We start from the raw sequence: 54856 nt of genomic DNA on the forward strand, positions 1-54856 counted from the left end.
CTTCAATTGACGGACTCTACTCAAATCTGGAGGAAGTTCAGGGGCTCACGTCAGTCTTAGGAAAGTCAGACGCTAGCTTGGAGATCAGTGGAAGATTCGGCTCCAACGGTACAGGAAGTTTTACCGCAACGTCTCCTCAGGCTCCCGGCATGAAGCTGCAGGCGAAGCTGAGTCTTCTGCCGGAATAGTGCGAAGGATTCTTTCCGAGGATAGTTTTTCGAGTTCGTAAGAAAGCCGATTGATCGACTGAATAAGTTGATCAACCTTGGTCTTCGCGGTGTCTTTCAGTGCGCACACGACTGCCTCCGTTGTCAGATGATTAATCTCTCTAAGTACTGAGGACACCCCTCACAACCCCCTCACCTTCGGCTCGCCCGCCTCGCCGGAGAGCATCAATTCCGTCAGTGCCCAGACGAGCGCGTCGAGCCGGTCCGGGCTTTTGCCGCCCGGCACCCAGTCGCACATCTGGTCTTCCAGCTTCGCGAGGCTGCCGACATGATGCACCAGCCCGCGCTCATAGAGAGCCGCCACGGGTTCGGCGCGCACGCGCTTTCCCCGCGTCGCCCGAACGAGGCGGATCGGCGCGTCCGGCATTTCCTGCCGCATCACCGTGCCCACCATGTCGCCGCCCATATTCGCTTCGGCGACGATCCTGTCCGCCTCATGCGCGCGGTAGCAGCCCGCGACGCGCTTTGCCCAGGCGAGCGGCGACAGGCGCCCCATCGAGCGGTCGTCGAGCACATAGGCGTGGCCGTCCTCGCCGATCCCGGCGCAGACGATGCCGCATTCGTCCGATTTCGTGCCGCCGGTCGCCGGCGGATCGACGCCCACCACCACGCGGACAAGACCGGCGGGCGCCTTCACGATCCGCCCGCGATCGATCGTCTCGCGGCTCCACAGCGCGTCCGGATTGTCCTCGATCAGTTCGGCGTCGAGTTCCTGCCGCCCGAGCCGCGTGCCTTCGTAGCGCGCGATCACGGTGCGGAAAAATCCGTCGGCCAGGTTCGCCCGGTTCGCCTCAGTCGAGGCGCGCGTCACCGCCGTCGTCTCATCCGCGATCAGCCGCTTCAGCACCGGCACGGGGCGCGGCGTCGTCGTCATCACCTGGCGCGGGCTCTCGCCGAGACGGAGCCCGAATTGCAGCATGTCCCAGGCCGCTTCCGCGTAGCGCCATTTCGCCAGTTCATCGCCCCAGGCCGCATCGAATTGCGGTCCGCGAAGGCTTTCCGGCTCGCCCGCCGAAAACACATGACCCACCGCGCCGTTCGGCCAGAGAAGGCGTTTGCGCGTCACCTCGTAGCGCGGCCGCTCGTCGTCGCGCGCGATGCTCCGCAGTCCGGAGGGGCCGTCGATCATCACCTCGCGCACATCGCCCAGCGTCTCGCCGATCAGCGCGATGCGGCCCGCGCGCCCGGCGTCGACTTCACCTTGCACCCATTCGGCGCCCGCGCGCGTCTTGCCCGCGCCGCGCCCGCCCAGCACCAGCCATGTCGTCCATCTGCCTGCCGGGGCGAGCTGGTCGTCGCGCGCCCAGAAGCGCCAGTCATTGGCGAGCAGCCGCAGCTCGCGCGGCGTCAGCGCCTTCACGAAGCCGGCCCTTTCCTCCGCCGTCAAGCAGGCGAGCGAGGCGGCTCTCAAGCTCGGCGCGGATGAGCTCGTCCTCGGCGCGCCGCTTCGCCTTGTCCGCTTCGGGGTCGTTTCGTTTGGCAAGCCGCGCCGCCTTTTCGATTTCGTGGAGCTTGTCGATGGAGCGCACCAGCGTGGCGAGCCGCCGCGCCTGCCGCTCGCCTTCCGCCTCGTCGCGTTCCGTTTTCCGCTGCCGCTCGATATCGGCGATCTCGCGGGCGATGAGCTTCGTCAGCCGCGCGGCCAGCGCCTCGGCATCCTGCGGCAGTTCCGTTTCGAGCCGCTTGTCCTCAACCACCTCGCCGCGCTTCGGCCAGTTTTCTTTTTTCGCGCGGGCGATGATCCTGTTGTAGTGAATCCCGTGCTCGAACCCGATCTCGGAGAGCCGTCTCTTGCCGATCTCGTAATCCGCGCGGATCGTTTCCCAGTCGATGTCCTCGTCCGAGAGCGGTTTCGGCGTCACGGAGACGCGCGCCTTCTTCGGTTCTGGCGGCGCGCTTGCGCTCGCCTTCGCCGGTTTCTTCACCGCCGCCTTCGCCATGGTCACCCGCACAATTCTGGAGATGGACGTAAGGTAGGGAGCGAGCGTCACGCTGACAATTGGGGATATCTTCTCTCCCCCCATATTCGTCATGCCCGGGCTTGACCCGGGCATCCAGGGGCCGCTTGCTCCCGCGCCTGCCGCTCTGGATTGCCGGGTCAAGCCCGGCAATGACAAGGTTTTTGAGCAACCGGATGACATCGGCATTTTCAGTTTTCCCATCACTTCAACCCTCGCCTTCCGACTCCCCTTTCCCCCCGAGTCACGGCAAACTCCAGCCAGCCGCTGGAGGGATCACATGCTGCAACGACTCGCGACCTCGCTTCGCTTCCGCTTCGTCGCGCGCCAGTCGGCGATTGAGCGGCAGGCGGGCGCGATCCCCTATGCGATCGTCGACGGGCAGCTCGCCGTCCTGCTCGTCACATCGCGGCGCACGGGCCGCTGGGTCTTTCCGAAGGGCGGGCTGATGGAAGGCCTCGACCCGCACGAGGCCGCCGCGCAGGAGGCGCTCGAGGAAGCGGGCGTCGAGGGCATCGTCGCCGGCCAGCCGCTCGGCGTCTGGCGCACGATCAAGCGCCGCGGTGTCACCGTGAAGCCCATCGAAGTCGACATGTATCCGCTGCGCGTCACGCAGCAGCACGAAACCTGGGAAGAACAGCATGAGCGCCGCCGCCACTGGGCGGGGCTGCGCGAGGCGCGCCAGCTGCTCTACGATCCCTACCTCGCCGATCTCGCGGCGATGCTGAAGAACGTGAAATAGCGCGCTCTCAGAAATCGACCGCCATCTTCATCAGCGTATAGAGGAGCGCTGCGAGACCGCCTGCCGCCGGCACGGTGATGACCCAGGCAGCCGCAATGGTCAGCACATGACGGCGGCGCACGAGGCGGCGCTTTTCGCGCTTCAACTGTTTCCTGATCGCGTCTTCCGGCGTCGGCGAGAGCGACGAGGGTTCGTTTGCGTTCGGCTTCGGCGGTTTCGGCCCGTCCGCTTTCAGGCCGAGATTGGCGAGCTGCTCGCGCAGGAAACCGACGCCGAAGACGCCGCCGATGGCGATATGCGTCGACGACACGGGCAGGCCCATGGCCGAGGCGATGAGCACCGTGATCGCCGCCGCAAGTGCCACGCAATAGGCGCGTGGCGCATCCATCTTCGTGATCTTGGTGCCGACCGTGCGGATGAGGCGCGGGCCGAACAGGGCGAGGCCGATCGCGATGCCGATGGCGCCGATCGTCAGTACCCAGAGCGGCAGCGCGACGTTGCCCGCGACCGCTGTTCCCGTCTCCGCCGCATTGACGATGGCCGCAAGCGGGCCCACCGCGTTCGCAACGTCGTTGGCGCCATGCGCGAACGAAAGAAGCGCGGCCGCGAAGACGAGCGGCAGCGTGAAGAGCCCGGCGACATGCTTGCGCCGGTTTTCAAGCGTTGCCGCGCGGCGCGCCACCCATGGCCGTGTCGCCACCGTGCCGATGACGAAAGCCGCGAGGCCGAGCAGCCAGACGGTGCTCGTGCTCGGGTGATAGATTTTCTTCAATCCCTTCAGCGACAGGTACATGGCGAAGACGCCCGCCATCAGGCCGATCATCACCGGCACCCAGCGCCGCGCCGCCGCCACGCGGTCCGGCTTGAAGAGGACCTGCCACTTGATGAAGCCGAGCAGGCCCGCCGCGATGACGCCGCCCATCACCGGCGAGATCACCCAGCTTGCCGCGATGGCGCCCATGGTCGGCCAGGCGACGATGCCGAAGCCCGCTGCCGCGATACCGGCGCCCAGCACGCCGCCCACGATCGAATGCGTGGTCGAAACGGGGGCGTTGAGGAAGGTCGCGAGATGGAGCCACATGCCGGCCGCGAGGAAGGACGCCATCATCAGCATCACGAAGTCGCGCACCTCGAAGCCCGCGTCCGGCACCACGATGTTCTTCGAGATCGTGTTCACCACATCGCCACCCGCGAGGATCGCGCCCGCCGCTTCGCAGATCGCGGCGATCAGCAGCGCGGCGCCGAGCGGCAGGGCACGGCTTCCGACGGCCGGGCCCATATTGTTGGCGACGTCGTTGGCGCCAATGTTCAGCGCCATGTAGCCGGCGATCACGCCGCCCGCGATGACGAAGAAACTCAAGGGCCCCGACGGCGCGAGGCCGCTCATGAAAAGGAAGATCGCGACGAGGAAGAGGATCGCCAGTCCGGGGGCGGCAATCGAGCGCGACAGGGCATATGTCGCGTGTTCGAGCTTCTCGACCTTTTTCAGGTCCTTGTCGAGCGCACTCTTCGGCACAGCTTCCCCCGAATCGGGCCACAGAGGGGCCCCTCACGTTCGGGTTGTGCGTTTAGCATTTCGCCGGGGACAAGCCCATCCCTGTGTGACGTTTTTTTGACATTTCGATGACAGTCAGGCCGCCCGGGCGGCCAGATATCCCCCGGCCGCCGCGAGGCCCGTGAGCGCCATCCCCCACACCATGTCGACCGCCGCCATCCGCCAGGGCCAGCCCTTCAGCGTCGCAAGGTTCGTCATGTCATAGGTCCCATAGGCGAGGAGACCCAGCGCCGCGCCGCGCAAAAGCGCGCCCCTCCAGCTCTCGGCGGGCATCGCCGCGAAGAAGACGATGCCGCCTATGTAGAAAAGATAGAAGATGCCTGCCGCCAGGAAATCGGGTGTCTCGCGCATCAGGCTTCCGAGCGATCCCGCATAGAAATCGCGTGCCACGCGGCTCAGCCAGAGGTAGTCCAGTCCGAGGAAGACAATCGCGCTTCCGGCATAGGCGAAGATATAGCTCATGGGGCGCCTCTCCCGTTCCCGTGTGGCTTGCTACGCCGCGAAAGTCAGGCTGGATCACATGTTTTTCATTCGGGCGGCATGAGCGGCCAGTCGACGATCCGGTCCTCGAGGTCTTCCATGTCCGCCTCGTCCTCATAGAGGAACCGTCCGTGGACGGACATACCGGCGAGGCGCACCGCCTCGTATTCGCCGGATACGAGCGGGTGCCACCAGGGCAGGTCCTTGCCGTCCTTGATGAGCTTGTAGGCGCAGGAAGTCGGCATCCAGTCGATGTCTTCGAGGTTCGCGGGCGTCAGCGTCACGCAGTCGGGCACGCGTGTCGATCGGTTCGGATAATCCGAGCAGCGGCAGGTTTCCGCATCGAGGAGGCGGCAGGCGATGTCGGTGTATTCGATCTCGCCCGTGTCCTCGTCCTCGAGCTTCACGAGGCAGCACTTGGCGCAGCCGTCGCAAAGGCTTTCCCACTCGTCGCGGGTCATTTCGTCGAGGCGCTTCACGCGCCAGAAGGATTCGGGGCTGCCGGTCATTCCGGGACAAAACTCTGCTGCGCGGCTTTTGTCAAAGGGGACTTCAAGTCCGGCCCTGCCCCGCCATCGCCCCGATCCCGCCCTAATCCATGCACAAAGTTCGGCCAGTCTCATTCTGGATCAACGGGGGCTGGCACGGCGCTCGCATGAAACAGCTACCCGGCACACGCCCGGATTGGGTCCAGCGAGGCGGTTAACCTTGACCGACGACAAAGACGATATCGATCCGCATTACCCGATGCGCGCGCAATTGCGCCGCGCCGGAATGCTGCGCGACCTGCCGCTGCCGTGCGAGAATGACGGCGGCAACGAGCCGAAGCGGTCAATGCGCAAGCGGGCCAGCAGGCGCTCGCGCGTGCTCACTATTGCGTCGTTCGCTTTCACCGCCTTCATCGCTGGCTTCGTCGCCCTCGTTTTCTTCACCCTGCCCGATCTCCAGCGCACCCTCGATACGGCGCAGACGGGCGCGCTTTCGATCACAGTCCTCAATGCAAACGGCGACGAACTCGGCATCCGCGGGCAGCGCACTGCACCCACAGTCCCGCTCGGCGAGATGCCGCCCTACCTCGTGAAGGCCGTCCTCGCAACGGAAGACCGGCGCTTCTACGAACATAACGGCTTCGATCCGCGCGGCATCGCACGCGCGATGTGGACGAACCTGATTTCCTTCGATCTGGTGGAAGGTGGATCGACGATCACGCAGCAGGTTGCGAAGAATCTCTATCTCGACAACAGCCGCACCATCTGGCGCAAGGCGCAGGAAGCGCTCATCACGATGTGGCTCGAGAACAACCTCACCAAGGACGAAATTCTTACGCTCTACCTGAACCGTATCTATATGGGTGCCGGCAATTACGGTATGGACGCGGCGGCGCGCTACTATTTCGGCAAGTCGGTGCGCGATGTTTCTCTCCCGGAGGCGGCGATCCTCGCCGGGCTCCCGAAAGCGCCGAGCCGCTTCTCGCCTGCAAACGATCTTGAGCGCGCGAGGGCGCGCGCAAACCAGGTGCTCGATCGCCTCGTGGACGCAGGCAGCCTCAGCGAAAAAGAGGTGGCGGGCGCGCGCGCAAATCCGGCCAAGGTTCTCGCACGGTCGGCGGAAGCGGGACGCGAATATTTCGTCGACTGGGTCGCAGAGGAGGTCCGGACGTTGTTGCCGGACGCCACGGGCCACGTCACCGTTCGCACGACTCTCGATCCACGCCGGCAGACCGCCGCCGAAAAGGCGGTCGGGAGGGCGCTTGACGGGAACGGTGCCGAGCGCCACGTCACGCAAGGAGCGCTCATCGCCCTCGGACCGGACGGATCGGTGCGCGCCATGGTTGGCGGAAAGTCGTATATCGAGAGCCAGTTCAATCGCGCGACCCAGGCCAGGCGGCAGCCCGGCTCCGCCTTCAAGCCCATCGTCTATCTCGCGGCACTCAAGGCCGGCTACACGCCGGACAGTCCGGTGACGGACGAGCCCGTGTCGATGGATGGATGGACGCCGCGCAATGCCTTCACGCGCGACTGGGGTACGGTGAGCCTTGCCACGGCTCTTGCCAATTCGATCAACACGATCACGGTTCAGGTCGGCGACCGCGTGGGCATGGACCGTATCATTGGCACAGCAAGGGAACTCGGCATAGACGGTCCGATGCCCCGCAATCTTTCAATTGTGCTCGGGAGCGCGGAGGTCACGTTGCTCCAGCTCACCTCCTCCTACTCCGCCTTCGCGAACGCAGGCATGCGCGCGGCACCTTACGGCATCGTTTCGGTGGAAGCCGAGAACGGCGAGACACTCTACAAGCACGAAACGGCTCCGACACAGGTGATGACGCGTACTCAGGCGCAGGACATGACCTACATGCTTCATCAGGTCATCATGGAAGGCACGGGCCGGTCCGCCGCGCTGTCGGACCGCCTCGCCGCCGGCAAGACCGGCACCAGCCAGGACAATCGCGACGCCTGGTTCGTCGGCTATACGGGCAACGAAGTCGCGGGTGTCTGGTTCGGCAATGACGACAACACGCCGACGGACGGCGCGGCCGGCGGCAACTTCGCGGCCATCGTCTGGCACAATTACATGACGGCTGCTGAAACCGGCATGCCGCCGGCGCCCCTTCCCGGCGCGGTGCGCTACCGCGATGCGCCGTTCGTCTCCGCCACGTCACCGCGCAGCGGTTTCTTCGCCGAGCTCGCCGACCTCTTCAATGCTGCACCGAAGCTCGAGAAACGTCCCTCCGGGGGGCCCGCGCCGGACTTCCGGACGGGCGGCCGCCGCTGAAGAACATCCGAACAAAGCACCTTGCCTGAACAAACAGCTCCGGTGCTCGTCCCGGGAATTGCGCGGCTGCGCGCGATGCGTCATACAGGCGTCCAGTTCAACGGGATTTAATCGAATTGGCCGCACCTGTCCTTGCCCTGCGCGACATTCGCGTCGTCTTCGCCGATCAGGTTCTGATCGCCGCGGCGAGTTTCGCGCTCGCGCCCGGTGACCGGCTCTGCCTCGTCGGACGAAACGGCAGTGGCAAGTCCACCTTGCTGCGTATTGCGGCGGGTCTCACCGATCCCGATGGCGGCGAAATTTTCCGGCAACCGGGCACGCGCATTGCCTATCTCGAGCAGGTGCCGAACTTCGGCGGCGCGAAACGCGTGATCGACTACGCGATGGCGGGCGGCGCGGAAGAACACAAGGCCGCAGCCGCACTCGACGAACTTGGCCTTTCGCCCCTTGCCGATCCGGCAACCCTGTCCGGCGGCGAAGGGCGTAAGGCGGCGCTCGCGCGCGTGCTTGCCGAGGAACCCGACGTTCTCCTTCTCGACGAGCCGACCAATCATCTCGATCTCCCGTCCATCGAATGGCTGGAAGAGCGGCTGTCGCAGTTCCGCGGCGCCTTCGTGCTCATCAGCCATGACCGCGCCTTCCTGCGGCGTCTGGCGGCGGGCTGCCTCTGGCTCGACCGCGGCGCCATCCGACGCCTCGACAAAGGCTTCAGCGCCTTCGAAGAGTGGTCGGAGAAGATTCTCGCCGAGGAGGAAGTCACGCAGCGCAAGCTCGACAAGCTGATCGAGCAGGAAACGCAATGGTCGCGCGAGGGTATCTCCGCACGGCGAACGCGCAATCAGGGACGGCTCCGCCGTCTCCATTCGATGCGCGCCGAACGCGCCTCGCTCGTGCAGCAGACGGGCCGTGCCGACCTCGCCGTCGAGACCGGACAGGCCTCGGGCTCGCTTGTCGTGGAAGCAAAACACGTGACCAAGGTCTGGCCGCAGCCGGACGGATCGGAGCGTGTCGCCATCCGCGATTTTTCGACGCGGATCATGCGCGGCGACAAGGTCGGCGTGATCGGTCCCAATGGCGCCGGCAAGACGACGCTCCTCCGAATCCTGACCGGCGCGCTCGCACCCGATAGCGGCAGCGTCCGCCTCGGCACCAATCTCACGCCCGTCTATGTCGACCAGTCGCGCAGCTCGCTCGATCCGGAGACGACGCTGTGGGACACGCTCTGCGAAGGCGGCGGCGACCAGGTGATCGTGCGCGGACGCCCGCGGCATGTCGTCTCCTATCTTCGCGATTTCCTTTTCCGCGAGTCACAGGCACGCCAGCCCGTGAAGGCGCTTTCGGGCGGCGAGCAGTGCCGCCTTCTGCTTGCGCGAGCGCTCGCGAAGCCGTCCAACCTGCTCATCCTCGACGAACCGACGAACGATCTCGACATGGATACGCTCGATCTCCTCCAGGAAGTCGTGTCGGACTATGACGGCACCGTCCTTCTCGTCAGCCATGACCGCGACTTCCTCGACCGCATCGTCACCTCCGTCATCGCCCTCGAAGGCGACGGGAGAGCCCAGGAATATCCTGGCGGCTATTCGGACTATCTGCGTCAGAAGAAGGCGACGTCCGGAAGCCCGGCCTCGGCGAAGCCCTCCGCCCCGGCGCCGAAACTCGAGCGCGCAAAGGCACCGACGAAGCTCGGCTACAAGGACCAGCGCGCGCTGGAGGAGCTGCAGTCGCGCATGCCCGAGCTTGAAAAGGAGATCGCCGCGCTTGAAGCGGCGCTTGCCGATCCGGATCTCTATGCCCGCGATCCCGACGGGTTCCACAAGACGAGTGAGCGCCACGACGCGCTCAAGGCGGAACTCGAAAAATCGGAAGAGCGCTGGCTGGAACTAGAGATGAAACGCGAGGAACTCGCGGGAAATTGACGGCGCGGCCCGTCTTTCCGGCGACACATTAACCAGATGCCTATAATCCCTTTGACTGTTCCAATTTCAGACGATTGGATGGTGCAGGTACTGATTCGCACAGGGGTGGGCGGGCCGGTACGTCACAGTAAACCCGGAGCCCGGGCGGGGCTCCAACGGGGGGAAATCGTTGAAGCTGGCCCTGAAGCTGGTAGCGGTTGTCGTTGTCGCGCTCATTGCCGGCGCGGGCTCCGCGCTGCTTTTCGTTCGCGGGATGGATCTCGGTGGCACCATCTCCGTCGGCCCGTGGCAGACGAGCCTCGTCATCGGCAGCGCGGAAGCCGACCCTTACACAAGGGCGCGCGTCGCCGTTGCCGGCCTCCTCGCCCTCAATCGCAGCGAGACGATCTACTTCACCGCCGCGCATGACGATGCGGGCGACGCATTGCGTTCCGGCTGCATCTACAAAGTGGCGGGATCAGATCCGCCCGCACGCTGGTGGAGCGTGACGCTTTACGGCGCGGACCACTACCTCGTTGCCAACAGCGAAAACCGCTACTCCTATGGCGGCGCCACCGTCGTGCGGGAAGCGGATGAAAGCTTCATCATCACCGTCGGCCCACAGGAAACGGAAGGGAACTGGATTCCGACCGGCGGCCAAACGGATGACACATTTTCTCTTACTCTCCGGCTCTACAATCCGGAACCGGCAGCCGTGAGCAATCCTTCGGGGATCGCGCTCCCACACATCGTCAAGGAGGCATGCCCATCATGAAAACCTGGCCAATGTGGGTCGCGGGCACGATAGCTCTCGCGGCCGCGTTTCACATCCTCACCGTGTTCGGTCTGCCTTACGGCATCATGGACCGGGCCATGGCAGGCATCGTTGCGGAAGCGGGCGGCGTCAACAAGCCCGTCTATCCGGAAAGCGCCACGGCCGCTTCGCGCGGCATCGTGCGCCCGAGCCCCGATCTCCTCTACACGGCCTGCGCCTACGACGTCAGCGAGCGGCCGGTGAAGCTCACCTCGCCCGTGCCCGACACCTACTGGTCGCTTTCGACCTTCGCCTCCAACACCGACAACTTCTTCGTGGTGAACGACCGCCAGGTAAAGACCGGCCGGATCGAGATCATCCTCGCGTCCAGCGAAGGCGCCGCCACGGAAGAGGGTATTCCGGTCATCGTCACGCCGAGCAGCAAGGGCATCGTCCTCTTTCGTTCGCTCGTGCCGTCCGAGGACCTCCGTGCCGAGATCGAAGCCAAGCGCCGCCAGTCGAATTGCAAGCCGCTCTGAGGCGCCCGCGCGTGCAGTAGCCCGAGGGCCTGCGCGCTGATACCATCGCCCCCGATTTCGCGTGGACCGCGCCATCCGGGGGACACTTCCATGAACCGCAATTTCATTCTTGGCCTGATCGGCGCGGCCGTCGCCGTTGCCATCGCCATCGTGCTCGTCGTCCAGCCGGGCCGCGATGCGCAAAGCGATCTCGTCCGTGTCACCTTCGCCACCGACTGGAAGGCGCAGGCCGAGCATGGCGGCTTCTACCAGGCGCTCGCCAAGGGCTACTACGAAGAGGCAGGGCTCGACGTCGAAATCCTGCAGGGCGGGCCCGGCGTCAACGTAGCGCAGCTTCTTGCCGCGCATTCCGTCGATTTCGGCCTCGGCTCCAACAGTTTCGTGCCGCTCAACATGGCAGCGGCGGATGCGGGCGCGAAGGCCGTCATGGCCTCCTTCCAGAAGGACCCGCAGGTTTTCATCACGCATCCGCGCGAGGACATAAAATCCATTGCCGACATGAAGGGCAAGCCCATCATGGTGTCGGATGCGACGGTGAGCGCCTTCTGGCAGTGGCTGAAATCGAAATACGGTTTCGACGACACGCAGATCCGCAAATACACCTTCAACCTTGCGCCCTTCCTCACCGACGAGAAAGCGATCCAGCAGGGTTATCTCTCTTCCGAACCCTACATGATCCGCCAGCAAGGCGTGGAACCGCAGGTGTTCCTGCTCTCGGATTACGGCTATCCGGGCTATGCCGCCTTCATCCTCGCGAGCGACCGGATGATCGCGGAGCGGCCGGAGGTCGTGCAGGCTTTCGTCGATGCGAGCATCAAGGGCTGGGTTTCCTATATCTATGGCGATCCCTCGGCGGCGAACGAACTCATCAAGCGCGACAATCCGGAAATGACGGACGACGTCATCGCGAATGCGATCCGGCTGATGAGGGAAAACGGCATCGTCGATTCCGGCGAGACACTCGAACTCGGCGTCGGCGCGATGACGAACGAGCGCTGGCAGACGTTCTACGACGAAATGGTGCTCGCCGGCGTCTATGACGGCAGCGTGAACGTCCACAGCGCCTATACGCTCGAATTCGTGAACCAGGGCGTCGGCCTCGACCTCAAGAAAGAACTTACGGGCGAATGAGCGAGCCCGCGCCCCTCATCGAACTTGCCGGCATCGGCAAGACCTATGGGAGCGGTACGGTCGCGCTTGGCGGTGTCGATGCGGCGATCCGCGAGGGCGGTTTCGTTTCGCTGGTGGGACCGTCCGGCTGCGGCAAGAGCACGCTGCTGCGCATCGTTGCCGGGCTCGTCGCGCCGGATAAAGGCGCGCTTTCCTGGCCTGCCTCGGGCACGCGCCCTTCCGATATCGGCTTCGTCTTTCAGGACGCAACCCTTATGCCCTGGGCGCGCGTGACGGAGAACGTCTATCTGCCGCTGAAACTCAAAGGCATCGCGAAGGACAAGGCGATGCCCCGCGTCCGTGAGGCGCTGGCGCGTGTCGGCCTTTCCGATTTCGCCGACGCCTTCCCGCGCGAGCTTTCGGGCGGCATGAAGATGCGCGTTTCGATCGCGCGCGCGCTCGTCACCGAGCCGCCGCTCCTCCTGATGGACGAACCCTTCGCGGCGCTGGACGAGTTCACGCGCGAGAAGCTCGACGACGACCTGATCGGCCTCTGGCTCGGTCACCGCTTCACCACGGTCTTCGTCACGCACAGCATCTACGAATCCGTCTATCTGTCGGAGCGCGTGCTCGTGATGGGCGCGCGGCCGGGGCGCATCCTTGCCGATATCGCCATCGACGCACCGTTCCCGCGTGGCCGCGCTTTCCGCGAATCTCAGGCCTATGTCGAAACCTGCGCGAAGGTAAGCGCGGCGCTGCGCGAGGGAGCGGCCATATGAATTCGCGCTTCGCCCGCATCCTCGTGCCGCTTCTCGTCGGGCTTGTTTTCCTGGCGCTCTGGGAAGGGCTGGTGCGCGCGAGTGGCGTCAAACCCTTCGTGCTCCCCGCCCCCACCGTCATCGCCGACAGCCTCGTCCAGAATTTCGCTTCGCTGATGGCCTCGCTCTGGGTGACGTTTCGCGTGACGCTCGCGGCCTTCCTGCTCGCCGTCGTCGGCGGTGTCGGCCTCGCCATCGTTTTCTCCCAGAACCGCCTCATCGAAACGGCGCTCTTTCCCTATGCTGTCGCCCTGCAGGTGACGCCCGTCGTTTCCATCGCGCCGCTCATCATCATCTGGGTCGGCTACGACCGGGTCGAGATCGCAGTGCTGATCCTCGCCTGGATCGTCGCCTTCTTTCCGATCCTCTCGAACACGACGCTGGGCTTGCGCTCCGCCGACCACAATCTCCGCGACCTCTTCCGCCTCTACGGGGCGAGCCGCCGGCAGGTGCTGACCGAGCTCCAGCTTCCCTCGGCGCTCCCCTACATACTCGCCGGCATGAAGATTTCGGGCGGTCTCGCGCTTATCGGCGCGGTGGTCGCCGAATTCGTGGCCGGCTCCGGCGCTGCGACGGGGCTCGCCTGGCGGATCGTCGAAGCAGGCAACCGGCTCGACATTCCGCGCATGTTCGCCGCCCTCTTTCTACTATCCACACTCGGGATCTGCATTTTCTTTGCGCTGACCCTGCTGGAACGGCGGCTTCTCCGGCACTGGCACGAGAGCGCGGTGCGGCGCGAGACCTGACGTGACCGGCAGAAATCCGCGCATTTTTCCAATTAAACAATTTTATAACGTTGATTATATTGTTTTACACAACTATTGACGATCTTTCTGAAAGAACCCATCTTAGCTGGCAAATAGCCCGGCTGACATTCGGCGGGCAGCCCGCTCGCATTGCCCGCAAAAGGGCTGTATGACCGGGCTTATCACGCAACTCGAGGACAGTCCGCATGGCGCAGCACACCCGCAAGGGCGCCCAGTTTCAGGCTCTCACGGCAAACCGGCTGAGCGACGGCATCGTCGTCTATCTGACGGCAGATGACCGCTGGTCGGAATCGCTGCAGGACGCGGACGTTGCGGAGGGCAAGGAGGCGGCGGACGCCCTGCTCGCCCGTGCAACGCCTTCGGTCGACCGGAACGAGGTCGTGGAGCCCTATCTGTTCGAGGTATCGCGCGAAGATGGCGGCATCCGCGCCGTCAGCGTGCGCGAGACCATCCGGCAGGCCGGGCCCACTGTGCGGCGCGACCTCGGCAAGCAGGCGGAACTGGCCGGCGTTCACGACTGAGGTCAGCGGACGCCGAAACAGGTAAAGGCAAGAGTCATGTATCGCTACGATGAATTCGACCAGCAGCTCGTCAACGAGCGTGTCGCGCAATTCCGCGGACAGGTCGGCCGCCGGCTTTCCGGCGAACTCACCGAAGACGAGTTCAAGCCGCTCCGGCTGATGAACGGCGTCTATCTGCAGCTTCACGCCTACATGCTCCGCATCGCCGTTCCCTACGGCACGCTTTCCTCAAAGCAGCTTCGCATGCTCGCCCATATCGGCCGCAAGTACGACCGTGGCTATGGTCACTTCACCACGCGCCAGAACCTGCAGTTCAACTGGCCCGCGCTGAAGGACGTTCCCTCCATTCTGGACGACCTCGCTTCGGTCGAGATGCACTGCATCCAGACCTCCGGCAATTGCATTCGCAATGTGACGTCCGATCAATATGCGGGGGCGGCGAAGAACGAAATCGAAGACCCGCGCATCGTGTCGGAAATCATCCGGCAGTGGTCCACTTTCCACCCGGAATTCTCGTTCCTGCCCCGCAAGTTCAAGATTGCCGTCTCGGGCACGCCGGACGATCGTGCCGCAATCCGCGTGCACGATATCGGCATCCAGATCGTGCAGAACGGCAAGGGCGAAATCGGCTACGAAATCTATGTCGGTGGCGGGCTTGGCCGCACGCCGATGATCGGCAAGAAAATTGCCGATTTCGTGCCGAAGGAAGACCTGCTCGCCTATCTCGAGGCGGTCATGCGCGTCTACAACATGTATGGACGCCGCGACAATATCTACAAGGCGCGCATCAAGATCCTCGTGCACGAGATCGGTGTCGAGGAGATGACGCGCCAGGTCGAGGCGGAGTTTGCGGAACTCAGGAAGGCGGGTGCTCTGCATCTGCCGCAAGAGGAAGTCGCGCGTATCGAAGCCTATTTCAGGCCGCCTTCTCACGAAAACCTCCCGGACGACAGCGCCGAACTCAACAAGGCCGTGCTCGCCGACCGCGGCTTCGCCAACTGGGTGAAGTCGAATGTCGCGCAGCACAAGGTGCCGGGCTACGCGATCGTCAACATTTCTCTCAAGCCGATCGGCGGCGTTCCGGGCGACTGCACCTCCGACCAGATGGACGCCGTCGCGGACATTGCCGAGAAGTACAGCTTCGATGAATTGCGCGTCACGCATGAGCAGAACCTGACGCTCGCGCATGTCCGCAAGAAGGATCTGTATGCGGTTTACGAAATTCTGAAGGCACACGATCTTGCGACGCCGAATATCGGCCTCATCACCGATCAGATCGCCTGCCCCGGTCTCGACTATTGCGCGCTTGCGAACGCGCGTTCGATCCCGCTCGCGCAGCAGATTTCGGAGCGCTTTGCCGACATTGAGCGTCAGCACGAGATCGGCGAGTTGAAGATCAACACGTCGGGCTGCATCAATGCCTGCGGCCACCACCATGTCGGCCATATCGGCATTCTGGGCGTCGACAAGAAGGGCGTCGAATATTACCAGGTGACGCTCGGCGGCGCGGCGGACGAGAAAACGGCCATCGGCGATATCGTGGGACGCGCCTTCACCGAAGACGAAGTGGTGGACGCTATCGAGACCATCGTCACCACCTATATCGGTGTCCGCCAGAATGGCGAGCGGTTTATCGACACCTATCGCCGTGTCGGCATCGATCCGTTCAAGGAGAGCCTCTATGAAACTCATTAGGAACGGTGCGTTCGTCGAGGACGACTTCATCACCGTTGGCGACGGGGACCAGCTTCCCGATGGCGCGGCCATCGTGAGCCTGGAACGCTGGCAGGCGGAGCGCGAGACCCTGCGGGCGCGCAATGCATCCATCGGCGTGCGCCTCCAGAGCGGCCAGGAGCCGGGCGCCATCGCGGACGATCTCGACCGGATCGATCTCGTCGCGCTCGAATTCCCCGTCTATCGCAATGGCCGGGCCTATTCCTATGCGCGGCTTCTTCGCGAGCGCTATGGCTTCAAGGGCGAAGTGCGCGCAGTCGGTAACGTGCTGCGCGACCAGTTTCAGTTCATGATCCGCTGCGGCTTCGACGCGCTTGAGGTGACGGACAATATCACCCCGGAAATCTGGGCAGAGAATGCCGGCTCCTTCAGCCTCTTCTACCAGCCGTCGGCCGACGGCAAGGAAACCGTTCTCTCGCTTCGTCAGCGCCTTGCTGCGCGGGCACGGGAGAATGCGACCGCCTGATGTTTGCCCGCTCGCGGCTCCGTCAAAAAAAGCCCGGCCTCGAAAGAGGACCGGGCTTTTCAATACGCGAGGCAACGGACTCAACAAACAACCGCAGTGTGCGAGCGGCAGATCGCGCTATTACGCAGCGCGGAGCTTTTCGAAGGCTTCCGTGAACTTCGTGGCATAGGGGCTCACAGCCTCGCGCACGGTCGAAACGGTGAGCTCGTTCAGCTCGCGGGCCGCATCGATATTGCGCTTGAGGGTCGAACGGACATATTCGTTCTGGAGTTCAACCGCCGACTTGATGCTGCCGGACTTGATCACGGCACGGGCGGTTTCGACGCCTTCCTCGAAATTGGTACGGGCGAGCGTCACGATGATGCCCGAGGCAGCTTCGAACGTGCTCTTCGGATCGATCTTCGGGGCGGCTTTCGCAGCGGTCGTCTTCGCCGTCGCCTTGGCCGTGGTGGCCTTCTTCGCGCGCGGCTTCGCTTTGGTCGTCTTGGCCTTGGGGGTCGCTTCGGTCATTTTTTCCATCTCCTGTATCGCGTGGTCGCTCACCTGGATGCGAGCGTTTCCCCGCACATACCGGCGCGCCGGATTTGTGCGCTGCACAATGAAATAATTTGCCCCTGTCCCAACGTCAAGTAATTTTTGTGCATTGCACAAAAATGTCAATTTTTGAGAATGGTCACTATCAAAATCTGTTTATGGAGAAAGGACTTAGGTCTAGTTGCGGCGCACCGCCGCAGACCATGTCCGCGATCGCGGCGCCGCTCCCTGCCCCCAGTGTCCAGCCGAGCGTGCCATGGCCGCTATTCACAAAGAGGTTGGAGAATCGCGGCACCGCACCAAGCACCGGGCTGCCGTCGGGCGTCATCGGCCGCAGGCCGCACCAGTATTCGGCCCCTGCCCTTGCGGGCCCTGTCTGGGGAAAGAGGCTCTCAAGCGCGTCCATCACCGAGCGCGCCCGCCCCTCCTCGAGCGTGAGGTCGTAACCGCCGACCTCCGCCTGCCCCGCCGCACGCAGCCGGTCGCCGAGCCTGCTGATGACGATCTTGCGCGCCTCGTCGGTGATGCTCACCTCCGGCGCGTTGCCTTCCGGCGCCGGCAGCGTCACCGAGTAGCCCTTCACCGGATAGATGTAGCTCCTGTGTCCGAGCGGACGCAGAAGCGCCTGCGTGCCCGTTCCCGCCGCAAGCACCACCGCGTCGCCTTCCACCAATCCCGACGACGTTTCGACGCCCTTCACGCGGCCCCCTTCGATCACAAGGCGGCGCACATCGGCATCCGTCAGGAAGCACACGCCGAGCCGCTTCGCGCCGTCCGCGAGCGCAACCGAATAGAGATGCGCGTCGCCGCTTCCGTCCGACGCCGCATAGAGCCCGCCGGCGATGTCGCCGCGTTGCATCGCCGAACCGAGCGCCGGTTCAAGCTCGATGCATTGCGACGGCGTGAGTTTCGTCTGGCCGACGCCCATCTTCGCGATGGGTTCCGCCTCCCGCGCCGCCTCGTCGAGTTCATGAGCATCGCGGAAGATGCGCAGGATGCCCCTGTCCTTGCGCCCATAGTCGAGGGTCACGCCCGCCTTCGCGAACTCCTCCTCGTAAGCCGCGAGCCGCGCGCGCGTCAGCAGCGCAAGTTCGAGGTTCGGCGCAATCCGCTCGCGCCGCGCTGAGGCGCGGCAGCGCATCAGGAAACGCATCAGCCAGAGCCATTGCTCCGGGTCCATCTTCGGCCGCAGGCGGAAAGGCGCGTCGTCCCGGCCCAGCCATTTGAGCACCAGACCGGGAATCTCGGGGCCCGCCCAGGGCGCAACCTCGCAGGCCGAAAGCTGCCCGCCATTCGCATAGCTCGTGCCGAGCCCCGCGCCTTCGCGCTGGTCGATCAGCGTCACCTCGGCGCCTCTCAGCGCGAGTTCATAAGCGGTGGAGACACCGGCAATACCGGCGCCGACGACGATCGTATGCACGTGACCGGGACCCTGAATGAACGCGGCGGATGCCGCATCCCCAAGCCCTATCAAAGCGCCGCCTGTTTGGCGACGGTAAAGACGCCGCACGCCGCACCGCTCGCTTCCGGCGGGCCGCTCGCATAGTCTTGCGCCAAAGATCGGAAAACGGAGAAGCCGGCCATGAAAATGCAACCCGCCGCGGCAAGCGCCCCCTGGCCCTTCGTGCCCGCACCGCGCGTCATCGACATCACCCATGCCAAGGGCTGCACGCTCTACACGCGCGACGGCGGCGAGATCCTTGATGCGGCGGGCGGCGCCATCGTCTCCAACATCGGCCAGGGCCGCCCGGAAGTCGGCGAGGCGATGGCCGCCGCCATGACTTCGCTCTCCTATGCCGTGCCGCCCTTCGTGACGCCCGAACGCACCCGCGTGATGGAGCGCCTGCACCGCGCCTGGCTGCCCGCAAATCTCACGCGCGGCTATTTCGCCAGCGGCGGCTCGGAAGCGGTCGATGCGGCCTGCCGTCTCGCGGTTCAGCATTTCCGCGCCAAGGGCGACACGAAGCGCTGGAAGATCGTGAGCCGCGACATTTCCTATCACGGCACGACCCTGTTCACGCTCGGCGTCGCGGGCCATGTCGCCCGCAAAAAGGGCTTCGAGGAACTGATCCCGCATATGCCGCAAGTGCCGACGCCCTATTCGCTGCGCGCGCCGGGCGGCCGCCACGATCCGGACTATGACCTCAAGGCGGCGCAGGCGCTCGAAGACACGATCCTTCGCGAGGGGCCGGAGACGGTCGCCGCCTTTCTCGCCGAACCGATCACCGGCTCCTCCGGCGGCGCGCTCATGCCGGGCGCACGCTACTGGCCGAAGGTGCGCGAGATCTGCGACCGCCATGGCGTCATTCTCATTTCCGACGAAGTGATGGTCGGCTTCGGCCGCACCGGCAAGCGCTTCGCCTGCGAACATTTCGGCTTCACGCCCGACATCATGATCGCGGGCAAGGGATTCGCGGGCGGCTATGCGCCCATCGTCGGCGTGTTCGCGAGCGATGCCGTCGTGGCTCCCTTGGCCGATGCGGGCCAAGGCCTCATGTTCTACACCTATGGCGGACATCCGGGCGCCTGCGCCGCCGCCGACAAGGTGCTGCAGATCATGGAAGACGAAGACCTGGTCGCCCGCGCCGCGAAGCAGGGCCGCGGCCTCGCGGAACGGCTCGAGGCCCAGCTCGGCCAGCATCCGAACGTCGCCGAGATCAGGGGCGAGGGACTCTTCCGCGGCCTCGAAATCGTCAAGGACCGCGACACGCTCGAACCCTTCCCTGAAAGTGCGGCGCTCGCGCAGCGCATCGTCGGCGCGGGGCTCAAGCGCGGCGTCTTCTTCTATGGCGGCGGCACCGGCGCCGTGCGCGACATCGTCTGTCTCGGCCCCGCCTTCATCGTCTCCGACGGCGAACTCGACCGCATGGCCGAAACGCTGAAACTCGCCATCGACGACGCGGTCGCCTCAGCTTCCTGAATTTTCCGGCACTCTTGACGGGACTGTCGTCACGCCCTATATGTCACCGAATGGTGACAAAAAGGAAAGAGACGCAGGCGAGCCGCCCCCGCGACCGGGAGAAGACCGGCAAGGCCATTCTCGATGCGGTTGGCCACCTCATCCTGCGTGACGGGCTCTCCGGTGTCGGCATCAACGCCGTCGCGCGCGAGGCCGGTGCCGACAAGGTTCTCATCTATCGCTATTTCGGCGATCTCGACGGGCTTTACCGCGCTTATGCCGAGACGGGCGACTTCTGGTGGACGGTCGAGGACATGCTGGCAAGCGTGGAAGGCGCGGCAACGCTCGCCGAAGCGCTCAAGGCGGGGTTGCGTTTCCACGCCGCCGAAATGCGCAAACGTCCGGTGACGCTCGCCGTCATCGCGGCGGAGCCGGAGAACCGCACGCCGCTTGTCGTCGCGCTTGAAGAAGTGCGCGAGCGCCGTTCGCTCGACCTCATGAAGAGGATCGCCGCGCGCTACGACGTGCCGGGCGGCGCGGACATTCCCGCACTCACCGCGCTGCTCGCCGCCGCCATCGACTATCTCCTCGCCCGCGCGCGGAGCATCCGCGTCTATGGCGGCGTTGAAATCAAGACGCCCAGGGACTGGGAACGGATATTCACAACCATCGACGCAATGATCGACGGCGCGCTCGCACCCGCGCATCCCAAAGGGAGGAAGATTTCATGACGACGTTCCTGACGCGCCGCCGCCTGCTCCAGGCCGCCGGCGGAATTACGCTTGTCGCCGCGGGCGGTGCCGTCTGGCGCGCCCATGACCGCGGCGTTTTCGTGAAACCTTCCGGCGCGCCTTACGATCCGTGGACGCTCTGGAACGCGCCGGAATATGAGGGCACACCCATTGCGCTCGTAGCCGCCGGCATTCTCGCCTCCAATCCGCACAACACGCAGCCATGGGTGTTCCGCATCGGCGCGGACCGTATCGACCTCCTCGCCGATACGTCGCGCGATCTTGGCAGCTTCGATCCCTGTTTGCGCGAAATGCATATCGGTCTTGGCTGCGCCATCGAGAACATGGCGCTCGCCGCACCGGCAAACGGTTATGCCGTTGCCATCGAACCGGCGGAGGGCTCGCTCCTCGATATCGAGCGCGGCGGCATGGTCCGTGCGGCAACGCTTCGTCTCTCGAAGGCAAACGCAACCACCGATCCGCTCTACGACGCCATCCCGCATCGCCACACCAATCGCTATCCCTATGAGCGCGAGCGCGGCTTTCCGGAAGACCTGTTGCGCAGTTTCGTCGCCATGCCGGCGGACGGCAATGTGGCGCTCTCCCTCTTCACCGAAGGCAAGGAGTATGAAGCGCTCGGCGCCGCCATCGTCCAGGCGACGAAGGAGATCGTCGCCGACCACGAGATGATCGAAGACAGCCACGCCTGGTTCCGCGATGGCCCGCGAGACATGGCGCGCGAACGAAGCGGCCTCGAACTCGACACGGCCGGGCTTTCGCCCGCTCTCCTCACAGCAGCAAAGTTCCTGCCCGCGCTTCCCGCCGAGCAGAGCCACGGTACCTGGCTCGGCCAGACACGCGACACCCATGTGCCGACCGCCGCCCTTCTTGGCATGATCTCGGTGCGCGACCGCTACGACCGTCCGCAGGCGCTAGCGGCAGGGCGGCTCTGGCAGCGCCTTCATCTTGAAGCGAGTGCGGCCGGCGTTGCGATGCACCCGCTCAACCAGCCAGTGGAAACCATCGACCGGGAGCGCCAGACGGACAGGGAAGCGGCTTCGGAAGCACGCCTCGCAAACATCGTGAAGAATCCGGGATGGCAGCCGACCTTCTGCTTCCGCGGCGGATATCCCACGCGCGAAGCGATCGCCAGCGCCCGGCGAAGCGTGGAAGAGGTCATTCAGAAGACTTAGTGTCCCACCCGCCCTTGGGGGCGGGTTGAAAAATTCGAGCTTGCGAAGAATTTTTCGGGGCGGGGGAAATCTTGGCGCCGCACCCCCGCCCCGGAATTTGTTTCGCCAAGGCGACTCAAATTCCGACCCTCCCCGAGGGGAGGGTGGAACTCTATTCTTTCCGTGCCGTGACGACTTCATCCACCGATGGCGGCATCGTCTCGACATAGATGGAGCGGCTCGGGAAGGCGAAGCCCGTTCCCGCGCCTTCGACGATCTGCTTGATGCGATAGGCAAGGGCTTCCTTCACCTCCAGCCACTCGCCCCAGACGGTCGTCCGGGTGAAGCAATAGACCATGATGTCGATGGAGGAAGCGCCGAAACTGTCGACGCGCACGAAGAGTGGCGCAAGCGGCGGCTGCACGAAATCGTCGACCGAAGCGAGATAAGCGCGGATGTCGTCGCAGATACGCTGAAGCTGCTCGTGCGTCGTCCGGTATTCGACGCCGATCAGCCAGGATATCCGTCGATAAGTCATTGCGCTGTAATTGATGACCGCGTTGTCGGAGAGGTGCTGGTTCGGCACATAGACCGGCGCCTTGTCGAACTGGCGCACCCGCGTGGAGCGGAAGCCGATCTTCTCGACTGTCCCTTCGACGACGCCATCCACCTTGATCCAGTCTCCGAAGCCGAAGCGGCGCTCGATCAGGATCGACATGCCGCCGATCAGGTTCTTGAAGAGGTCCTGCGCGCCGAGCGCCACCGCCACGCCGAAAAGCCCGAGCCCCGCGATGATCGGCGCAACCTGAATGCCCCAGGTCTGCAGGATCGTCGCCGCCGCGACGAGCACGATCGCGGTCTTCGCGCCGGCGATCAGCCAGTCGAGAATCTCCGGCGTCAGCACGCGCTCCAACTTCTTGATGCCCTGGCTCACCGGCCCGACGCAGTTGTAGAGCGCCCAGAAGATCGCAACGATGATGAGCGAGCGGTTCAGATTTTCGGTGAAGGTCCGCGCCACATCCTCGAAGGCCAGATATTCCGTCGCGAAGAAAAAACCGAGGGCAAAGAAAAGGAAGCGCAAGGGGTTGCGGATCGCATCGCGAATATAGTCGTCGATCTTCGTCTCGGTGCGCTCCACCCAGCGGTCGGCAATCGCCAGCACGAAGCGGGTGAAGAGCCCACGGAGCACATAGAAGATGCCGAAAATACCGATGGCGACCAGTATGTCGCCAATACTGTGGCCGAGGACTCCCGTCTGCCAGACGTCCTTGACGAGTTCCCAGTAGTCCGAGAAGTTTCCGGCGATACCCTGCATCCCCCCGAGAACCCCTTCGATCAAGCCGCCACAGGCGCGCGCTCGCGCGTCGCGGAGAAGCGTATCTTCGGCCACTTCTCGAGCGTATAGCCGAGTTCCCAGGCGCTCTTGCCCATGAAGACCGGCGCGCCGTCGCGGTCGGTCGCCATGTTGCCGCGATGCGCCTCCATGAAGCGTTTGAGCTCGGCGGGGTCTTCCGCGCTTACCCAACGCGCCGTTTCATAGGGGGCGGGCTCGAAATGCACCTTGATGTCGTATTCCGAGGCAATGCGCGAGGCGAGCACTTCGAGCTGAAGCTGGCCGACGACGCCCACGATCCAGTTCGCGCCGATCTCCGGTTTGAAGACCTGCGTCACGCCCTCTTCCGCCAGGCTTTCGAGCGCGCGGCGCATGTGTTTCGCCTTCATCGGGTCGTCGAGGCGTACACGGCGCAGGATTTCCGGCGCGAAGTTCGGAATGCCCGTGAAGGTCAGGTCTTCCGTTTCGCTCAGCGTGTCGCCGACGCGGATCGTACCGTGGTTCGGGATTCCGATGATGTCGCCCGCATAGGCCTCGTCCAGCAGTTCGCGGTCCTGCGCGAAGAAGAGGATCGGATTGTGAACGCCGATCGTCTTGCCGCTGCCGGAAAGCTTGAGCCGCATGCCGCGCTTGAACTTGCCGGAGCATATGCGCATGAAAGCCACACGGTCGCGGTGGTTCGCGTCCATGTTCGCCTGCACCTTGAAGACGAAGCCGGAGACCTTCGATTCCGTCGGCTCGACAATGCGGCTTGCGGCGGGCTGCGCGCGCGGCGGCGGGGCGAATTGCACCACGGCGTCGAGCAATTCGCGCACGCCGAGTTTCCTCAGCGCGCTGCCGAAATAGATCGGTGTCATATGGCCCGCCAGATAGGCATCGATGTCGAAGGCAGGGCTGCCTTCGCGTGCGAGTTCCATCTCTTCGCGGAACTTCGCGAGTTCGTCCGCACCCGCATATTCGGCGATCTTGTCGCCATCGAGGCTTGGGGGTTCTTCGTCGCTGTGTTCCGTTCCGGGCTTCGCATAGGGAACAAAGCGGTTGTTCACGGGATCGAAAATGCCGCGCAGCAGACCGCCCATACCCGCCGGCCAGATCATCGGCACGGTGTCGAGCGCGAGTTTCGAGGCGATCTCGTCCATCAGGTCGAACGGGTCCTGGCCTTCGCGGTCGATCTTGTTGATGAAGGTGATGATCGGCACGTCGCGCAGCCGGCAGACCTCGAAGAGCTTCAGCGTCTGTGCCTCGATGCCCTTCGCCGCGTCGATCACCATGATGGCGCTGTCGGCGGCGGTGAGCGTCCGGTAGGTGTCCTCGCTGAAATCCTCGTGGCCCGGTGTGTCGAGCAGGTTGCAGGTGATGCCCTTGTATTCGAAGGTCATCACGGCCGACGTCACCGAGATGCCGCGGTCCTGCTCGATCTTCATCCAGTCCGAACGCGCACGCCGGTTGTCGCCGCGCGCCTTCACCTGCCCGGCAAGGCGGATCGCCCCGCCTTTCAGCAGCAGGTTTTCGGTCAGCGTCGTTTTACCGGCGTCGGGGTGGGAGATGATCGCGAAAGTCCGGCGGTTCCGGACCTCCGCCCCCACCTCGCCCGGCCGGGCGGCGGTTTCGGTCGTACTCACGTTGAGCTCCTCAGGATTTGCGGCGGACACTAGCCGAAAGCGCCCGAAATCGCCACCCGGGACAAAAAGGCACGTCTTCGACAAAAATGGCCGCGACAAACTGGCCAATCCTTGACGGCGGCGTCCCGTGCGAGCATGGCGCCATTCGACATTCAATAAAGAGAGAGACCCGATGACCACCGCACGCGACATCATAGAGCCGCATATCGAGGCGGCGCTGGCCGAGGCGGCCGAGAAACAGATCTCGACCGACGCCATGGCCCGCATCATGTTCGAGAAGGTGCTGCATATCTGGCGCGACGTCCGCGCCCCGGAAGACATCAAGGCGGAACTCATGGAAGCCGCCGATCATCTCGACCCGGACGAAGACTTTATGTTCATGCGGCCGTAAACGGCCTCGGGATGTTCATGCGGCCGTAAACGGCCTCGGGATGTTCATGCGCCCTTGAACGGCGCGGGATATCCCTGCGACCGGAAGCATCTAGCGCGCGGAGATTGCCTCGATGATCCGGCAGTCTCCGATGCGGCCGCCCCGGCAGCACTCGCTGAGATGCCGCAACTCCTTCTCCAGCCTTTTCAGGTCGGCAATCTTGCGCTCGATTTCCACGAGGTGATCGAGCGCAAGCCTGTCCACTGCCGCGCAGTCCCGGTCCGTCCGCTTGGAGAGGTCGAGGAGCTCACGCACCTGTTCCAGCGTGAAGCCGAGATCGCGGCATCGGCGGATGAAGTGCAGCCGCTCGCGGTGCTTAGTATCATAGGCGCGGTAGTTGCCACTCGTCCGGGGTGGCTCCGGCAGCAGGCCTATCTTCTCGTAATAACGGATAGTCACGACCTTGGTGCCGGTCGCCTTCGCCAGATCGCCGATACCAGTTCCGTCGCTCATGGCCTTGACCCTATAGTTACTATAGACTCTACCTTAACAGCGTTGAGCAAACAATGCGAGGCAAGCCATGAGCGGACAATGCTGCGACCATGAAGCGAGCGAGGCGCAATTGCGCGATACCGCCTACCGGCGCGTGCTCTGGGCCGCTCTCGCGATCAACTTCATTATGTTCGCCATCGAGATCGGTGCCGGCCTCGCCGCCGGATCGGTCGCGCTTCAGGCGGATGCACTCGATTTTCTCGGCGACACGGCGACCTACGCGATCAGCCTTTTCGTCATCGGCATGTCGCTCCGCGCGCGCGCCCTGGCGGCGCTCGCGAAAGGCGGCGCAATGGCGCTGCTCGGGTTCTGGGTGGCAGGCGCTACCGTCTGGCACGTCGCGTATGGCGGCGCGCCCGAAGCCTTCATGATGGGCGCCGTCGGTTTGGCCGCCCTCACCGCCAACGCCGCCGTCTTCGTCCTTCTCTGGCGCTATCGCTCGGGCGACAGCAACATGCGCTCCGTCTGGCTCTGTTCGCGCAACGACGTGATCGGCAATTGCGCCGTCCTTCTTGCGGCGCTCGGCGTCTTCGGCACCGGCACCGCCTGGCCCGATATCGCGGTCGCAGCGGTCATGTCCACCCTCGCGCTTCAGGGCGCATGGGCCGTCTTCCGGCAGGCGCTCGGCGAACTACGTGAAAGCCGTCTGTCCGGTTCCGCACAGGAGAGGACGGCCTAGCCCACTTTCTCCTGCAGGAAGTGGCGGCCTTCCCGGTCCTCGATCTCGATCACCCAGATATCCGGATCGAAGCGCCTCTGCTTTTCTATATAGGCGTCGGCGTCGGCTTCCGGCTGCCGGCCCTTCGACAACCAGACGAGAGAGCCGTCGCCCTCCCGCGCCGGGCTGAAAACCTCGGCTTCACCGTTCAGCGGGTTCACCTTCACGAGCACGGTGCCCGAGGTGTCGTCGCCCCGGCGCACGACCATCGCCATCGCGCCCGCCGCCTGCGCGCGGCGGATCAGCGCTTTCACCCAGATGTCGGCTTTCAGCCTCGGCGCGATATCCATTGTCGTTTCCGTTGGCCCCTGTGACCGTTTGTTGCCGTAACCCGCGCGCCCCAGCGTCTTTCGGGCCGCTCCCGTTCATGCTTAACGCGTTTCCCGTTTGCGGAGGGGGCCACGCGGCATTAGACTCGGTCACACTTCATTAAGACAAGTCGCCAGTCGCGAGAACCCGGTCAAGCGGGAAGCGCGGCATTCACGGGGCAGCGGGGTTGCCATGAGGGACAAGAACTTGGCCTTGAATTTCCGGGAAAGTGTCCGCCTTGCCGGCCTTTCCGTTTCCACCGCCTTGCTGATCGCCGGCTGCACCGTCGTCCAGGGCGGCAACGCCTCCTCCAGCGAACCCGAAAAGAACAAGGCCGAGCTTGCCGCGAACGAGGCGGCACTCATGGCGAACGACGCCATGACCACGGCCGGCACCGCCACGTCGGTTGCTTCCGCCAATATTCCGATCCCGCTCCCCGCGCCGCGCCGGGCCAATCCGGTTCAGGTCGCCTCGATCGATCCCTCTGCCGGTGTGTCCGCGCTTGCCGCGCGGCCGGGCATGGCCGATCTCGCGGGTGTCTATGTCGATTACGGTTCGGCCCTTGCCGCCGTCGACGCCAACAAACTCAACACGCCGAGCGATGTGCGCCGGGCGCTGGCCGCGCTTCGCTTCCAGGAGCCGGATGCGCTCGCCGAGGGCTGGTATACCACGAGGGCAACGATCGCCGCCGAAGACCCGGTCTTCGCTCAGGGCGTGCGTGCCGAAGTCCGCGCGCGCGGCAAGGCGGCCGTTCTCGAAGCGCTCGCGGCGGATGAGAACTACATCATGCAGCTTCCCGGCGTTAGTTCCGCTTCAGCCGCCGTCGCCGTCTCCATCCGCAACGAGCATCAGCGCATGACCGGGCTCGCCGCCCGCTTGATGGACACGGCCTACAAGTTCCAGAAGCAGAAGTGGGGCATGAGCACGCCGCTGCCGGGCGCCGCCGAAACGAAGTCAGCCGCCCTTGAGGATGAAAGCCTCGCCGGCAAGGCCCGCGCCGTTCTCGCCGCGCTGTCGCCGGTGTCGCGCGCGGAAGCCTATTCGCCGAACGTCATGACCCGCATCCTCACCCTCGGCGCCTATCAGGTAATCGAAGGCTCGATGGAGAAGGGCCTCGCGGAAGGCCGCACTCCCACGGGGCGTTGCCTCAACTGGGCGCGGCTCAATCTCAACCAGTGCATCGCCGCCGCGCGCTTCCCCTCCGAGGAAGCCTATTGCACCTCCAAGCACGCGATCACCGAAGTCAGCAGTTGCTGGGCGGAAGCCGTGCCGCCCTCCACGCTCGCGAACTGAGCGCGGAGATACCGGGCGCCCGCCGGGCGCCGCGCAACGGCGAAAATTTGAATCGAATGCCTCCGGTATTTGAGCAAAATGCGCATCAAATTTGATGCGCATTTTTCTTTGTTTTTATTACACTTATAATATAATTACTTTGGTTTTATAGTATTCAAATCAACCAACGCAAGAATCCTATAGCATAAAACCCGCTTGTACTTGCATTTTATCTATCAAATTAACTGCGCGGCAGCACGCGGCGCCTAATGTCCTCCCTGTAACGCGAACATCTGCCGGGAAAGGACTGTCGCATGTCGTTCATATTGAGAGCCGCGTTCTGGCTGACCGTGCTGGCCTTCCTGCTGCCGGCCGCCGGATACGAAATGGATCCGCAACCCGCGGGCATGGAGGGATATTCCTCCGCTGCCCTCGTCACCGGCGCCGCCCCGCCCACGGAAGATATCGGCGCGGGCGAGGCGCTCACCCTCGCCGCCCGCTCGGCGCAGGACGTCATGGGCTTTTGCGACCGCAATCCGGACATCTGCGCAAAGAGCCACGCCATCGTCGGCCATGTCGTCCGCCAGACGGCCCACTACGGCGGCATGGCGCTCACCTGGCTCACCGAAAAGGCCAGAGAACACGAACAAGGGGCTGCGGCCGGGTCGCAGCCCGCCGCCATCCGTCCCGCCCCATCGAACGGCTACACGACAGGCGCCTGACCTCACCCATCGAGCCCCTGTCGGCTTTCCGGCGTATTCCTAGGTACGCGCCGGCAGCCAAAGCGCCCCGCAAGCAGCCTCCCGGCTTGCGGGGCGCTTGTCCTTTCAGGTCCCGTTCGCTATGTCCTGAGCAGGCAATCCCCGCCCCGAAAGGACGGCGCGAAAGGACGGTATGAGCATTCAGGATCTCGTGGACGATTTCGAATTCCTCGACGAATGGGAGGATCGCTATCGCTATGTGATCGAGCTCGGCAAGGAGCTCGAACCGCTCACGGATGCCGAACACTCGCGCGAAAACAAGGTCGAAGGCTGCGTCAGCCAAGTCTGGCTGGTGAGCGAATTGCGCCGGAAGGCCGACGGCGCGCCGCTTCTCCATTTTCGCGGCGACAGCGATGCCCATATCGTGCGCGGCCTCATCGCCATCCTGATGCGCCTCTATTCGGACAAGACGCCGGAGGAGATCCTGGGCATCGACGCGCGCGCCGTCTTCGCCGCGCTCGGCCTCAACGAACACCTTACGCCGCAGCGCTCGAACGGCCTCTATTCCATGGTGGCGCGCGTCCAGTCGGATGCGAAGGCCGCCGCAGCAGCCGTCTGACCTCACTCCTTGATGCCGTAATGTTCGGCGAGCCGGTCGAGCGCGATCTGCAGCACAAGCTTGCCCGAGCGCTTGGGCCAGCCGAAGCCCCGCTCCGCCGCTTCGAGCCCCTCGAGGTGGCAGCACACGCTCAGCAATATGTCGCCGAGATGCGGCCCCGCCGCCTCTATCGCGCGGCCGACGCGTTCGCGCGCGGCCAGCGCGTGATTTGCGATTTCGGCCGGATCGCGCAGAGGTCCGCGCCGCGTGCCGCTTCTGCCGCCTGTTCCCGCCCAGTCCATCGTGACGCGCGGGCTCATCTGGCCGAGCGTGAAGTCGGTGCGCAGTTTCTCGCCCGCCTCGAATTGCCTGTCGCTGATGAGCGGCTTTCCGTCCGCACCCTTGCGGCGGCGGAGCCAGCCAAGCGGCGTCTCGGCCTCGTTGACCGCGAGCGACACCTCGCCTTCTTCCGTGCGAAAGCGCCTTTCGCCCACAAGCTGATGCTGGGCGCGGAAGGGTTCGGCCTCGGCAATCAGCCGCCGGTAAAGCGCGCGCCCCGCGTCGTTCGCCCGCCAGCGCCGTCGCGCCTCTCCTTCCACAGGCTCCACGAGATCGCGCGCCTCACACTCGCTCCAGACCGAGGCTTCCAATGTCGCGAGCGGACGCTTGCCGCCACCGGGACCGAAGAGCCCGACCCGTCCGTCCACCATTTCGCCCGCAAGATAGCCGGGCTGCGCAAGAAGGCGGAAGATGCGCCGCACTTCCCGTTCGAACCGGCGTTCGGCGGGCCGCATCGTCCGCGCCGCCGTCACTGCTGCCTCCCCCGCTCGCCCGCGCGGCGCAGCGCATGTTCCAGCCGGTCGAGCAGCATGTCGAAATTCTCGTCGTCCCGGCGGTCCTCGACGAGGCGGCAGGCATGGGCAGCCGTCGTCCGGTCGCGGCCGAAATGGCGACCCACCGCCGAAAGGCTGAAACCGTAGATCACATGCGTCAGGTACATCGCGACCTGCCGGGCCTGCGCGACAGGCGCCCGGCGGCGCGTCGGCGAGCGCAACTCGCCGATGGGCACGTTCCAGGCCCGCGCCACCGTCTCCTGCATCAGCGCAACCTTCGCGGCCTGTTCGCGCTCCCGGATGGACCGCTTGATCGCCGCAAAACCCCGGTCGCCCGCAGTGAAATTGCCCACATCGTAAATGCCTTCCCTGACCATGCCTGTCCTCCAGCCTCGACGCCTTGCAGCGGCGAATGAAAACCTCACCCTGGAAACAAGATTTGCATATTTCGTACATATCGGGGATAAATCATGTAAATTTCTTCGCGCGGCTCAGGAGCACCACGTGCGGACCCGGATCAGGCATTTCAGAAAGCAGCGCGGCCTCACCCAGACCGAGCTGGCCCAGCGGCTCGGCACGACGGCCGCGACCGTCTCCCGTCTCGAAACGGCGGACATGACGGTCTCGACCGGCTGGCTCGAACGGATCGCCGGCGAGCTTGCTGTGGGCGTGACGGATCTTCTGGATGCACCGGCAGAAAGCCGCCATGCGGTAACGGGTGAAGTGCGGCGCGGCGGCAATGTCGTCGCCCTGCCCGAAGCTGTGTCGTTGCCGCCCTCTTTCCTCTCGCTCGCGCACGAGCCGATGGGTTTCAGGATCGGGGAGACGCTCGGCGCCTATGCGGACGGCGACATGCTGGTGGCCGACCGCATGGCCTTGGCGGAGGCGGCGGAAGCGCTCGGGCGCGATTGTTTCGCGGGTGGCGCGGAAGGCGATCTCGCCTTCGGCCGTCTCGCGCTGCTCGACGCGCAGCGATGCCTGCTGATGCCGCCGGAAAGCGGCGCGCGCCCGCGCGAGGTTCTGTCGCCGGTCTGGATCGCGCCGGTGGTCACCCTTCTCAGGAACTACCCGCCCGTCAGGAGGACGCGTCCCGGCAACTGACGGTCACGCTGCCGGCCTTGTCTTCCGCGCCGCTGCAATCCATGCCGGGAAAGCACATGGCGGCCGCCGCGCCGCCGAAGCGGAAGGCGACATAGGCTTCCTGCCCCTTCGCATCGATCACGCCATTGAGACTGTATGTCCGCGTATCGCCGCGCGAGAGCGTGATGACGTCGCCGACGGCGGGTTCCGAGAGCGGGACATAGTATTCGCCGTCGAAGGTGATGCTGGCCGAGCCGTTCACATCCGTGATCTCGCATTCGGCGTTCAGGTTGGCCGGACCGTCGCTGCCGCCCCGGATCGGAAAGCTCGCGCTTTCTCCTTCCCGCAGCGTCACTGTTCCGCCTTCGAGTGTCGCGGTCGCTGCCTGCGCCGCCGCATGAGGCAGTGCTGTCAGCATCACGGCGGTAAGCGTCGCGCGCAGAACGAAGGATCGTGAAAAAACATAGACGGGCATGGGCGGTCTCCCTCCAGAGCAGATCCCCGTCGCAGTGTGCACCGCGAGCGCAAGCGGGATCAATGCCGGATGAGACACCGCGAAAGATCAGGCGATGCGGAGATTGGCCTTGCTGGCGAGCGCGTGCGCCTTCTCGGATTGCAGAAACGCATCATGGCCGAGCACCATGACGATGCGCCCCTCCTCATTCGCGAGCGGCAGACGCAGCCAGAACTGAAATATGCCCGGCTGGTTCCAGACTGTGAGCGGAATGACGCCCTGAGCCGGACGGCCGGCCCGCACGACCTCGTGATAGGCCGCGTCCCAATAGCCGGTCTGGTCGCCGAAATCGTACTCGTCGAGATAGTGGCCGGTGAGTTCCACGCCGAAATAGTCGCGCAGCCGCGTGCCGGCCAGCCGCACGCGAAGCCGTTCCTCGCCGCCATCCCCCATCACATCGATCAGGCTGAGAGAGGGAAGCAGCCGACGCAATTCAGCAGGCTGAATATCGGCCCGCGTCGGATAGCCGCCATCGGGCGCCTTCGCGCACCAATAGTCGAAGACTTCGCGCTGCTCCGGCACGATGAGTTGCGCTCTTATGGCCTGGTCTGCAGCGGTCAGCGGATCGTCCTCAGCAATGGCGGCGCGCCGCCCGGTCGCGAATCAACACGAAAAAATACTGGGCGTGTGTGCGTTGCGATGCAAGGGGATTGGGCGATGCAAGGGGACTGGACGATGCAGGCGCTACTTCGCGGAGCGGCGGCTCTTTCGTCCGGCCTGGCCGAGACCCATCTTCTTCGCGAGCCGCGAGCGTGCCTGCGCGTAGTTCGGCGCCACCATGGGATAGTCGCGCGGCAGGCCCCACTTCTCGCGATATTCTTCCGGGCTCAGATTATAGTGGCTGCGCAAGTGCCGTTTCAGCGACTTGAATTTCTTGCCGTCTTCGAGGCAGATCAGATAGTCGGGCGTGATCGATTTGCGAACAGGAACGGCGGGCTCTTCCTTGGGGCCGGAACCTCCCGTGCTGCCGAGTGCGACGTCGGAAAGCGCCGAAAACACCCGATTGATGAGACCCGACAATTCGTCCGGTGCGACTATGTTGTGCCCAACATAGGCCGACACGATATCGGCCGTCATATCGATCAGATCCGCCTTTTCCGCCACCGCGCCCTCGTCTCATCCGGCTCGAGTAATTGTACCGGCATCCAAGAGATCAAGCCGGAAACCGAACCAATATTCATCCAGTTCTATATCTCTCCCGTTGTTTAACAGTCAAGGACTGGCATTGTCGCTGCATATTTTTATGATGACACAGTGGAGGCGCAATGGCCCCTGTGGATGATTTCATGCGAGAACAGACGAGAACGAAATCCTGATACCGTCATTTCAATAAACAGCTCGCCGTTATTCCTTCCTTATTGCCTTCCAGCGCGCCGACAGATAGTCGCCCAGCCGCTCGATGGCCCGCTCGCCTTGCGGCAGCATTTGATAGAAGGCATGCCAGACATGGATCATGCCGTCCCATTCCTCGATTTCCGCTGCAACGCCGCACGCGCGCGCCCGCTGATGGAGAGCGATCGCATCGCCGAGCAGCACCTCATCGCTGCCCACATGGATCAGCATCGGCGGCAAGCCGGTCAGGTCTCCGAAGTTGGGTGACGCAAGGGGATCGCGTGCGTCGGCGCCGTTCAGATAGGCGGCGGCAATGCTTTTGATGCCCGCCTGGTCGATCATCGGATCTGCGTCGGCCCGCGTCGTGTATGTTTCCGTTTCGCAGGTGAGGTCGGTCCAGGGGCTGATCGCGACGGCGGCGGCGGGCATCGGCAGTCCCTTGTCGCGCGCAGCGATCAGCGTCGCGACCGTCAGTCCACCGCCCGCCGAATCGCCGCCGAACGCGATCGCTTGCGGCTCGACGCCGCTTGCGATGAGCCAGCGGTAAGCCGACAGCGCATCTTCGACCGCCGCCGGAAAAGGCGCTTCCGGTGCGAGTGCGTAGTCGACGCTCAACACCCGCGCTTTCGCCGCCGTGGCGAGACGCGACGTCAGGTGACGATGAGAGACGGACGAGCCCTGCACATAGCCGCCGCCGTGAAAATACAGGATCACCGGCGCCGTCTCCGCGCCTGATGGAATATTCCATTCGGCGCCCACACCGCCGAGATCGGCCTTCGATACTTCCACGCCGGCGGGAACCGGAAATTGCTCCGCATTTCCGTCCATCGCCTTGCGGCGCTCCGCATAGCCGAGATTCGCGCCCGCCGCGGACCGCGCGCGGATAAGTTCCTTCAGGCGGCCGATTTCGATGCCTTTGCCTTCTTTGGACATTCATTCCCCCCTATGATTGCTTCACACACGTCGATTCGCGCGGCGCGATATTCGTTCGAGAGCGATGCTAGCAGGCAGCGAAGGCGCCACGCCCAAAAATCATGGTCCCGGCAGCGGGTTTCTACGGGAATGCAAGAAGACACATTCGAACGGCAGGCGGCGCCCTCGCACGAGATTCTCGGCGAAGTCGAATTCTCGCGTGCCGCTTATGACGCCTTCCTGAAACTCGATGCGGATACGCGCCGCCTTGTGAGTCTCGCGCCGCGCGCCGCAGGCCATCGCGAGATCGCACCGGGCATTTTCAGTTCCGATGCGGGGCCAGGGCTTCGCGTTGTCTTCCGCCGCGAGGCGGAGCTTGCTTCCATCCTCGCTCTCACCGGCAGGAGGACCGCATGACGCGACCGGCGAAAGACCACCAGAAGATTACCGGCGCCGACGGCGAGACGCTCTTCGTGCTCGTTCCCGCCGCCGACTATGACGCGCTCTGCCGCGCCGCCGACGATATCGAGGATCTGCGCGCCGCAGGTGCGACGCTCGCCCTCGGTTCGGAGGGTCCGGCGCCCGTTCCCGCCACCGTCGCGCATCGCATCGCCGACGGCGAAAATCCTGTGCGCGTCTGGCGCGAGCATCGCGGGCTCAAGGCGATCGAGCTTGCGCGCGCGGCCGGCATGAGCGCGCCTTACCTCTCGGAAATCGAAACGGGCAAGAAGGACGGCACTTTCCGCACCATGGCCGCAATCGCGAGCGTGCTTGGCGTGTCGCTCGACGACCTTGCGCCGCCCGCCGACGAGGAAGACCGCCGCGCCCGCGAGCGCGCGGCGCTTGTCGACGGCATTCGCGCGCAGATCAGGAAGATTGTCGCGCTCGTCACCGGGCCCAACGCATTCGACACCGGCGCGGTCCGCCGCGCGGTCACGACGCTTGCGGGCGACGCCGTTGCGCTGAAGGCGCAGGAACCTCATGCGGAGGACTGGCTCGGCGACATCCTCGAAGGCGCGCGCGCGGTGCTCGATCTCGTCGACCGCGCGGAAGGCGATATCATGGGCACGGCGCGTCAGGCGCGCCGCGAGCTCGAGGAAATCGTTTCGGGACCGGGCTTCCGTTTCACGGCGCCGCCGCGCGTCGAGCCAGAAGAGGAAGTCCGCTGGTCGCCACAGAGCGCGGCGGAGTGACGATCAGGCTTCGGCGGCGCTGACGCCGCCCAGGGCGACCTCGCTGGCAAACGCCGCATCCCAGACGCGAAGCGCAAAGTCCGCCCGGTCCGTCGAGACCGAGTCGAAAAGTTCGCCGATCCGTTCGAGGTCCTTTTTGGTCGGCAACCCGCCCTGACGCAGGTCGACCGCCGCGACGATGAGATCGCCGAATTCCTTGCGATTCATCGACACTGCCTTCGCGAAGATCGCGAGCGGCTCACCGCCGTGATCGTTCAGGATACGGAACATTGTCTCCGGCCGCACATGGGTCGCGGCCGCAAGTCCGCTCGAAAGCAGATCCGCCCTGTCCGGTCCCTGACCCGAGAAGAACCTCGCGAGACGCTGCTTGTCGATCGGAAGCGGCTTGCGGACCAGCGACAGCGCTCCTTCGAGCACGGGGTCACCCGCCGTCACGCCGTCGATCATGTCTTCCATCGCCGAATGGATGTGGCGGCGCTCGACCGTGAAGCGGTTGAGGATTTCGAGACGCAGCGCGGCCGGCACCCACCAGAACATGAGCTGGGCAAGGCGCACCGTCAGTTCCGGCCTTGCCAGCACCGGCGCCTGCAATTCCGGTTCGGAAGCACTCCGCCGCGCAAGCGTTTCGATGCCCCTGTAGGAAAGCTGCGCCGTGCGGTTTTCGAGGAGGCGGCAGGCAAGTGCCGTGTCGCCCGTCTCGATGAGAACGTCGGAGACGGCGCTCGGCAGGTCCTTGCGATGCGCAAGCATCTCGCGGTGCCGGGTGTCGCCTTCGCGGGCGACATGAATGAGGTCGCCGCCCTTCAGGGGCGAGCCTTCCGCGAGCAGCACCCAGGCGATGTCGATGTCGTCGAGCGCGAGCGCCAGTGCCAGTTCGCGCGGCGCCTCGACATGCTGGGCAAGCCGTTCGGCCAGGCGCATCCGCATCTGCGGGTCGAGCCGCGTCGCGAGCGAGGCCAGCATCGTATCGAGGAGGCTGCGCTCCTGCGGCGAGACGAGGGAAGACGGCAGCAGCGCGAGGTCGGCGAGGCGCCGCAGCACCGCGTCGCGGTCATGGGCGTTCAGGCTTTCGCCTTCCGCCGTCCTGTAGCTTTCGAGCGCCATTTCGTCCGTCCGGTTGGTTTCCTGCCTCATTGGAGCACCCGCGCCGTTAACGGCGCGTAAAGCATGCGGGCCCCGATTTGCGGTTCCGCCGCCCCCGCCCTATCCTGCCCGTCGCCTCACAGAGCCTCAGGACAGCCCATGCGCCGTTTCGCCCCTCTGCCCGTCCTTTTCCTCGCCTTCGCCCTTGCCGCCTGCGGGCTCGGCCGCAGCGAATTCGAGGACGACCCCGCCTACAAGGCCGGCCATTCGGATGGCTGCTGGAGCGCCACCTCGGAAGTTCCGGGCGATCCTTCCACCGTCACCCGCAACGGCGAGGCCTGGAAGTCGAGCGAGGCCTACCGCACCGGCTGGAAGGCCGGTTACAACGCCTGCACCATCCGCGGCCGTTCGGGTTCCATGGGCATGCCCGACCTGCCCGAACGCGGCACCGGCGTCCACTGAACCCCGCACAGGAAACCCCATGCGCCTCATCCTCGGACTGATCCTGCTCGTTGCCATCGCGGCCGCCATTCCCGTCGTCTATTACGGCGAGGTCGATCCCTGCCGCATGCTCGCGAAGGACATGGCGCACGAAGCCTATGGACCGCTCGCCGGCCTCGTCGGCAACGATCCGGACGAGGTGCCGGAGGCAATGGAAAGCTCGATGCGGCTCGTCACGAGCCAGATGAGCGCGCGCGAATGTTCCGACAAGCTGTGGGAACGCTGGACGAGCGGCGCGGAATAAGGCTCAGACCCTTTCGGGCTCCGCGCCCGGCGCGACGGGACGTCCGTCCTCGGCGGCGGTCTCATCAGCGCATTCGAGAATTTCGTGCCAGGCGACGCCCTGTATTTCCTCGACAAGTGCGGCTCCCGCCACAGCCGATGGAAGCTGGTAGCCGGGCTTCGCCCCGCCCGCCAGCACGCGCCGCGCCAGCAGGATCGCCGCCTCCGCCGAATAGACATGCGGCTCCGGCGTTTCAAGCCGCGCACGGCGGATGCGGCCGTCGGGATGGCGCGCCTCGCCCCAGACGAAGGCGCGTCCGTTCTTCAGGTCCGCCGCCGACGGGTTCAGCCGCCCGTTCGACAGCCTGCGTTCGAGACGCTTCAGGCCCCAGCCGCGCCGGAACAGGCGATGCGCCATCGTGCCCGGTTCGAGAGCGCGGGCTGCCTTCTCCGGCAGGGCCTCGTAAGCCTCCACCGTCGAATAGATGCCGCGATGCCGCGCCGCCATTGCCTCGCCGCGCCAGGGCGCGAGCCAGGCCTTTTCCGGTCCCGCGTCGAAGTCGACCTCGATCGTGCGCTCGCCCGCCCGCGCCGGCACGAACTGCCCGTTCTTCAGCATCTCGCCCTCTTCGCGCATTGCCGCGACGAGGCGCGCCGCCTCTTCCATGGTGCGATGCCCCTGCTTCACGGCAAGCGACACGGCGCGGGCGCCGGGCAGTATCTGCGCAAGGCGCACCGCCACCGCATCGGCCGCCGCGAAGTCGAAGCCGGCGCCCGCCATCAGCATCGTCTTCGCCTTCTGCGCCGCCTCGTCGAAACCGGCAAGCGCGGCCACATGGGCGCGGCCGGCCGACAGATCGATCAAATGCGTGCCGGTCGCGATGCAGGAAACAACGAGCGAGCGCATGTCGTCGCCTTCAAGCGTCGCGCAGTTCACGAGCACGCCCACATCGTCGAGCTGCGCCGCGATGCGCTCCGCATTGCCGAGCGTGAAGGTCCGCGGTTCCGCGGGCGGCATCCCGCCCTTCGCTTCCTTCGCCAGCGCGGCGGCATGCTGTGCGACGCCTGCGATCGCCCGGCCGCCGGCGACATGGGAAAGTCCCGCCCGCATCGCCGCACGCGACACCAGCGCGCCCATGAAGCCGTCGACGCCGTAGACGAGTATCCGCGATTTCATTCCGATCCCCGGATGCCAGCCAAAGCCCGGGCATATCCCGCCAACGGGCTTTCGAACCCCTCTGCAATGCGTCATTGTTACGGAGAGGGAGGAATATTCGCAATGCGAAGCTCGGCCATTCCGTCGCGCAGCGCGTATTTGCGCGCGGTAGCGTTAATTTTTTGCCTGTTCGCCATTCCAGGCACAGCGTTTTTCGCCGGTTCGCCGGCCGATGCCCGCATGCGCATCGAGACGGGGCGCGACCTGCGCGATGCCTGCGCCGTTCTTGTGGAACATGCGCTCAATCCGGAACCGCCGACGCCGCGGCTCGCGCGCTATTGCCGGCAATATCTCGCGGGGTATTTCGAATCGCTGCGCGTGCTCCATGACAATCACGGCGGCGAGGGCATCTACGGTCCCTCCGGCGACGATCCTTACGCCTGTCTCAATCTCGACGGACCGCGCAGCTTCGACCAGCTTGCGGCCCGGGTCGTGCGCACGAGCGAGTGGCAACCCGATCTGCTCGACGGCGACGCCCTCGCCCTCGCGCGGAAAGCCTTCGCCGACCGCCCGCCTTGCTGATATCGAGGATTGAAAAGCTGTCATTGCAAGTTGCCGCAACACTCCCAATATGCGTCATGACCCGCTTTATGCGGGTCATCCACGTCTTTGCAGCCATCATCAAGGAAAGACGTGAATGGCCCGGACAAGCCGGGCCATGACGAATTCTTCTATTTCATCCATCCTTCATGTAGCTCCCATGTCTTCAGCCATTGAAATTTCCGGCCTGTCGAAGGTCTATCCCGGCGGCTTTCAGGCCCTGAAGAAAGTCGATCTCGATATCCGCAAGGGCGAGATCTTCGCGCTGCTCGGACCGAACGGCGCGGGCAAGACGACGCTCATCAGCATCGTGTGCGGCATCGTCAATCCGAGTTCCGGCACGGTGCGCGCGGGCGGTCACGACATCATCCGCGATTTTCGCGCCGCGCGTTCGCGCATCGGCCTCGTGCCGCAGGAACTGGCCGTCGAGGCCTTCGAAAGCGTCATCGACACGGTGAAGTTCAGCCGCGGCCTTTTCGGCAGGGCGCCGAACCCGCAGCATATCGAAAAAGTCCTGCGCGACCTCTCCCTCTGGGACAAGCGCGACAGCCGCGTGATGGAGCTTTCGGGCGGCATGAAGCGCCGCGTGATGATCGCGAAGGCGCTCTCCCACGAACCCGAGATCCTCTTTCTCGACGAGCCGACCGCGGGCGTCGACGTCGAGCTTCGCCGCGACATGTGGGAAATGGTGCGCGGCCTGCGCGAGAGCGGCGTCACCATCATCCTCACCACGCATTACATCGAGGAAGCCGAGGAGATGGCCGACCGTGTCGGCGTCATCAATCATGGCGAACTCATCCTCGTCGAGGAGAAGAGTCGTCTGATGAAGAAGCTCGGCAAGAAGCAGCTTGCCGTTCATTTGCGCGCACCGCTCGCCGCGCTGCCGGAGGCGCTTGGTAACCGCCCGCTCGAACTCGCCGACGACGGCCACACGCTCGTCTACAGTTTCGACGCACAGGCGGAAGAATCCGGCATTCCCGAACTTCTGAAAAAACTCGGCGAACTCGGCATCGACTTCCGCGACCTCAGGACGCATGAAAGTTCGCTCGAGGAAATCTTCGTCAGCCTCGTGAGGGCCCGCGCATGACGCTCAATCTCCACGCCATTCGCGCGATCTATGTTTTCGAGATGGCGCGCACCTTCCGCACGCTGATGCAGAGCATCGCCTCGCCGGTCATCTCGACCTCGCTTTATTTCGTCGTCTTCGGCGCGGCCATCGGCTCGCGCATCCAGGAAGTGGACGGCATTTCCTATGGCGCCTTCATCATTCCGGGCCTCATCATGCTCTCGCTTCTCACCGAGAGCATTTCCAACGCCTCCTTCGGCATCTACATGCCAAAATATTCGGGCACCATCTTCGAAATCCTGTCCGCGCCCATTTCCGGCGTCGAAACCGTCATCGGCTATGTCGGCGCGGCGGCCACGAAGTCGCTCATCCTCGGCATCCTCATCCTCATCACCGCGCGCTTCTTCGTCGATTACGAGATCCAGCATCCTTTCTGGATGGCCGCCTTCCTGCTCCTCACCACGCTCACCTTCTCGATGTTCGGCTTCATTCTCGGCATCTGGGCCGACAGTTTCGAACGCCTGCAGATCGTGCCCATGCTGATCGTCATGCCGCTCACTTTCCTGGGTGGCAGCTTCTATTCGATCACCATGCTCCCGCCCTTCTGGCAGACGGTGACGCTGTTCAATCCGGTGGTCTATCTCGTCTCCGGCTTCCGCTGGAGCTTCTACGGCTCGTCCGATGTCGGCATCGAACTGAGCCTCCTCGCCATCTTCGGCTTCCTCATCCTCTGCACCGGCACCATCTGGTACATCTTCCGCACGGGGTATCGGTTGAAGGTATGAGGATGAGGATCGGTTCGCACCTACCTTTCCAAAATCGTCATTGCCGGGCTTGACCCGGCAATCCAGTAGCCGCGCAAGCGGCGTCGTTCTTCGAAAGACTCTTTCAAGCGGTGTGCGCTTTCGTCTCTCATCCTGGATGCCCAGCCTCCTTTGAACCCAAGGAGAGTCCGGGCAAGACGGATTTGGGAGATGCTATGCCGGACGCCTGTGGACAATTGTCAAAGCTGAAACAAAATATTGAAGCCGACTTCGCGGAAGCCGTTGATGAGCACCCTATGTGTCCAGCAAGTACTTTGAGGATACAGGACCTGGCCATCGCCAAAGGAACAGTCCAAAGTTTCAGCACTAGGGCTGAGGCAACAACAAGTTGGAATTTGCAGATGTCCACCATGCGATGCTCTCGATTTCTATCCCTTTTGGCTGTTCTTTTTGCGGTTGGCGGATGCGCTTCCACGACCACCGTGCAACTCGATCCCTCACCGCAGGAACCCGTTTGCGCAGTATCCGCAACAGCACTGATTTTGTGGATGCCGGAGTGGCGAGCGGACCAGAAGGATGTACTCGCCAGGGAAGCCGCAGCAGCCGATGGACTCAGCAAGTTCTTCGAGAGATCGGGATGCTTCGAATCTGTTTCAATTGAGCGGTTGCCGCTGACCTCTGAAGAAGCCGCTCAAGTTGCCGCCGCCGACGCGACAAAACGAAACGATAAAGTCGTCCTAATAGCCGTCCGAGAGTTGGGCCCCATTGTCAAAATTGGTGCATCGGCGGCCCTTGTTGAGGGTGGAACCGAGGTTGTTCTTGGGGTTTCGGAGTTCATGTCGGGCATGACGGGTCCAAGGACATTTACCGTTCAGTGGCGCAGCGGTGGTCCCGGCGTAGTCAAGGGCGTTGCCAGCCTCCCACAAGACATGCAAGCAGCACTTGCGGCTGGACTTCAGCCTCCCGTGCGGTGACGCCTGACGCTCTGCTCAAGCTGTGACCCAGCGGTGACGATCCGGAGAAATAGAACACAGCGTAATTGTTGGTGGCAGCGCGCATCGGCGCAAATGCGGTAGTGGCGTCCGGCCCAATCACCCTTCAAGTAGCATGCGTGCGGGGCTGTTGGTCCCTGCGTATGTCGTCTTTCGACGATTGCCTGCCATTCCACTTGAGTATTCAAGCCAAGGCTCACTCTATAAAGGCACACAGCGCAGGATCGTCGCCAGAAGCCGCGCACGTAAGGCGTGATGTGCGCCGGGCATGGGGTTCGGTGATGAAGCCATGCCAGCCCTCACCCCCACCTCACCCACCGTCCATGAAAATCGGCGCGGCCGAGTTCCTCGTCCGTGCCCTCCGGCCACATCCGAAGCCTTACGCTCGCCGACATCGCGGCCTTCGCGTCCGCTTCGACCGATATCCAGGCGAGCGGCGTATCCTTCGTCGCCGCCGCGCCCGCCCGTTCCATCGCGGCCTCGATCCGCGCCTGCGTCTCGCGGGGCATGTATTGCCACATGATCGTGTGCATCAGCACGCGCGCCCTGCCCTCCACGCCCGGCGCGGCGAATTCGCGCTCGACCCAATCGGCCGCATCCGCCCGTTCGACCTTCACCCCCATGTGGGCCGTCTCCCTGAGCGCCGCCTCGATCCGTGCCAGCCGCGCCGTCTGGTCCGGCCATATATAGGAGAGCAGCCGCTCGCGCTGCCCCTCATCCGACGCATCGAGCGGATTGAGGTCCGAGCCCTTGCGCGAAACGACGCGCAGTTCCCCGTCGAGCGGCGGCAGCTTCCCCTGCCATTCCGAGACGATCTTCACCGGGCTCGCCGCGTCGCCCCAACGCGCCGACCCGAGCTCATAGGCATATGCATCGAAACCGAGATTGAGGCCCGCGCTCGCGCCGATCTCATATACGTCGAGCGGATGCCCGGTCCGCTTCGCGATGTGCAGCACCGCGCCCAGGATCGCACTCGAACGCGAGACCTCGTTCGTCTGCGGCGCGCTGTCGAGGAAGCGCGTCAGGAAATCGTCATGGCCTGCGATCGCCGCTTCGAGCGCGCGCCACAGCGCCCCGTCATCCACTTCGTTCGGCGGATAGGCGGCAATGAGTTCCGCCACGCCCTGCCGCTTCAGCGCATGGAAGGCGCCCGCCGCGCGCAAGGGGAGCGCATCGCTGTCGGGCCTGCCCTGCCAGCCGAGCACGCGCGCACCGAAATGCGACGTGCCGCTCAACCGCTCGCCGAGAAGGCGGCAGACGCGCGAAGTGAAAGGCGAACCCAGCGCCTCGCAGGCAAGCGCCTGTCTCTGGAAGTCGTCGCGTATGCGATGATCGCTCGAACTCATTTCCACATTCTCCAAACTACATGTCATTGCCGGGCTTGACCCGGCAATCCAGCAGCCGCGCAAGCGGCGTCATTCTTCGAAAGACTCTTTTTCGTCGCATCGATCTCGGTTCCCCACCCTGGATGCCCGGATCAAGTCCGGGCATGACGGGGAGGGAGAGGAGGACCGGCGCTCAAGCCGCCGCCTCGCCTTCCGGCCAGTCGCCGACATAGGAAGACTGCGGGCGGATGAGCCGGCCGACGCGCTCCTGTTCCATCACATGCGCGGTCCAGCCCGCGATCCGAGCCATGGCGAAGACGCTCGTCACCGCGTCGCGCGGAATGCCGAGCGCCTCCAGCAGCACCGCCGTGTAGTACTCCATGTTGGTGTCGATGCGGTGGCCGGGCTTCGCCGCACGGAGCGCCTTCAGCGCGGCGGTTTCCACCTCGCGCGCGAAGCGGACGCGCTCGTTGCCATTCGTCAGGATCGTCACCGCCTTGTTGAAGACATCCGCCCTCGGGTCGCGCACACGGTAGACGCGGTGGCCGAAGCCCATGAGCCGCGAACCGCCGGCGATTTCCCTCTGCAGCCAGGGCTCGATGTTTTCGCGCGTCCCGATCTCGTCCAGCATGTCGAGCACGGGGCCGGGCGCGCCGCCATGAAGCGGGCCCTTCAACGCGCAGAGCGCGCCGACCACCGCCGAGATCGTGCCCGCCCTTGTGGAGGCGATCACCCGGGCCGTGAAGGTGGAGGCGTTCATGCCGTGGTCCATGACCGTCACCAGATAGGCGTTGAGGGCCTCCACCTCCGCTGCGGAAGGCACCTCATCCCTCAGCATACGGAGGAAATCTTCGGCGTGACCGGCCCGGGCGTCCGGCGCAACCGGGGATTTCCCCGCTTCCGCGCGGACGAGCGCCGCGGTCATCACCGCCGCCGCCCCGAGGGCGCGGATATGGGCGGGGATATCCCGGTCCGCCGCGTGCTTGTCCGGTTCGTCAGCAAGCATCGACAGTCCGGTGCGGAGACCTTCCGTGACAGTTCGATGACATTTCGATGACAGAAGCGCCGGGATATACCCGTATGCCACCTCGCGCGCCCGTCCGAGCGCCTTGCGCACCTCCGCCTCCGACGGCGCCGGTTCGAGCCCCGCCGCCGTCCAGAGGGCAGCCGCCGCGCCTTCGAAATCATGAGCCTTTACAAGCTCTTCGACCTCATAGCCCGCCACGATCAGGCGCCCCGCCTCGCCGTCCACATGGCTCAGCGCCGTCTCCGCCGCCACCACATTGTCGAGGCCGCTCGCGCTCACGCGGGGTGTCTCGCTCTTCAGCGTCACGTTGCCTGACATTTCATGTCTCCTTTTCATCGGGCACGGAAAATCGCGCCTTTCCAATGGGTTGGCGGTTCGTTCCCGGCGCAGGCCCCGCGCGATGCGGGGGCCTCCTTGCCCTTCAAGCTGGAGACAGGTTGATTGTCGGTCAATCTTGATTAAGATAATCAATATATAGAAAAGAGCGCGCCATGGCCGAAAATCCCGAGAATCTCTACCTTTCCGCGCGTGAGGCCGCGGCCGAGCTCGGCATCTCGCTCCCCACCCTCTACGCCTATGTAAGCCGCGATCTCATCCGCTCCGAACCTGTGCCGGAGAGCCGCGCCAAGCGCTACCGCGCGGAGGATGTGCGCGCCCTCAAGCGACGAAGATCGTTGGAAAATCAAGAGGTTAGCGGCGCGCCGGGCACGCTCAGCTTCGGCCAGCCTGTGCTCGATTCTGCGATCACGCTGATCGCGGACGGGCGTCTCCACTATCGCGGTTCCGATGCGACGGCGCTCGCCAGGAGTTCGAGCCTCGAGCAGGTCGCCGCCCTTCTCTGGGGGTGCCGGGACTTTCAGCCCTTCACGAAAGACGCCGTCTTCCATCCTTCCGGGCGTCTCGCGGCGCTTGCCGCCTCGCTTTCGCTGGTGCCCCGCATCGAGCGCTGCCTGTCGCTCCTACCACAGGCAGCGTTGGAGGATGCGGCCGTCTACAACATGACGGATCGCGGCCTCGCCGCCACCGGCGCGCGCCTCCTTCGCTATGTCGCCGCCGTCATCTCCGGCGAGACCCCAAGCGACAAGCCGGTTCACGAAGTGCTGACCCGTGCGCTCACGCAAGGCGAGAAGCCAGCCTCCGAACTCATCCGCGCAGCCCTCGTCCTCTCCGCAGATCATGAGCTCAATGCGTCCGCCTTCACGGTGCGTTGCGTCGCCGGCACCGGCGCAACGCTCTATGGCGCGGTGCAGGCAGGAATATGCGCCGCTCAGGGGCCGCGCCATGGCGGATTGTCGGGGCGCGTCGAGGGCCTGCTCCTCGACATGGCGAACCGTCAGGACGTGGAAGATGCGGTACTTCAAAGACTTAAGGACAACGACCCGGTGCCTGGCTTCGGTCATCCGCTCTATCCGGACGGCGATCCGCGCGCGGCGGCGCTGCTCGCAATGGTTGGAGAAAAATATGGCGACGACGCCAATTTCGCACGCGCCGAGCGCGTCGTCCGCGTGATGGAGGAGGCGGGTGGCCTCAAGCCCAATATCGATTTCGCGATCGCCACCGTTGGCGCCGTGCTGCACCTGCCCCGCGGTGCGGGCCTCAGCATGTTCGTGCTGGGCCGCACGGCAGGCTGGATCGGTCACGCGATGGAGCAATACCGCACGGGCCTGATGATCCGTCCCCGCGCGCGCTATACCGGCGAAGCGCCGCGCTAGATTGCACTTCGCCGCGCCGGCGCTTCCGTCACGATGCGCGAGGATGGCAGCAGGGCATGGGCTTTCGTCCCCTTGCCAAGCTCGCTTTCGAGCCAGAGACGGCCGCCATGCGCTTCGACCATCGCCTTGGTGAGCGCGAGGCCGAGCCCCGTGCCCGAACGCGTGCGGGTGAACGAATTTTCGACCTGCTCAAAGGCTTCGAGGACCTTCTCAAGCTTCTCCGCGGGGATGCCGATCCCCGTATCCTCGACCGTCAGCAACATGCCCTCCGCGCCGCATCCGTCGTCCGGTCCACAGACGCAAACCGAAAGCGTCACCGTTCCCCCGGCCGGGGTGTATTTGATCGCGTTCGAGAGAAGATTGATCAGAACACGGCGTATCTGTTGTTGATCCGCGTAAATCGGCGGCAGTCCTTCCGCGAGCGTCACGCGAAGCTGCAACTCCGCATCCGCGATTGACGGGCGAAGCATACGCAGCACGTCCAATCCGACGTCCATTGGAAAGAACACACTCTCGCGCAGTTCGACATGGCCGGATTCGATCTTCGCCATGTCGAGCAGCTCGTTGATCATGTTCAAAAGATGGACACCGCTCTTGTGGATGTCCTCGACATATTCCTGGTAGCGCGGAGGCTGCACCTCGCCCAGTGTTCTCAGCCGCATCATGTCGGCAAAGCCTATAATGGCGTTCAGAGGCGTGCGCAGCTCATGGCTCATGCTCGCAAGAAACTGCGTCTTGCTGGCACTTGCCGCTTCAGCGCGGCGGGTTTGTTCTTCGAGTGCGGTCGCACGCGCGGTGGCCAGGTCAGCCATCACCATCATCAGCCGGGCCGCATCGCCGATGCCCGCATAGGTCCCGTTTTCGGTCACTACGAACGGCCGCATGCGCATGTCTCCGAATGCGTTTCGGGCGCGAGTGTTGATCGTTTCGCAGCTCGTGCCGGCATCGACGATCAGAACATCGCGTTCCATCAGCATCGCAACCGGCCGCTTTCCATACAGCTCGGCGCCATACATGCGGGCATAGGTGATGAGAAAGTTCTTGCGGCTGACGAGACCAACAGGACGCCCATTCCGGACGACGGGAATGCTCCGCGTTTCCGGTTCCGACAGGAGGCGGTCGAATACGGACGCGCAGGCCGTATCTGGTGAGACGGGTACCACGTGGATGGCAAGGTCGCGCGCGGCAGGAGGTGTCATGCAAATACCAAAACTGACGAGCTACAAAAATCGCGGCTTCACTTATTGTACAAAGGCGCTTAACGGAGGCTGAAAGCTGCGCGGTTCCGGGATAGATTTCATGAAAGTGTCATGAAGCAGATGAAAGCCGGGAAACGATGACAGAAGGAAGAACGGCCCTCGTTGCAGGCGCCACGGGACTCGTCGGCGGACATCTCATCCGTCAACTGATCGACGACGCAACCTGTTCGCGGATCGTCGCGCTGACGCGGCGGCCGCTCCATGAGCCTTCCTCACCGAAGCTCGATGTTGTCGTCGCAGAGCTCGACACTGCGGAGAGCGCGCTTCAAGACATCGCGGCGGGGGACGCCTATTGCGCGCTCGGCACAACCATCAAGGTTGCGGGAAGTCAGGACGCCTTCCGCAAGGTTGATCACGACTACATCGTCGCCTTTGCGCGCGCAGCGAAAGCCGCCGGAGCGAAACGCTTCATGCTCGTTTCCGCCATCGGCGCCGATCCCGATTCCTCGATTTTCTATTCGCGGGTGAAAGGCGAGACGGAACGCGACGTCGAGGCCGTCGGCTTCGAAGCACTGCATATCTTCCGTCCGGGAATCCTTCTTGGCGAGCGAGCCGAGCGCCGCCTGCTCGAGCAGATCGGCATGGAGCTCTCGCCTTTCATCAATGCGCTGATGCTGGGCCCTGCGCGCGCCTATCGGGCCATCGCCGCGGAAACGGTGGCAAGGGCCATGCGCAGCGCCGCAGCCTCGACTCTTACCGGCCGCCACATCCATACCTATGACGCGATGATCCGTCTGGCAGGGGTTTAATTCCCGCGGCCTGTGGTAAGGTTCCAAAAATGAATTGACCTTGGGAGGAGGCGGCAATGGCCGTTCGCCGCGGAGATTTTCGTCGTCCGTTACCGGGACATTGGGCATGACCGCACCCGTAACAGCGCCGCCGGGAGATAACGCTGGAGACAGGACTGCAAGACAATTGCGCCTGCGTCTCTATCTCGGCGGGCAGGCGAGCTGGTTCATCAGCCTTGGCATCCAGTTCGTCATTTTTCCCTACCTCGTGACGCAAGTACTGCACGAGCCGGCGGCCCGCGTCGGCATCGCGCAGATGTCGCTCATGATCCCCTCTCTTGCCTTCATGCTGCTCGGCGGAACGGTTGCCGATCACGGCGATGCGCGACGCATTCTCGTGCGCGTGCATCTCTTCGCGACCGTACCGCCGCTCGTCCTCGCGCTGATCTTCATGACGGGCAACCTCACCTATGGCGCGTTGATCGTCTACGCGCTGACAATGGGAACGCTTGGCGCCTTCGCCATCCCCGCACGCGACGGCGCCCTGACGCGTGTCGCAGGCGCGAACATTCAGCGGGCGGTGACGCTCGCCATGGGCGTTCAAATGGGATCGCAGCTCGTCGGCATGCTGATCGCGGGGCTTGCCGCCTTCACCGGTACACCGGCACTCCTCCTCTTCCAGGCCATCGTGATGCTCGCAGGGTTCGGGGCTTCAGCACGCCTTGAGCCGCTGCCGCCAACGAACACGGCGTCTGCCGCCAACCGCTTCGTCCAGATCGCCGACGGAATCAAAGCCGCTGCGCGGACACCGATCGTCGCGACGGTGATCGCGCTCAACTTCGCGGTCGGCCTCTTCTATGTCGGCAGCTTCCTCGTCGTACTGCCGCTGATGCTGCGCGACATCTATCAGAGCAACGATCAGGAGTTCACACGCGACTTCGCCATCATCAACATCTGCTTCTGGGGTGGCACGATCATCGCCAACCTCGCGCTTTTCCGGATCGGCCATATCCGTCATCGCGGGCGGATCATGATGGCGTCGCTCACGAGCGGCCTCATCATTCTGGCCCTCTTCCATTTCCACATGCCGTTCTGGCTGCTCTGTGTGCTCATTCTGTGGTGGGGCATGGGCGCCGGCACGACCATGACCATGGGCCGCACCATCGTGCAGGTTGCCGCATCCGAGAATCATCGCGCGCGGGTTCTCGCGGCTTATCAACTTGGATTCTCCGGCGGCGCACCGCTCGGATCGCTGATGATGGGACTGATGGTCGGCTGGCTTGGCATCTTCGATGCCGTGCTCATCCCCGCAACCATCATGGTTGGCATACTGGCACTGCTCTATTTCGTGACGCCGATCTGGAGCTACCGCGCGGAGTCCGAATAAAAAACGGACCGGCGATCAGGCCGGTCCGTTCAAAGCTTCGCTCTCGCAGGAAATCAACTCGCCAGACGCTCCGGCTCACCGCGGGCAGGTGCGGAAGGCTTTGCGAACTCCATCACGCCGTCATCCACCTTGCCGAACTTCATCGCCATGATGTCGAGAGCGTAGTTCTGGTAGAGCTTCCAGGGCTTCTTCGATCCCTGCTTGGGGAACTTGTCGAGCGACCGCTGCACATAGCCGGAGGTGAAATCGAGCCAGGGCTCTTCCTCGACCGTTCCGTCCTTCAGGCGCGGTGTCGCCTGCCGCGTTCCCGTCGCATCCATGTGATTGATCAGACGGCAGACATATTCGCATGTCAGATCGCATTTCAGCGTCCAGGACGCATTTGTGTATCCAAAAGCCGAAGCGAGGTTCGGCACGTCCGAATACATCATGCCCTTGTAGCTCATGGTGTCCGACAGATCGACCTGACGTCCGTCCACGCTGAGCTGCAGCCCGCCGAGCACCTTGAGGTTGAGGCCCGTCGCCGTGACGATGACGTCTGCCTCAAGCTCCTTGCCCGACTTCAGCAGAATGCCCTTTTCGGTGAAGGTGTCGATGTGATCGGTGACGACCGAAGCGCGACCTTCCTTGATGGTGTCGAAGAGATCGCCGTTCGGAACGAGACAGAGGCGCTGATCCCACGGATTGTAGGCCGGCGTAAAGTGCTTCTTGACGAACTCGGAGCCAAGCTGCTCGCGCACGCCCTGCAGAATCATCTGCTTCGCCTTCTCCGGCTTCGCGCGGCAATATTTGAAGAAGGCCATGCCGAGCAGCACATTCTTCCAGCGGGTGATGCCGTAAGCGAGTTTCGGCGGCAGCTTGCTGCGCAGCCAGTTCGCGAGACCGTCTTCGGCGGGGCGCGAGACCACATAGGTCGGCGAGCGCTGCAGCATCACGACATGCGATGCGTCCTTCGCCATTTCGGGCACGAGCGTGACGGCCGTCGCGCCACTGCCGATGACAACGACGCGCTTGCCGGAATAATCGAGCTCCTCCGGCCACTTCTGCGGATGCACGACGCGGCCCCGGAAGCGGTCGACGCCCTGGAACTCCGGCGTGTAGCCCTGGTCGTAATCGTAGTAGCCGCTGCACATGAAAAGGAAGTTGCAGGTGAAGCGCACCTTCTCCTTCTCGGGTCCGCGCTCTGCTTCCACGGTCCATGCCGCATCTTCGCTCGACCAGGATGCGCTCTTCACCATGTGACCGAAGCGGATGTGACGGTCGATGCCGTTCTCGCGCGCCGTCTCGCGGACGTAGTTCAGGATCGAGGGACCATCCGCAATCGCCTTCGCTTCCGTCCAGGGTTTGAACGAATAGCCGAGCGTGTACATGTCCGAGTCGGAGCGGATGCCGGGATAACGGAAGAGATCCCAGGTGCCGCCGCTGCGCTCGCGTCCCTCAAGGATGACGTAGCTCTTGCCGGGGCAATTTTTCTGCAAATGAAAGCCCGCGCCAATGCCGGAAAGGCCGGCGCCGACAATGAGCATGTCGAAATGTTCAAGCGTCATGGATCGACCGATCTCCAGATTGACGTCGGGTCACACAAGTTTTTCCTGCCGATTTTCTACCTGCTGGTGCGGCAAAATGCACCATGTAATTTACATGGAAGTAAGTAGCCCTTCAAAGCTTCGCAAGTCCGCCTGAACAGGACTGCACATCATCGCATGAATGGCGACGAAGAGACGGGAACCCGAGGCAAGTGTAGTAAGGTCTCCGAACCAAAATTACCGTGAAGGATTCGGAGGAATGACGACGCCGGCACGCGACCACAGGACCGACCATCGATGGTACATGGCCGGACTGTGGAGCTACTTCCTCGCCGGCGGTATTCAGGGCGTGCTGTTTCCCTGGATCATCGCTTATGTGCTGCATGAAAGCCCTGACCGCGTCGGCATCGCGCAGATGTTTTCCATGCTGCCGATGCTGCTGCTCGGATTGTTCGGCGGTGCGGCGGCGGACCGCGCGGAGCTGCGCAAACACCTCATGCGCCTGCAAGCGATCGCGATGCTGCCGCCGCTCGTGCTCGCACTCCTCATCTATAACGGGATACTTTTCTACGAGCTGATGATCCTGTACGTGCTCGCGCTCTCGTCGCTCGGCGGCTACATCATGCCCGCGCGCGACTCCATGCTCTCGCGTGTCGCAACGCAGAGCATGGGCGGCAACATCCAGCGCGCCGTGGCGCTTGCCATGAGCGGACAATTTCTCGGCCAAGTGGGTGGCTACGCACTCGGCAGCCCGGCCGAATATATCGGCGCCTGGCCGCTGCTCATCCTGCAGAGTTCGCTGCTCGGCTTTGCCGCCTTCACGACGTCGCGCCTCGAGCCAGCGCCTCCTTCGCCACGCGCGGAGAAACGCCGCCAGCCCTTCAAGGATGTGAAGGAAGGCCTCGCCGCCGTGTGGAACGACGAACGCATCCGACCCGTGCTGCTGTTGATGTTCTTCTCGGGCATCCTCTTCATGGGCGTGTTCATGGTTCTGTTTCCGATCCTCATTCGCGACGTCTATCACGGCAGTTCGCGCGAGATCGGCTTCGTCTTCATGTCCTTCTTCGGCGGCATCGGCATTTCGTCTTTCGTGCTGTCGCGCTTTCGTCCGATCCACAAACAGGGCCGCGCGATCATGCTCGCCATGTGCACGGGAGCGGTGGTGATGGTCTTCATTCACTTCGAGCCGCCGATCTGGGGCGTGTTCCTGCTTGCGCATTGCTGGGGGCTTGCCGCGGGCGTCTCGATGGGCCAGTCGCGTGCAATCGTGCAGGAGCGTGCGTCCGATGCGCTCCGTGCACGGATGCTTGCGGGCTTCAACCTCGGAACGATGGGCGGCGGGCCGATCGGATCGGTCCTGATCGGTTTCCTGATTGCATGGATAGGGCCGCTCGACGCGGTGCTGGTTCCGAGCGCGCTGATGCTCGTTTTGTGGGTGGCGATCTTCTTTCTCACGCCGCTCTGGCGGATCGAAGCACCGAAGCCAAATCAATCCGCTCACGGATGATCTACCTTCCGGAAAACCGGGGGATTATTTATTTCCGGGGATAAAGGGCGCCGGTTGTCATCGAAATGTCATCGAAACGTCACGAAACACATCGAGACCTGCCCTCCCGAAAACGAAAACGCCGCTTCCGGGGACAAGTGCCTGGAAGCGGCGTTTCGCGTTGAGGCGACTTATCCCCTATTCGTATTTGCGTTCGTTCCACCAGGGGAAAAAGGAGGGCATATCCTTCGACACCTGGCAGGGATAGTTCGCGGCGCGCTTCTCGAGGAAGGACATGACGCCCTCCTTCGCATCGGCGCTCGCACCGCGCGCGTAGATGGCGCGGCTGTCGATCTTGTGCGCTTCCATCGGATGATCCGCGCCGAGCATGCGCCAGAGCATCTGGCGCGTGAGCGAGACGGAAACGGGCGCGGTGTTGTCGACGATCTCGCGGGCGAGTTCGCGCGCGGCGGGAAGAAGATCGTCCGGCTTGTGGATCGAACGGACGAGACCGCCCTTCAGCGCCTCTTCCGCACCGAAGACGCGGCCCGAATAAGTCCATTCGAGCGCCTGGCTGATGCCGACGACGCGGGGCAGGAAATAGCTCGAGCAGGCTTCCGGCACGATGCCGCGGCGCGCGAAGACGAAACCGAATTTCGCGTTCTCCGAGGCAAGACGGATGTCCATCGGAAGCTGCATGGTGACGCCGATGCCGACGGCGGGGCCGTTGATCGCGCCGATGACGGGCTTCAGGCTGTCGAAGATGCGCAAGGTGACGCGACCGCCGCCGTCGCGCACGCTTTCATGGCTCCAGTCGATCTCGCCATTCGCCATGATGGGCGTGTTGGCCTTTTCCGGACGGTCCTCGCGCGCGGCATAGTCGAAGGTCCTGGCGCCCGCCGAGAGATCGGCGCCGGCGCAGAAGGCGCGGCCCTCGCCCGTGACGATGACGGCGCGGACGTTATCGTCGGCATCCGACCTGTCGAAGGCGTCGATCAGCTCGGACATCATCTGGCCGGTGAAGGCATTGAGCTTCTCCGGGCGATGCAGCGTGAGGGTGAGGATGTTGTCCGCCACCTCGTATTTTATCGTCTCGTAGGCCATTCGTTTCGCTCCCTGTCTGGTGCCGTTACCAAAATTTCTGTTCTGTGCAGCCCACCCGGCGGCGCCGCTGCGTCAACCTCACTCGCGGCGAAGGAAGTTGACGAGCACGTCATCTTGCTGTGTGTTTGCGCCGGATGGACCCGGAATCTCATGGGTCCAGATATAACAATGGACTCGCAGAAAAGCGAAATCCGGGCGGGGCAAAAGCTCCGCCTCTCAGTTTCATGCCCGGGAGACGACCAGCGATGCACCCTTCATCCCATGCCAGGACCACGCCCGACAAGCCCGCCTATATCATGGCGGCGACGGGCGAAAGCGTCAGCTTCAAGGAGCTCGACGAGCGCTCCAACCAGCTTGCGCATCTCTTCCGGGATGCGGGCCTGAAGCCGGGCGACGCCATCGCGATCTTCATGGACAATAACGCGCGCTACTACGAGATCTGCTGGGCGGCGCAGCGGGCAGGGCTCTACTACACCTGCATCTCGTCGCGCCTGACGGCAGGCGAGGTCGCCTATATCATCGCGGATTGCGGCGCGCGGATGCTGTTCACCTCCGCGGCGGTCTCGGCGACGGCCGAAGAGCTGCTGAAAGACGGCCACATGCCCGACAAGATCGAACGCAAGTTCGCGGTGGGCGGCGCCATTGCCGGGTACGAAAATTTCGAGGACGCGCGCGCGAAATTCCCGACGACGCCGATCGCCGACCAGACGGCCGGCACGGACATGCTCTATTCGTCGGGCACGACGGGACGTCCGAAAGGCGTCCGGCATCCGCTGACCGGCGGCGCCTTCGACGAGGATACGGCGCTCGAAGGCCTTGCGATGCTGCTCTACGGGATGGACGCCAACACGGTCTATCTCTCGCCCGCGCCGCTCTATCATGCCGCGCCGCTGCGCTGGTCGATGACGGTGCAGCGCCTCGGCGGCACTGTGATCGTGATGGAGCATTTCGACGCGGAAGAGTCGCTCCGGCTGATCGAAAAATACAAGGCCACGCACAGCCAGTGGGTGCCGACCATGTTCGTGCGCATGCTGAAGATGCCGGAAGATGTGCGCCTGAAATACGACGTGTCGTCGATGAAGGTCGCGATTCACGCCGCGGCGCCCTGCCCCATCCCTGTGAAGGAGCAGATGATCGCCTGGTGGGGCCCGGTGATCTACGAATATTACGCGGGCTCTGAAGGCAACGGTTTCACCGCGCTCAATTCGGAAGAATGGCTGGCGCACAAGGGTTCCGTCGGCAAGCCGCTCAACGCCATCGCGCATATCTGCGACGAGGAAGGCAACGAAATCCCGGTCGGCCAGTCCGGCACGATCTATTTCGAGAGCGACAGCAAGTTCGAATATTACAACGATCCGAAGAAGACGCAGGAGTCGCGGCATCCGCAGCACCCGAACTGGTCGACGCTCGGCGATATCGGCCGCGTGGACGAGGACGGCTATCTCTACCTCACCGACCGCAAGGCCTTCATGATCATCTCCGGCGGCGTGAACATCTATCCGCAGGAGGCCGAAAACATCCTCGTCATGCATCCGCGCGTCGCGGACGTTGCGGTGATCGGCGTGCCGAACGAGGATTTCGGCGAGGAAGTGAAGGCGGTGGTGCAGCCGATCGACTGGTCGGATGCCGGCCCCGCGCTCGAGGCGGAGCTCATGGAGTTCTGCAAGCAGCACCTCTCGGCCATCAAGTGCCCGCGCTCGATCGATTTCGAGGAAGAACTGCCGCGCCATCCGACGGGCAAGCTCTACAAGCGCTTGATCCGCGACCGCTACTGGGGCAACCGGGACAGCAAGATCGTCTAGTAGCGCAATGTTGTGATTTCCATTGGGGTGCCCAAAAAAACTGGGCACCCCTTTTTATTTCGTATTAAACATAGATGTTTGGAGACATAAATTATGA

General features: G+C 64.0%; 58 protein-coding genes. 34 read left to right on the forward strand and 24 right to left on the reverse strand.

All coding sequences use genetic code 11. The annotated features are described in order from the left end of the window. A partial coding sequence (locus ACKUUH_RS01225) for a hypothetical protein (protein ID WP_407948021.1) occupies nt 1-188 on the forward strand: 188 nt, incomplete at its 5' end. Between the two features lie 160 nt (nt 189-348). Here the strand turns inward: ACKUUH_RS01225 and ACKUUH_RS01230 are convergent. Both ACKUUH_RS01230 and ACKUUH_RS01235 read right to left on the reverse strand, forming a co-directional pair. Beyond that, nucleotides 349-1587 carry a DNA-packaging protein gene (locus tag ACKUUH_RS01230; RefSeq protein WP_407948022.1) on the reverse strand — a complete coding sequence of 413 codons (1239 nt, stop codon included), beginning with the start codon at nt 1585-1587 and terminating at the stop codon, nt 349-351. Beyond that, a complete protein-coding gene (locus ACKUUH_RS01235; RefSeq protein WP_407948023.1) occupies nt 1544-2260 on the reverse strand; it encodes a hypothetical protein in 717 nt (238 codons plus the stop codon). Before ACKUUH_RS01235 ends, ACKUUH_RS01230 begins: the two co-directional genes overlap by 44 nt. Nucleotides 2261-2465: 205 nt before the next feature. On the opposite strand from ACKUUH_RS01235, the gene ACKUUH_RS01240 reads away from it, so the two are divergent. Next, complete coding sequence (locus tag ACKUUH_RS01240) at nt 2466-2927, forward strand: NUDIX hydrolase (RefSeq protein WP_407948024.1); 462 nt, start codon at nt 2466-2468, stop codon at nt 2925-2927. A 7-nt stretch (nt 2928-2934) separates the two neighbouring features. Here ACKUUH_RS01240 and ACKUUH_RS01245 read toward each other — a convergent pair whose 3' ends face one another. The 3 genes from ACKUUH_RS01245 to ACKUUH_RS01255 all read right to left on the reverse strand — a co-directional run bounded on the left by ACKUUH_RS01245 (nt 2935) and on the right by ACKUUH_RS01255 (nt 5471). Next, nucleotides 2935-4443, reverse strand: coding sequence for an inorganic phosphate transporter (locus tag ACKUUH_RS01245; RefSeq protein ID WP_407948025.1), 1509 nt, complete (start codon nt 4441-4443; stop codon nt 2935-2937). A gap of 114 nt (nt 4444-4557) precedes the next feature. Then, nucleotides 4558-4944: a DUF2177 family protein gene (locus tag ACKUUH_RS01250; RefSeq protein ID WP_407948026.1), complete on the reverse strand. Its 387-nt coding sequence runs from the start codon at nt 4942-4944 to the stop codon at nt 4558-4560. Nucleotides 4945-5009: 65 nt separating this feature from the next. Next, nucleotides 5010-5471, reverse strand: coding sequence for a YcgN family cysteine cluster protein (locus ACKUUH_RS01255; protein ID WP_407948027.1), 462 nt, complete (start codon nt 5469-5471; stop codon nt 5010-5012). Between the two features lie 199 nt (nt 5472-5670). On the opposite strand from ACKUUH_RS01255, the gene ACKUUH_RS01260 reads away from it, so the two are divergent. The 10 genes from ACKUUH_RS01260 (at nt 5671) to ACKUUH_RS01305 (ending at nt 16344) form a co-directional block, all read left to right on the forward strand. Beyond that, nucleotides 5671-7737: a transglycosylase domain-containing protein gene (locus ACKUUH_RS01260; RefSeq protein WP_407948028.1), complete on the forward strand. Its 2067-nt coding sequence runs from the start codon at nt 5671-5673 to the stop codon at nt 7735-7737. Nucleotides 7738-7853: 116 nt separating this feature from the next. Further along, nucleotides 7854-9656 (forward strand): ABC-F family ATP-binding cassette domain-containing protein, encoded by a 1803-nt coding sequence (locus tag ACKUUH_RS01265; protein WP_407948029.1) that lies wholly within the window; start codon nt 7854-7856, stop codon nt 9654-9656. 169 nt (nt 9657-9825) lie between these two features. Beyond that, complete coding sequence (locus tag ACKUUH_RS01270) at nt 9826-10410, forward strand: DUF1214 domain-containing protein (protein WP_407948030.1); 585 nt, start codon at nt 9826-9828, stop codon at nt 10408-10410. Then, the gene (locus ACKUUH_RS01275) at nt 10407-10928 is read left to right on the forward strand and encodes a DUF1254 domain-containing protein (RefSeq protein ID WP_407948031.1); all 522 of its coding nucleotides are present in this window, start codon (nt 10407-10409) and stop codon (nt 10926-10928) included. Before ACKUUH_RS01270 ends, ACKUUH_RS01275 begins: the two co-directional genes overlap by 4 nt. 90 nt (nt 10929-11018) lie before the next feature. Next, nucleotides 11019-12059 (forward strand): ABC transporter substrate-binding protein, encoded by a 1041-nt coding sequence (locus tag ACKUUH_RS01280; RefSeq protein WP_407948032.1) that lies wholly within the window; start codon nt 11019-11021, stop codon nt 12057-12059. Continuing rightward, nucleotides 12056-12817 carry an ABC transporter ATP-binding protein gene (locus ACKUUH_RS01285; RefSeq protein WP_407948033.1) on the forward strand — a complete coding sequence of 254 codons (762 nt, stop codon included), beginning with the start codon at nt 12056-12058 and terminating at the stop codon, nt 12815-12817. Before ACKUUH_RS01280 ends, ACKUUH_RS01285 begins: the two co-directional genes overlap by 4 nt. After that, the gene (locus tag ACKUUH_RS01290; protein WP_407948034.1) at nt 12814-13602 is read left to right on the forward strand and encodes an ABC transporter permease; all 789 of its coding nucleotides are present in this window, start codon (nt 12814-12816) and stop codon (nt 13600-13602) included. Before ACKUUH_RS01285 ends, ACKUUH_RS01290 begins: the two co-directional genes overlap by 4 nt. 206 nt (nt 13603-13808) lie before the next feature. Then, nucleotides 13809-14144, forward strand: coding sequence for a DUF2849 domain-containing protein (locus ACKUUH_RS01295; protein ID WP_407948035.1), 336 nt, complete (start codon nt 13809-13811; stop codon nt 14142-14144). A 36-nt stretch (nt 14145-14180) separates the two neighbouring features. Further along, nucleotides 14181-15839: a nitrite/sulfite reductase gene (locus tag ACKUUH_RS01300; RefSeq protein ID WP_407948036.1), complete on the forward strand. Its 1659-nt coding sequence runs from the start codon at nt 14181-14183 to the stop codon at nt 15837-15839. After that, entirely contained in the window at nt 15826-16344 is a 519-nt protein-coding gene (locus ACKUUH_RS01305; RefSeq protein WP_407948037.1) for a DUF934 domain-containing protein, read from the forward strand. The genes ACKUUH_RS01300 and ACKUUH_RS01305 overlap by 14 nt, the downstream gene beginning before the upstream one ends. A 120-nt stretch (nt 16345-16464) precedes the next feature. Here the strand turns inward: ACKUUH_RS01305 and ACKUUH_RS01310 are convergent, their stop codons facing one another. Next, on the reverse strand, nt 16465-16854 hold the full coding sequence (locus tag ACKUUH_RS01310; RefSeq protein ID WP_407948038.1) for a phasin family protein: 390 nt from the start codon (nt 16852-16854) through the stop codon (nt 16465-16467). Between the two features lie 169 nt (nt 16855-17023). After that, nucleotides 17024-18298, reverse strand: coding sequence for a D-amino acid dehydrogenase (locus tag ACKUUH_RS01315; RefSeq protein WP_407948039.1), 1275 nt, complete (start codon nt 18296-18298; stop codon nt 17024-17026). 162 nt (nt 18299-18460) lie between these two features. On the opposite strand from ACKUUH_RS01315, the gene ACKUUH_RS01320 reads away from it, so the two are divergent. Genes ACKUUH_RS01320 through ACKUUH_RS01330 form a run of 3 tightly spaced genes read left to right on the forward strand, consistent with a single transcriptional unit; the run spans nt 18461 to nt 21701 of the window. Then, nucleotides 18461-19798, forward strand: coding sequence for an aspartate aminotransferase family protein (locus tag ACKUUH_RS01320; protein WP_407948040.1), 1338 nt, complete (start codon nt 18461-18463; stop codon nt 19796-19798). 53 nt (nt 19799-19851) lie between these two features. Beyond that, entirely contained in the window at nt 19852-20508 is a 657-nt protein-coding gene (locus tag ACKUUH_RS01325) for a TetR/AcrR family transcriptional regulator (protein WP_407948041.1), read from the forward strand. Then, the gene (locus tag ACKUUH_RS01330) at nt 20505-21701 is read left to right on the forward strand and encodes an Acg family FMN-binding oxidoreductase (RefSeq protein WP_407948042.1); all 1197 of its coding nucleotides are present in this window, start codon (nt 20505-20507) and stop codon (nt 21699-21701) included. The genes ACKUUH_RS01325 and ACKUUH_RS01330 overlap by 4 nt, the downstream gene beginning before the upstream one ends. A gap of 151 nt (nt 21702-21852) precedes the next feature. Here the strand turns inward: ACKUUH_RS01330 and ACKUUH_RS01335 are convergent, their stop codons facing one another. Continuing rightward, the gene (locus tag ACKUUH_RS01335) at nt 21853-23070 is read right to left on the reverse strand and encodes a mechanosensitive ion channel family protein (protein ID WP_407948043.1); all 1218 of its coding nucleotides are present in this window, start codon (nt 23068-23070) and stop codon (nt 21853-21855) included. Further along, the gene (locus ACKUUH_RS01340) at nt 23016-24635 is read right to left on the reverse strand and encodes a peptide chain release factor 3 (RefSeq protein WP_407948044.1); all 1620 of its coding nucleotides are present in this window, start codon (nt 24633-24635) and stop codon (nt 23016-23018) included. Before ACKUUH_RS01340 ends, ACKUUH_RS01335 begins: the two co-directional genes overlap by 55 nt. Nucleotides 24636-24807: 172 nt before the next feature. On the opposite strand from ACKUUH_RS01340, the gene ACKUUH_RS01345 reads away from it, so the two are divergent. Beyond that, nucleotides 24808-25026, forward strand: a complete 219-nt coding sequence (locus ACKUUH_RS01345) for a hypothetical protein (protein ID WP_407948045.1) — start codon at nt 24808-24810, stop codon at nt 25024-25026. A gap of 90 nt (nt 25027-25116) precedes the next feature. Here the strand turns inward: ACKUUH_RS01345 and ACKUUH_RS01350 are convergent, their stop codons facing one another. Next, nucleotides 25117-25518, reverse strand: coding sequence for a MerR family transcriptional regulator (locus tag ACKUUH_RS01350; RefSeq protein WP_407948046.1), 402 nt, complete (start codon nt 25516-25518; stop codon nt 25117-25119). Between the two features lie 67 nt (nt 25519-25585). On the opposite strand from ACKUUH_RS01350, the gene ACKUUH_RS01355 reads away from it, so the two are divergent. Next, nucleotides 25586-26236 carry a cation transporter gene (locus tag ACKUUH_RS01355; protein WP_407948047.1) on the forward strand — a complete coding sequence of 217 codons (651 nt, stop codon included), beginning with the start codon at nt 25586-25588 and terminating at the stop codon, nt 26234-26236. On the opposite strand, the gene ACKUUH_RS01360 is transcribed toward ACKUUH_RS01355, so the two are convergent. Then, nucleotides 26233-26565 (reverse strand): DUF1491 family protein, encoded by a 333-nt coding sequence (locus tag ACKUUH_RS01360; RefSeq protein ID WP_407948048.1) that lies wholly within the window; start codon nt 26563-26565, stop codon nt 26233-26235. The genes ACKUUH_RS01355 and ACKUUH_RS01360 overlap by 4 nt on opposite strands. 226 nt (nt 26566-26791) lie before the next feature. Between ACKUUH_RS01360 and ACKUUH_RS01365 the strand changes: the two genes are divergently transcribed. From ACKUUH_RS01365 to ACKUUH_RS01375, 3 genes are all read left to right on the forward strand, one after another. After that, nucleotides 26792-27877 (forward strand): hypothetical protein, encoded by a 1086-nt coding sequence (locus tag ACKUUH_RS01365; RefSeq protein WP_407948049.1) that lies wholly within the window; start codon nt 26792-26794, stop codon nt 27875-27877. 293 nt (nt 27878-28170) lie between these two features. Beyond that, nucleotides 28171-28578 (forward strand): DUF5330 domain-containing protein, encoded by a 408-nt coding sequence (locus ACKUUH_RS01370; protein ID WP_407948050.1) that lies wholly within the window; start codon nt 28171-28173, stop codon nt 28576-28578. Nucleotides 28579-28750: 172 nt separating this feature from the next. Next, on the forward strand, nt 28751-29176 hold the full coding sequence (locus ACKUUH_RS01375) for a SufE family protein (protein ID WP_407948051.1): 426 nt from the start codon (nt 28751-28753) through the stop codon (nt 29174-29176). 2 nt (nt 29177-29178) lie between these two features. On the opposite strand, the gene ACKUUH_RS01380 is transcribed toward ACKUUH_RS01375, so the two are convergent. Both ACKUUH_RS01380 and ACKUUH_RS01385 read right to left on the reverse strand, forming a co-directional pair. Further along, nucleotides 29179-29967 carry a DUF6456 domain-containing protein gene (locus tag ACKUUH_RS01380; RefSeq protein ID WP_407948052.1) on the reverse strand — a complete coding sequence of 263 codons (789 nt, stop codon included), beginning with the start codon at nt 29965-29967 and terminating at the stop codon, nt 29179-29181. Continuing rightward, entirely contained in the window at nt 29964-30365 is a 402-nt protein-coding gene (locus tag ACKUUH_RS01385) for a helix-turn-helix domain-containing protein (RefSeq protein ID WP_407948053.1), read from the reverse strand. The genes ACKUUH_RS01380 and ACKUUH_RS01385 overlap by 4 nt, the downstream gene beginning before the upstream one ends. 127 nt (nt 30366-30492) lie before the next feature. Between ACKUUH_RS01385 and ACKUUH_RS01390 the strand changes: the two genes are divergently transcribed. Continuing rightward, nucleotides 30493-31089 (forward strand): helix-turn-helix domain-containing protein, encoded by a 597-nt coding sequence (locus ACKUUH_RS01390; protein ID WP_407948054.1) that lies wholly within the window; start codon nt 30493-30495, stop codon nt 31087-31089. On the opposite strand, the gene ACKUUH_RS01395 is transcribed toward ACKUUH_RS01390, so the two are convergent. The 4 genes from ACKUUH_RS01395 to ACKUUH_RS01410 all read right to left on the reverse strand — a co-directional run bounded on the left by ACKUUH_RS01395 (nt 31064) and on the right by ACKUUH_RS01410 (nt 33847). Then, complete coding sequence (locus ACKUUH_RS01395) at nt 31064-31543, reverse strand: hypothetical protein (RefSeq protein ID WP_407948055.1); 480 nt, start codon at nt 31541-31543, stop codon at nt 31064-31066. The two genes, ACKUUH_RS01390 and ACKUUH_RS01395, sit on opposite strands and share 26 nt — an antisense overlap. Nucleotides 31544-31630: 87 nt before the next feature. Further along, nucleotides 31631-32104, reverse strand: coding sequence for a PAS domain-containing protein (locus ACKUUH_RS01400; protein WP_407948056.1), 474 nt, complete (start codon nt 32102-32104; stop codon nt 31631-31633). A gap of 162 nt (nt 32105-32266) precedes the next feature. Further along, on the reverse strand, nt 32267-32659 hold the full coding sequence (locus ACKUUH_RS01405; protein ID WP_407948174.1) for a MucR family transcriptional regulator: 393 nt from the start codon (nt 32657-32659) through the stop codon (nt 32267-32269). A 267-nt stretch (nt 32660-32926) separates the two neighbouring features. Further along, nucleotides 32927-33847, reverse strand: a complete 921-nt coding sequence (locus ACKUUH_RS01410; protein ID WP_407948057.1) for an alpha/beta hydrolase — start codon at nt 33845-33847, stop codon at nt 32927-32929. Nucleotides 33848-33976: 129 nt separating this feature from the next. On the opposite strand from ACKUUH_RS01410, the gene ACKUUH_RS01415 reads away from it, so the two are divergent. Both ACKUUH_RS01415 and ACKUUH_RS01420 read left to right on the forward strand, forming a co-directional pair. Further along, on the forward strand, nt 33977-34243 hold the full coding sequence (locus ACKUUH_RS01415) for a hypothetical protein (RefSeq protein WP_407948058.1): 267 nt from the start codon (nt 33977-33979) through the stop codon (nt 34241-34243). Beyond that, complete coding sequence (locus tag ACKUUH_RS01420; RefSeq protein WP_407948059.1) at nt 34240-35019, forward strand: helix-turn-helix domain-containing protein; 780 nt, start codon at nt 34240-34242, stop codon at nt 35017-35019. The genes ACKUUH_RS01415 and ACKUUH_RS01420 overlap by 4 nt, the downstream gene beginning before the upstream one ends. A 3-nt stretch (nt 35020-35022) precedes the next feature. Here the strand turns inward: ACKUUH_RS01420 and ACKUUH_RS01425 are convergent, their stop codons facing one another. Beyond that, nucleotides 35023-36153, reverse strand: a complete 1131-nt coding sequence (locus ACKUUH_RS01425; RefSeq protein ID WP_407948060.1) for a DUF2336 domain-containing protein — start codon at nt 36151-36153, stop codon at nt 35023-35025. Between the two features lie 108 nt (nt 36154-36261). Here ACKUUH_RS01425 and ACKUUH_RS01430 point away from each other — a divergent pair, with 108 nt between their 5' ends. Continuing rightward, nucleotides 36262-36564 carry a hypothetical protein gene (locus tag ACKUUH_RS01430; RefSeq protein ID WP_407948061.1) on the forward strand — a complete coding sequence of 101 codons (303 nt, stop codon included), beginning with the start codon at nt 36262-36264 and terminating at the stop codon, nt 36562-36564. Between the two features lie 19 nt (nt 36565-36583). Beyond that, entirely contained in the window at nt 36584-36847 is a 264-nt protein-coding gene (locus tag ACKUUH_RS01435) for a hypothetical protein (RefSeq protein ID WP_407948062.1), read from the forward strand. Nucleotides 36848-36850: 3 nt separating this feature from the next. Here ACKUUH_RS01435 and ACKUUH_RS01440 read toward each other — a convergent pair whose 3' ends face one another. Beyond that, nucleotides 36851-38002 carry a hypothetical protein gene (locus ACKUUH_RS01440; RefSeq protein WP_407948063.1) on the reverse strand — a complete coding sequence of 384 codons (1152 nt, stop codon included), beginning with the start codon at nt 38000-38002 and terminating at the stop codon, nt 36851-36853. A 219-nt stretch (nt 38003-38221) separates the two neighbouring features. Between ACKUUH_RS01440 and ACKUUH_RS01445 the strand changes: the two genes are divergently transcribed. From ACKUUH_RS01445 to ACKUUH_RS01460, 4 genes are all read left to right on the forward strand, one after another. Next, on the forward strand, nt 38222-38563 hold the full coding sequence (locus ACKUUH_RS01445) for a hypothetical protein (protein ID WP_407948064.1): 342 nt from the start codon (nt 38222-38224) through the stop codon (nt 38561-38563). Nucleotides 38564-38741: 178 nt separating this feature from the next. After that, a complete protein-coding gene (locus tag ACKUUH_RS01450; RefSeq protein WP_407948065.1) occupies nt 38742-39668 on the forward strand; it encodes an ABC transporter ATP-binding protein in 927 nt (308 codons plus the stop codon). Next, nucleotides 39665-40432, forward strand: coding sequence for an ABC transporter permease (locus tag ACKUUH_RS01455; RefSeq protein ID WP_407948066.1), 768 nt, complete (start codon nt 39665-39667; stop codon nt 40430-40432). Before ACKUUH_RS01450 ends, ACKUUH_RS01455 begins: the two co-directional genes overlap by 4 nt. Nucleotides 40433-40626: 194 nt before the next feature. After that, entirely contained in the window at nt 40627-41385 is a 759-nt protein-coding gene (locus ACKUUH_RS01460) for a hypothetical protein (protein ID WP_407948067.1), read from the forward strand. Nucleotides 41386-41702: 317 nt separating this feature from the next. Here ACKUUH_RS01460 and ACKUUH_RS01465 read toward each other — a convergent pair whose 3' ends face one another. Both ACKUUH_RS01465 and ACKUUH_RS01470 read right to left on the reverse strand, forming a co-directional pair. Continuing rightward, entirely contained in the window at nt 41703-42749 is a 1047-nt protein-coding gene (locus tag ACKUUH_RS01465; RefSeq protein ID WP_407948068.1) for a DUF2332 domain-containing protein, read from the reverse strand. Nucleotides 42750-42921: 172 nt separating this feature from the next. Then, nucleotides 42922-44073, reverse strand: coding sequence for a citrate synthase/methylcitrate synthase (locus ACKUUH_RS01470; RefSeq protein WP_407948069.1), 1152 nt, complete (start codon nt 44071-44073; stop codon nt 42922-42924). 173 nt (nt 44074-44246) lie between these two features. Here ACKUUH_RS01470 and ACKUUH_RS01475 point away from each other — a divergent pair, with 173 nt between their 5' ends. After that, on the forward strand, nt 44247-45467 hold the full coding sequence (locus ACKUUH_RS01475) for a citrate/2-methylcitrate synthase (protein WP_407948070.1): 1221 nt from the start codon (nt 44247-44249) through the stop codon (nt 45465-45467). Here the strand turns inward: ACKUUH_RS01475 and ACKUUH_RS01480 are convergent. Further along, entirely contained in the window at nt 45464-46666 is a 1203-nt protein-coding gene (locus ACKUUH_RS01480; RefSeq protein ID WP_407948071.1) for an ATP-binding protein, read from the reverse strand. The genes ACKUUH_RS01475 and ACKUUH_RS01480 overlap by 4 nt on opposite strands. A gap of 137 nt (nt 46667-46803) precedes the next feature. Here ACKUUH_RS01480 and ACKUUH_RS01485 point away from each other — a divergent pair, with 137 nt between their 5' ends. Then, entirely contained in the window at nt 46804-47475 is a 672-nt protein-coding gene (locus ACKUUH_RS01485) for an NAD(P)H-binding protein (protein WP_407948072.1), read from the forward strand. A gap of 106 nt (nt 47476-47581) precedes the next feature. Then, nucleotides 47582-48841, forward strand: a complete 1260-nt coding sequence (locus tag ACKUUH_RS01490) for an MFS transporter (protein ID WP_407948073.1) — start codon at nt 47582-47584, stop codon at nt 48839-48841. Between the two features lie 53 nt (nt 48842-48894). On the opposite strand, the gene ACKUUH_RS01495 is transcribed toward ACKUUH_RS01490, so the two are convergent. Further along, nucleotides 48895-50388 (reverse strand): flavin-containing monooxygenase, encoded by a 1494-nt coding sequence (locus ACKUUH_RS01495; protein WP_407948074.1) that lies wholly within the window; start codon nt 50386-50388, stop codon nt 48895-48897. Between the two features lie 238 nt (nt 50389-50626). Here ACKUUH_RS01495 and ACKUUH_RS01500 point away from each other — a divergent pair, with 238 nt between their 5' ends. Then, the gene (locus ACKUUH_RS01500; RefSeq protein WP_407948075.1) at nt 50627-51874 is read left to right on the forward strand and encodes an MFS transporter; all 1248 of its coding nucleotides are present in this window, start codon (nt 50627-50629) and stop codon (nt 51872-51874) included. Nucleotides 51875-52051: 177 nt separating this feature from the next. Here ACKUUH_RS01500 and ACKUUH_RS01505 read toward each other — a convergent pair whose 3' ends face one another. Further along, entirely contained in the window at nt 52052-52957 is a 906-nt protein-coding gene (locus tag ACKUUH_RS01505) for a crotonase/enoyl-CoA hydratase family protein (RefSeq protein WP_407948076.1), read from the reverse strand. Nucleotides 52958-53202: 245 nt separating this feature from the next. On the opposite strand from ACKUUH_RS01505, the gene ACKUUH_RS01510 reads away from it, so the two are divergent. Then, entirely contained in the window at nt 53203-54759 is a 1557-nt protein-coding gene (locus tag ACKUUH_RS01510; protein ID WP_407948077.1) for an AMP-binding protein, read from the forward strand. Nucleotides 54760-54856 lie beyond the last annotated feature (97 nt).

This window comes from Parvibaculum sp. (assembly GCF_045863935.1).
Taxonomy (GTDB): domain Bacteria; phylum Pseudomonadota; class Alphaproteobacteria; order Parvibaculales; family Parvibaculaceae; genus Parvibaculum.

Bases quoted from the DNA above. Each gene is read 5' to 3' on its own strand.
- ACKUUH_RS01320 (WP_407948040.1), top strand. From the start codon at position 18,461: ATGAAAATGCAACCCGCCGCGGCAAGCGCCCCCTGGCCCTTCGTGCCC.
- ACKUUH_RS01350 (WP_407948046.1), bottom strand. From the start codon at position 25,518: ATGAGCGACGGAACTGGTATCGGCGATCTGGCGAAGGCGACCGGCACC.
- ACKUUH_RS01375 (WP_407948051.1), top strand. From the start codon at position 28,751: ATGAGCATTCAGGATCTCGTGGACGATTTCGAATTCCTCGACGAATGG.
- ACKUUH_RS01405 (WP_407948174.1), bottom strand. From the start codon at position 32,659: ATGACGGCCGATATCGTGTCGGCCTATGTTGGGCACAACATAGTCGCA.
- ACKUUH_RS01290 (WP_407948034.1), top strand. From the start codon at position 12,814: ATGAATTCGCGCTTCGCCCGCATCCTCGTGCCGCTTCTCGTCGGGCTT.
- ACKUUH_RS01255 (WP_407948027.1), bottom strand. From the start codon at position 5,471: ATGACCGGCAGCCCCGAATCCTTCTGGCGCGTGAAGCGCCTCGACGAA.
- ACKUUH_RS01250 (WP_407948026.1), bottom strand. From the start codon at position 4,944: ATGAGCTATATCTTCGCCTATGCCGGAAGCGCGATTGTCTTCCTCGGA.
- ACKUUH_RS01275 (WP_407948031.1), top strand. From the start codon at position 10,407: ATGAAAACCTGGCCAATGTGGGTCGCGGGCACGATAGCTCTCGCGGCC.
- ACKUUH_RS01480 (WP_407948071.1), bottom strand. From the start codon at position 46,666: ATGACACCTCCTGCCGCGCGCGACCTTGCCATCCACGTGGTACCCGTC.
- ACKUUH_RS01295 (WP_407948035.1), top strand. From the start codon at position 13,809: ATGGCGCAGCACACCCGCAAGGGCGCCCAGTTTCAGGCTCTCACGGCA.
- ACKUUH_RS01385 (WP_407948053.1), bottom strand. From the start codon at position 30,365: ATGGTCAGGGAAGGCATTTACGATGTGGGCAATTTCACTGCGGGCGAC.
- ACKUUH_RS01435 (WP_407948062.1), top strand. From the start codon at position 36,584: ATGCGCCTCATCCTCGGACTGATCCTGCTCGTTGCCATCGCGGCCGCC.
- ACKUUH_RS01305 (WP_407948037.1), top strand. From the start codon at position 15,826: ATGAAACTCATTAGGAACGGTGCGTTCGTCGAGGACGACTTCATCACC.
- ACKUUH_RS01415 (WP_407948058.1), top strand. From the start codon at position 33,977: ATGCAAGAAGACACATTCGAACGGCAGGCGGCGCCCTCGCACGAGATT.
- ACKUUH_RS01345 (WP_407948045.1), top strand. From the start codon at position 24,808: ATGACCACCGCACGCGACATCATAGAGCCGCATATCGAGGCGGCGCTG.
- ACKUUH_RS01475 (WP_407948070.1), top strand. From the start codon at position 44,247: ATGGCCGAAAATCCCGAGAATCTCTACCTTTCCGCGCGTGAGGCCGCG.
- ACKUUH_RS01495 (WP_407948074.1), bottom strand. From the start codon at position 50,388: ATGACGCTTGAACATTTCGACATGCTCATTGTCGGCGCCGGCCTTTCC.
- ACKUUH_RS01450 (WP_407948065.1), top strand. From the start codon at position 38,742: ATGTCTTCAGCCATTGAAATTTCCGGCCTGTCGAAGGTCTATCCCGGC.
- ACKUUH_RS01410 (WP_407948057.1), bottom strand. From the start codon at position 33,847: ATGTCCAAAGAAGGCAAAGGCATCGAAATCGGCCGCCTGAAGGAACTT.
- ACKUUH_RS01330 (WP_407948042.1), top strand. From the start codon at position 20,505: ATGACGACGTTCCTGACGCGCCGCCGCCTGCTCCAGGCCGCCGGCGGA.
- ACKUUH_RS01420 (WP_407948059.1), top strand. From the start codon at position 34,240: ATGACGCGACCGGCGAAAGACCACCAGAAGATTACCGGCGCCGACGGC.
- ACKUUH_RS01430 (WP_407948061.1), top strand. From the start codon at position 36,262: ATGCGCCGTTTCGCCCCTCTGCCCGTCCTTTTCCTCGCCTTCGCCCTT.
- ACKUUH_RS01280 (WP_407948032.1), top strand. From the start codon at position 11,019: ATGAACCGCAATTTCATTCTTGGCCTGATCGGCGCGGCCGTCGCCGTT.
- ACKUUH_RS01465 (WP_407948068.1), bottom strand. From the start codon at position 42,749: ATGAGTTCGAGCGATCATCGCATACGCGACGACTTCCAGAGACAGGCG.
- ACKUUH_RS01455 (WP_407948066.1), top strand. From the start codon at position 39,665: ATGACGCTCAATCTCCACGCCATTCGCGCGATCTATGTTTTCGAGATG.
- ACKUUH_RS01440 (WP_407948063.1), bottom strand. From the start codon at position 38,002: ATGAAATCGCGGATACTCGTCTACGGCGTCGACGGCTTCATGGGCGCG.
- ACKUUH_RS01395 (WP_407948055.1), bottom strand. From the start codon at position 31,543: ATGCCCGTCTATGTTTTTTCACGATCCTTCGTTCTGCGCGCGACGCTT.
- ACKUUH_RS01510 (WP_407948077.1), top strand. From the start codon at position 53,203: ATGCACCCTTCATCCCATGCCAGGACCACGCCCGACAAGCCCGCCTAT.
- ACKUUH_RS01235 (WP_407948023.1), bottom strand. From the start codon at position 2,260: ATGACGAATATGGGGGGAGAGAAGATATCCCCAATTGTCAGCGTGACG.
- ACKUUH_RS01505 (WP_407948076.1), bottom strand. From the start codon at position 52,957: ATGGCCTACGAGACGATAAAATACGAGGTGGCGGACAACATCCTCACC.
- ACKUUH_RS01300 (WP_407948036.1), top strand. From the start codon at position 14,181: ATGTATCGCTACGATGAATTCGACCAGCAGCTCGTCAACGAGCGTGTC.
- ACKUUH_RS01425 (WP_407948060.1), bottom strand. From the start codon at position 36,153: ATGAGGCAGGAAACCAACCGGACGGACGAAATGGCGCTCGAAAGCTAC.
- ACKUUH_RS01310 (WP_407948038.1), bottom strand. From the start codon at position 16,854: ATGACCGAAGCGACCCCCAAGGCCAAGACGACCAAAGCGAAGCCGCGC.
- ACKUUH_RS01355 (WP_407948047.1), top strand. From the start codon at position 25,586: ATGAGCGGACAATGCTGCGACCATGAAGCGAGCGAGGCGCAATTGCGC.
- ACKUUH_RS01370 (WP_407948050.1), top strand. From the start codon at position 28,171: ATGTCGTTCATATTGAGAGCCGCGTTCTGGCTGACCGTGCTGGCCTTC.
- ACKUUH_RS01460 (WP_407948067.1), top strand. From the start codon at position 40,627: ATGCCGGACGCCTGTGGACAATTGTCAAAGCTGAAACAAAATATTGAA.
- ACKUUH_RS01470 (WP_407948069.1), bottom strand. From the start codon at position 44,073: ATGTCAGGCAACGTGACGCTGAAGAGCGAGACACCCCGCGTGAGCGCG.
- ACKUUH_RS01285 (WP_407948033.1), top strand. From the start codon at position 12,056: ATGAGCGAGCCCGCGCCCCTCATCGAACTTGCCGGCATCGGCAAGACC.
- ACKUUH_RS01445 (WP_407948064.1), top strand. From the start codon at position 38,222: ATGCGCATCGAGACGGGGCGCGACCTGCGCGATGCCTGCGCCGTTCTT.
- ACKUUH_RS01360 (WP_407948048.1), bottom strand. From the start codon at position 26,565: ATGGATATCGCGCCGAGGCTGAAAGCCGACATCTGGGTGAAAGCGCTG.
- ACKUUH_RS01485 (WP_407948072.1), top strand. From the start codon at position 46,804: ATGACAGAAGGAAGAACGGCCCTCGTTGCAGGCGCCACGGGACTCGTC.
- ACKUUH_RS01240 (WP_407948024.1), top strand. From the start codon at position 2,466: ATGCTGCAACGACTCGCGACCTCGCTTCGCTTCCGCTTCGTCGCGCGC.
- ACKUUH_RS01490 (WP_407948073.1), top strand. From the start codon at position 47,582: ATGACCGCACCCGTAACAGCGCCGCCGGGAGATAACGCTGGAGACAGG.
- ACKUUH_RS01500 (WP_407948075.1), top strand. From the start codon at position 50,627: ATGACGACGCCGGCACGCGACCACAGGACCGACCATCGATGGTACATG.